The organism is Streptomyces sp. NPDC025784, assembly GCF_055558435.1.
Map to the genome: position 1 here is coordinate 1 of NZ_JBVHMN010000005.1, position 57,212 is coordinate 57,212.

Sequence of the window (57,212 nt, forward strand, 5' to 3'; positions counted from 1 at the left end):
GGGGCCCTGTCTTCATGCGTCGACCGCCAGAAGATCACCCCGGCGAGAAACCTGTTCGACTTGCACGTTCCGTGATCGGTTGAGACACGGCTTCTGACACCAACAAGCGCGAACCGCGCCGGGTCGCGCCGTACCTCGATGAACCCCCGCTCAGGGATCACCGGCCGTCGAGCGGCGCCGCCAACACCCCGCGATTTGACTGTGACTTCGACGATCTCCGCCACGGACGATGACAGTCGGATCGCGCTGCCGCCGACCGGGGCGTGCAGTGAGGCACACGCACGCACAATCGCTGCATGACCGCCGTCGTGGCTGACTTTCGTCGGCTCAGGCGCAAACGATCCCCGAGAGGCGGAGCCGTCCTCGCAGCCGGAGGGCGCCCGGCGCCATGCCTGCGTCGGTGTTCGCGCAGGAGGGTCAGCTCGACTGCCGAATGCACCGCACCCGGCGCACGGAGCACCGCATCGGTCAGCTCGAACAGCTCATCGCCGCCTCTGGGCAGGCACGCGTACGACTTGCCCCGGAAGCGTGAGGCTTTCGCGAACGCTTCCTCCGCGGCTGCATCAGGCAGCGGACTCACCTTCACGCCCTTCGTCTTGGTCACGTGCGCCTCGGTCGGAGCACATGATCAGAAGGGGGCCGCTTCAGCGTCTGGTGGATGCCCAGCTGAGCCACCGAGTTCGAAGCGCATTTCTGAGCCGGTCCAACCAATGCCGACCTGCCGGTAGCGTGATCGGCATGACATCTGAGGGCGAGGAGACATTCGGCGAAGCGCTGGACGGCGGCATGGTGAACGCGGGCGCGGTCTTCCGTCGCGGTTCCCTGGTGGAACGCCCGGCGCCGCCTACTGCGCGCGCCCTTCACGCCCACCTCCGCGCGCTCAAAGAGCACGGCTTCGACGCGGCTCCCACCCCGGTCGAGCTCACCCAGGACGGCCGCGAGCAGCTGACCTACATCCCCGGCGATGTTGCCCTGCCACCGTTTCCCCGCTGGGTGATGACGGAGACCGCTCTGCGTTCGGTGGGAAGCCTGCTACGGCGCCTGCACGACGTCAGCGTGACCATCTCTGTGGACACCCTCGCCGCGTGGCCCCAGGCTCTGGCCGACCCGGAGGGAGGAACGATGCTGTGCCACAACGACGTGTGCCCGGAGAATGTCGTCTTCCACGACGGTCGTGCCACGGCCCTGATCGATTTCGACCTGGCGGCGCCCGGGCGGCCACTGTGGGATGTCGCCATGACCGCCCGCTACTGGGTCCCCATGCTCGATCCCGAATCTGCGGCAGCCCTTCACCCGGCCGGGCTGGATGTCCCGAGGCGACTGCGGCTCCTCGCCGACAGCTACGGCCTCTCGCCGCAGCAGCGCGCTGAACTGCCCCGAGTCATTGAACAGGCCACCGCGTCCTGCCGGGCCTTCGTCGCCGACCGCGTGGCCGACGGTGACCCCGTCTACACACAGGTGCTGTCCGAGCGCGGTGGTTGGCAACGGTGGGATCGCGTTCAGGAGTGGTTGGTGGCCCACCGCGAGGTGTTCATGGCCACCCTGATGGACTGACCGGCCCGAGGTTGACGAACAAGATCTCAAGCTGTTCGCAGTCATCATCACGTGTTGGTCAGCGGGTGCGCCTGGCGGTACTTGCCGCCCGCGCTGCACCGCCCCTGCACCTGCGCCGGGCGGCGCGACCATCGGCGACGATGCCGACCCGTGCCCGCCTTTGGCGGCTCGTCAGGTCTCTCCGCCCTGACCGATAGGCTTGGGCGGCTGCGGTCCCCCCATCGCCACCCGAGATCATGTGGTCAGTGACAGCCTGCGGCGATCGAGACGTCTCACGGCATGAGCATGAGGGTGAAACACAGGTGCTGATAGCGGGCCGATACCGGCTGCACAATCCCATCGGACGCGGCGCGATGGGAGAGGTCTGGCGAGGCTTCGACGAGATTCTCGACAGACCAGTAGCCGTCAAACTCCTGCTCCCCCAGGACACGGACCCGACGGCCGCCTCACGTTTCCGCCTGGAGGCACAGACCGCAGGGAGCCTCAACCACCCCCATGTGGTGGGCGTGTTCGACTTCGGCCAGCACGAAGACCGTCTCTTCCTGGTGATGGAGCTGGTTGAGGGTGACAGCCTCGCCCGTCACCTCACCACCACCGGCCCGCTTCCCGCCGGGCAGGTGGCGCAGATCGCCGCTCAGGCCGCCGCCGGGCTCGCCGCCGCCCACCAACAAGGCATCGTGCACCGCGACATCAAACCCGCCAACCTCCTTCTGGACTCCGACGGCACGCTCAAGATCGGTGATTTCGGCATCGCCCGCTTCGTCGACGATCCGGCCGCAGCCCTCACCACGACGGGACAGATCGTCGGCACGAGCCTCTACCTCGCCCCCGAGCGTGCCCTCGGCCGGCCCGCCGAACCCGCCTGCGACGTGTACGCCCTCGGCTGCGTGATCTATCAACTCCTCACCGGCCAACCGCCGTTCCAGGCCGACACCGCCCTCGCGATCCTCCACCAGCACCTGGACACCGCCCCCGTGCCGCCCCGGCAGCGGGGCGCGGACATCCCGGCCGCGTTCGAGAACTACCTCCTGGCCCTCCTCGCCAAGCAGCCGAATGACCGGCCCGACACACAACAGGTCGCCGACTGGTTCGCCTCCGGCGCGTGGCAGGGCCGGCCCGAGCCGATGCCTGCCCCTGCGACGGGGCCCGCATCCGCGCCGTCACCAGGACACGACGCCCCCTCCACGCGGCAGCCGTACACCACTGAGGCCGGCCCCGCGACCACCTACGCCTTGCCCTCCTCCGCCGGGCACACGCGTCGGTCGCGGGCGCCGCGGCGCCGGGGCGGGCCGACTGTCCGCACCCTCGTGGCGCACCGGCCGAGGGTCGCGGGCGTGGCCGCCGCGGCGGTGACCTTCCTGGCCGCCATGCTCGCCGGGGTGCTGTGGTTCTCCCCGGGCAGCAGTTCGGCGGAGACCCCGCACACCCCAACGCCCGGCACCACCGGCCCCACGACGGCTCAGGAGCCGACCAGCTCCCCGTCCGACACGAACGACCCTTCATCCACCGCATCGCTGCCGGCGAGCACCGCAGACCGTCCGGAGCGGGGACCCGAGCAAGAGCAGCGGGGGAACAAGCAAGGGAAGCACAAGGAAGGCGAGGACGACTGAGCGAGCCAGATCGGGGCTCGTAGCGTTGACCGACTCCCGTAGGTGACTCTGGATCACCTCCGCCGTACGGCGGAGGACGGCTGACGGTGGTGTGGGATCCGCACCGGTGGCTAGAGCCGAGGCAGTTTCGCGGGCTGTACGAGTCCGGCGCGATGAGCCCGCGGGAAGATCGCCAGGTGACTGGGCTGAACCTCGCACGGTCTCGAAGTACCTGTCAGGTCAGGTTCCGGTCGCGCCGACGAGGCGGCCGTGAGCGGCCGGCCTCGGGCGCAGCTGGTGGAGAGATCACGCAATTGTTCGATGTGATGCTGCGGGCCGACACCCGTCGCCATGGCCCCCGCCCATGCCGTCACCCATAGCCATGACCCCCGCCCAGTCGGCCTTCCGGGTCTTGCCTCTTCGACGTTATGTGTATAACTTCCCGGCAGGAGCAGTATGCGAAACGCCCTGATCACACAGAGGAGGTTCCTGATGAGCGCATGCCAGGGGAGCCACCACCTGTGGATCTTCGGCGACCACTCCTTCCGCAGCGACTTCTACGGCTGACGAGTTGATCCACGTCGAAGGCACACGTGTGCCTTCGACTCCGGGACCACGGCACCTGACGTGCCATGGACGTCACTCTTCAACCGAAGGAACTCGTCATGCCTGAGCTTTCCCCTGCCCGCTGCCCGATCCCGCACGACGGCGTCCGGTGGGCCGCCCGCCACATGCCGATGCTGGCGGCCACCATGGAGACCCACGCCGCGGCATTCGCCGGCCGCCGCATCGGCATCTGCCTGCACATCGAACCAAAGACAGCGGTTCTCGTCGGCTACCTCGCCCAGGCAGGCGCCGAGATCACCCTCACCGGCTCCCCGGGCACCACCCAGGAAGACACGGCGGACGCGCTGCGCGACTACGGCATCGAGGTCGTCGGCCACCGCACCGACGACCTCGATCAGCACCGCGAGAACATCGCACAGGTCCTCGACGCGCGGCCCGATCTCATCCTCGACAACGGTGCCGACCTGATCGAGGGCGTCCTCGCCCGCGGCGGCCTGTCCGGGCTCGTGGGCGCCACGGAGGAGACCACCACCGGTGGCCTGCGCATTCGCTCCTGGGAGAGGCAGCCGGACTTTCCGGTGATCGTCATCAACGACAGCCGCCTCAAGCTCTTGGTCGAGAACGAGTTCGGCGTCGGCCAGAGCGTTGTCCAGGGCTTCATGAACGCCACCAACCTCATGATCCCCGGTGTCCACGCCACCGTCGTCGGCTACGGCCCCTGCGGACGCGGCGTCGCAGACACCCTGGCTCGACTCGGCGCCCGTGTGGCGGTTGCCGACACCGACCCCTACCGCGCCCTGGAGGCCGTGATGGCCGGCCACCAGGTCGGCGACCTCATCGACCTCCTCCCCCGCACCCAGCTCCTCTTCCTGGCCACCGGCCACCCGAGCGTCATCGGCGCCGCAGAGCTCGGCGCCCTGCGTGACGGCTCGGTCATCGCCGGCGTCGGACACATGCCCTGGGAACTGGACGCGGGTGTGCTCGCCGAGCACACGGCCGGCGTGCACCGCTCCGGCCCCAGCGGACAGGAACGCGCCGTGCACCGGCTGCACGACGGACGCGAGATCGTGATCCTCGCGGACACGAAGATGATCAACCTGACGGCGGCCAAGGGCAATCCGATCCAGGCCATGGATCTCGGTCTCACCCTGCAGGCACGCAGCCTCGCCGCCATCGCCACCGGCCACGACCAACCGCTCGCGACCGGAGCGCAGGCCGTGCCCACATCCATCGACCGTCAAATCGCCGCCGACCTGGTCCACACACTGAGCCGCATCTGAGCGCGGAACCCTACTGATGGGGCTCGTGTGCCCGGTCGTCCCGGACGCATGAGCCCCGCCAGACGAACTCGGACGCCAACGCTCACCCTGACCTTCCCGAACACCCGTCCGGTCAGTATCCGTTGCCCGGTCGTCCGATCTTCGGGCCGCGCCTTTCAGGCCCTCTTGGACAGCGTCACCGCGCTGGAGGCGGGCGCCGACGTGTTCGGTTCCACCTTGGCCTCAGTTTCGGACAGCCACCGGGACCGTGCCATGGAGCGCTCCGGGTGCATGACCTGGCCTTCAGCTGCCGCTCAAAGGAGACTCCCACGTGGGATCGTGCCAGGATCTACGCGTGAGGTGGGCAAGCAGGTGCTCCGCCGTGGTGGAGGCAGTGTGCTGTGGCGCGCCGACCGCGGTCAGGGCGGCCGTGAGCCTTGCCGGCGCCGCCTCGGTCAGGTCCAGGTCGGTGAGAAGGGGAAGGACCAGCAGGAGGCGGGCGGCTGTGTCCTGGACGCCTTCGGCCATGAGGGACGGGTGGTCGGCGATGCGGACCAGTTCGTGCCACGTCAGCCCTATCCCCGAGAAGTCTCCTTCCCAGCTGGCGATCTGCTGGGCGGCCCTGTCTGGATCGGTGAGGAGGTAGTCGGTGCCGTAGTCACCGACCATGTTCCGGTAGATCACCACGGCTCCGGGACCCTCTTCGGCCGGCACCCGGAAGACCGGCCAGTGTTCGGGATCGAAGAGGACCTCGGACAAGGCGTCGGCATCGGCGCCGTCATTTCCGAACCACTCCGGAACCGGGCGCTCGGCACACGCCCCGTCACTGCACAGCGCCAGTAGGTAGTTCGACCAGAAGCCCGGACGGAGCATCAGCGATTCGCCCGCTACCAGCGGGCCTTCGTCGTATCCCTTGATGAGCACCCCCGGATCCTGTCACCAGCCACTGACATGGTCCGATGGGGGATCGGTGTGGGCGCCGCCCAGTTATGGGGCAGGTCAGCACCCCCAGTCGTCAGCAACCTGGCTGCCGCGGACCTCGGCGAGATCGCCAGGGCCGTGAAACACCGGCTCAAGAAGATCCAGTACCGTCCGGACTTGATTGACGGCTCCCTCACCGGCACAGGCCTGTCCCCGCGCAGCGGCCAGCCGACGACCAACCAGTCTGACCACGGCAATGGCACCGCTGCATCTCCAATCGAACAGGCCCGGTATCGTCGCGCCGCCGGCTGTCCAGGCTGGGGCGCTTTACTGACCGGAGGTTGATCGTGGTGACGGACGTCTGGGGCGTGCTGGAGGAGGAGCGGCGTCTCCTGTGGGCGTTCACGCCATTCGAATGTGTCGGGCCTCTGGAGTTCGGCATGACGCACGAGCAGGCAGAGGCGGCACTCGACGGCGTCCTTGAGACCGGAACTGCAACTTGGGAGAGTTCTTCCGGGAACAAGCACGGATGTGCCGAGTTTTGGTCGGTGCACCTCCTTGATGCACCGTTCTTCGGGCCAGCGGTAACCGTGTACTACGACCGATCGATCGGCTTGGCAGGCGTTGCGGTCAACGCACTGCGCGGCCCGCAGGTGACCCTGGACGGGATGGCACTCGTCGGGCAGGTGCCATCACGTCTGGAGAATCACTTCGTCGACTACCTCGAGACGCACGAGATGGAGCTACGGGGCTCGCAGAACGAGAATCCGTACTCGGAGCAGCTTGGTCTGGTGCTTCGGGCTCAGCGGGCTGGCGACCTCGTGCTGAGCCGCCCGGTGATGGTGGCCGAAGCATGGGCCGAGCGTTGCGGGGACACCACGGAGGGCTGCATCCCCCAAGAGGAGTGGAAGACCTTCGAGTGGTGAGCGCCGGCAGGCCCTTCCGAAGCAACTGCCGAGCGGATGCCTTCCTCCCCACCTCTTCCTCCGACATCACGCTTTCAAGGTCAGTAGTGTGATCACGGCGTCGCGGCGGTCCTGGATAGAGCCCTTCACCAGGTTGAGCCCTCTCTGTTTCGCACGTTGGTCACACAGCTGCGGCGTGAAGGAGCGGGCACGGTAAAGCGGAGGTCGGCCGTGGTTCCTCCCGCTGCAGGACTGGGTCCTGCTCGTCACGGCGTACTGGCGCACCAACTTGACGCTGCGCCAGCCGACAGCTCTGTTCGACGTCTCGAAGTCCGTGGCTGATCGCATCATCAGCCACCTCGGTCCCCTGCTCGGGCCTGAAGCCCCGCAGACGGTTCCGCAAGGACGCTGTGCTCATCGGACGATTCGATTCCCTCGGAAGACCGCACGAAGGCGCCGGCCCTGGCAGACTGTGCGCCACCTGGGGGGAGACAGTCGTGCCGGATGAGCTGACCGTCCGCCGAATACTTGGGGACCAGCCGTTCGCCGAGATCGGCCGGCCCGTGTGGGCGATGACCGACGCGCGTCACGGCTGCGTCATCGCGGCCGGTGACCTCGGGCACGTCATGTGGCGCGGTACGGGCCACTGGCTCGCCCACCGGATCGGCGTGTACGAGGCCGGCACCCTCCGTCCGCGCCACGTCGTCGCCTCCCGCCACTCCGTATGCGCCATCGAGCCCCATCCCGAGCTGCCGATCGTCGCCGTCGGCACCGGCCGCTACGACGGCTCGTGGGACTTCCAGGGACAGCTGCTCCTGCTGCACCTGGAGACCGGGCGCGTGACGAACCTGCTGAGCAAGAGCCGCCAAGTGCGCCACCTGCGCTGGCTGGAGGACGGCAGGCTCGCGATGTTGCTCTCCCCCGAGGACAAGGACGGGGGCTTCCGCAAGGGCTTCGAGCTGGCCGTCGCGGTGGACGACTGGCTGTCGGCTCCGGCCGGTCTGGTCGACCCCGACGACTCACGCCACCCGATGGTCGAGAGCGGGCTCCTTTACGACCCGCGTGTGGAGGACACCCTCGCACGGCTGACGGAGGGCCAGTGGCGACGGCGGGCGGAGGTGCGGGATCTCGCGGTGCTGAACGACGGCCGGGTGCTCGCCACAGGGCGACACACGGACCTCGAATGCTGGGATCAGTCCGGCGCGCTGAGGTGGGCTCTTCCCCCGGACGGGGAGGGGAGCGTCCGGGTCGAGGCGGCCCCGGACGACGAGTCGGCGTGGGTGACGTACCAGGGCTACCGGCGCGACGAGGCCTCGGGCCGGCTGGTCGACCGCGCGACCACTGTTCGGCGGATATCGACGGCGGACGGCGGTGCGGTGGACCGCGTGAACGTGCCGTCGGTCTCCGCACTGTGCGCCGCGGACGAAGGCTGGCTCGCCCTGCGCCCGCGAGGGCGCGACGCAGACGCGGCGCTGCTGCTCGCCCCCACGCACCAGGAGGCGGCACGCCTGGGCCTCGCCCCCAACCGCTCCAACTCCCCGGCGCTGCACGTCAGGCACAGCGCCCGCCTGCTGTATGTGGACGGCCCCGGGCCGGACGACGACGCGCCGTGGATCCACGCGATCGATCCTCCGGGCGCCCACGGCCCCGCCACCTTGCGCGCCCTCTTCCCCTTGAGCTGGGACCCGGCGTCCGCACTACGGCCCTGGTACGGCCCCGCCGTCGAGCTGACACACACCCTCGTCCACGCGGGCCGGTCCTACGAACAGGGCGCCACCTGCACGGACGCCCGTGAGGGCACGTACGTCGTGAGCCGACGGCTGCCGGACGGAGACGCACGCTGGGTGTACGGCACCGACAAGCCGCTCGCCGATCTCGACGGCGACGAGCGGAGGATGTACGTCGTGTATCTCACCGGTGAGGTGGAGACCCTCGACACGGCGACGGGCGAGGTGCGAGCAAGGCACACCCTGCGCGCGCACGGCCACCCGGTCACGCCGGTGTCCGCCGCGTACCGGGCGGAGCAACAGCGGCTGGTCGTGGGGACGGTGGACGGGCGGATCCTGGACTGCTCGGTCGCGGATTGACCGGGGCCCGGTCCAACCGCAACGGTCCGGATCTTGTCCTCGGCGAGACGGGCCTGGTCCTGTGTTGCCGCTGCACCCCTCGGCGTGGACAGTTCTGAGCGGATGTGTTGGCTCGTCCCGTGCTACGGCGAGGTGGGCAGGTGCGGGGAGCGGAGCACGAGCAGGGTGATCTCGCTGGGGGCGAAGACGCGGAACGGCGGACCCCAGAAGCCGGTGCCACGGCTGGTGTAGAGGAGGGTGCGGTCGCCGTGCCGGCTGAGTCCGGCCACGGCGGGCTGGTCGATGCGGACCATGTGGTGGAAGGGCCAGATCTGGCCGCCGTGGGTGTGGCCGGAGAGCTGGAGATCGATGCCGGCGGCTGCCGCCCGGTCGACGAACTTGGGCTGGTGCGCCAGGAGCAGGACGGGCAGGTCGGGGTCGGCTCCGTCCAGGGCTCCGGCGAGGTGGGCGCGATGGCCTGCCAGGCCGGAGGACTCGGCGGTGACGTCGTCGACGCCGGCGACCACGAGGGTGTCGCCTCCGCGTTCGAGCAGCAGATGGCGGTTGCGCAGCGGCTCCCAGCCCAGCTCGTCCATCAGGTCGACCCAGCCCTGGGCCTCGCTGTAGTACTCGTGGTTGCCGGTGACATACACCCGGGCGCGGGTGGCCCGGACGGAACCGAGTGGGACGGCCTGCGCACGGCGGCGTTCGGCCGTGCCGTCCGCGATGTCGCCGGTGTGGCAGACCAGGTCGGCTTCCAGAGTGTTCACCGTCTCGCACACCCGTGCCGACCAGCGAGCGCGATCGAGTGGGCCGTAGTGGGTGTCGGTGATGAGGACGACGCGGACGCCGTCCAACCCGGCACCCAGCCGCGGGAGTTGCACGTCGAGTCGGCGCACGCGCGGCACACGTCGGGCCTCGGCGTACCCCCAGCCGAGCAGTACGGCGGTTACGCCGAGGACGGCCCACGTGACGACGCGGGCCCGGTCCTGGGCCTCGCCGACGCCGGTCACAGTCAGGGCGAGCCGCAGCAGGACGCCGAGCAGAACGGACCAGGTGAACAGAATCCAGCTGGTGCCCAGCAGGGTGTCACCGACGATCGCCGCCCGGTCCTGCTGACGCCGGCCGTGGCCGCGCACCATCGCGAGCGGCATGCACACGAGGCCGAGGGCGAACAGGGCGGTGCCGACGAGCATGACGGGCAGCGGCCAGTGCTGTCCGCCGTACAGGAGCGCCCAGCAGGGCACGGCCCACAGCAGGACGGGGGCGATCAGGGGGATGTAGCGCATCAGGCGGAGCAGTCGGCTCTGCCGCGGCGCTGGCGCTTCACCGTCGGCGGGTTGGATGTTGCTGGTGGCGGTCACGCTTGCCCTCCCTGACCAGGCTGCCGTCTCACGCACTGTATCCGGTCGCCCTCGGGCCGGCCGGACCGGCGTTCATGGGCCCGGCCCCTTCGGGTTCGCCCGGGATGGCAAGAGTCCGCCGCAGACACCTCCCTCGGCATGAGCCGCGACAGCGATGCGGCCGCATCGGGCCGGCCTCCATCGGTCTGACCGCCGGCCCTGCGGCACGATCAGGACGCGGTCGGCCCCCAGTCCTCGGCAGTGGAAGGCCCGTTGCCATGCACTGGCGCGGCCCGCGCTACTCACCCTGCCAGTTCGGTCAGCCACGGATGCCAGGGGTGCACGGTCTCCAGCAATCCAGTGAGGACGTCCCGCCGCGCCCGGCCCAGCAGCGGCAGCACCGCGTCGAAGTCCGCTTGGTCCTTGGGCCGTTGCGCCCTTGCCTTGAACAACAACGCCAGCTCCGGCGCCAGGTAGGGGATGCCGTCCGCCGTTCGCTCGATGATCGTGTCGTACGGCAGCCTCAGACCTTCGTCCCGCCGGAAGATCCACGTGCCGCCCTCGTGGGGCTCGCGGAAGACGTCGAACAGGAACTGGCCGCTCGTCGGATCCCGCAGCCAGGTCTGGTGCGTGGCCGCCAGCGCCTCGGCTCCCGCCCCTGGCCAGACCCGCCCCGAACCCACCGCGTCGAACACGTACTCGGGGAAGCGGCCCCGAATCTCCGGGAACCCCGCCGCGGGCACCGCGATCTCCAGATCGCCGTGCGGCCGCGACTGTTCCCCGCGAAACAGATCCAGCGCCCACCCGGCCGCGATGCACCAGGTCACACCGACCCCATCCAACCGCTCCGCTACTTGTTCCGGACGCCAGGCGTCCGTCCAGCGGGCCTCGAGTTCGTCCACATCGAGCACGGCGCCGCCGGGCGGCAGGGATTCGGTCATCAGCACAACCTACTGACCCGAACCGACCCGGGTATGGCCCTTGGTGATGAGTTTTCGTGCCCGCACCCGTCACACCTAGGACGGGACACGACGACGCGGAAGGATGACGCGATGAGTGCGGACACGAGGCCGGAGGAGCTGGGCGTGTGCGGGCTGGGCGAGGTCGACGAGCCGGCGTTCTCGAGGCTGGCGGAGCGGCACCGGCGGGAGCTGCACGTGCACTGCTACCGGATGCTCGGGTCGTTCGAGGACGCCGAGGACACCGTGCAGGAGACGTTCCTCCGCGCCTGGAGGCGGCGGGAGACCTTCGAGGGGCGGTCGACGTTCCGGGCCTGGCTGTACCGGATCGCCACCAACGCCTGCCTGGACCTGCTCGCCAGGTGCCGCCCGGAGCCTGCGACCGGCGGCGAGGTGCTGTGGCTGCAGCCCTACCCGGACCGGCTGCTCGACGAGCTGCCCGCGAACGACGCGGACGAGCCGGAGACCGTCGCTTTCGCGCGGGAGACGATCGAGCTGGCGTACCTGGTCGCGGTCCAGCACCTCGCGCCGCGCCCGCGGGCCGTGCTGATCCTGCGGGACGTGCTCGGCCGGCCGGCGAAGGACGTCGCGGAGATCCTCGGGGACTCCGTCAACTCCGTGAACAGCGCGCTGCAGCGGGCCCGCGCCGGCATGCGGGAGCACCTGCCCGCCGAGCGGCAGGACTGGACCGGTGGCGAACAGGACGCTCGGACGCGCGAGTTGGTGCGCCGCTATACCGACGCCAGCGTGGCCACGGACGTTCCGGCGCTCGCCTCGATGCTGCGGGACGACGTGCGGTGCTCGATGCCGCCCACGCCGGGCCTGCACGTCGGCCGCGACACGGTGGTGAACGACTGGGTCGAGAGCGGCTTCGAGGGCATGAAGGGCCTGCGCGCCGTCCTCACCTGCGTGAACCGGCAGCCCGCCGTCGCCTTCTACCTCTGGCGGAAGCCGGAGGGCGCGTACCTGCCGCTCACGATCGACGTCCTGCGGGTCACCTGCGGGGCCATCACCGAGATCGTCACGTTCCACGACGACCGGTTCCCGCGACTCGGGCTGCCGGAGCGCCTGCCGCCGGACGGCACGGAGTAGGCCCAGCACAGACGCTCATGCTGCGCGGGCCTTGCCCGCTTTCGGGACAGGTCCGGGATCGCGTGTCGCGGTGATGGCGAGAAGCCCTCTCATTCATGAGGGGGAGGATTCACGTCTGTGAAGGATCCGAGTGTTGCCTGTCCGTGATTGACCTGAAGTCAGTCCCGGCTGGAAGCTGAGCCGCCCCTCGGCATCTTCCCGTTCCTTTCACGCAGAGTGGATTACTGCCTCATGCGAAACCTCACCCGCGTCGGCGCTCTGTCCGCCGTCGCCGCGGCCTCGGCCGCGGTGTTCTGTGTTCCGGCCACCGCCCACGCCACCCCTCCTGGTGACAACGGCACCGTCAAGATCCATGACGCCGGCACCGGCGAGGAACTGCGCAAGAACGAACCGCACGTGTGCGAGTTCTACTTGGACGCGTTCGGCTTCGACAACGGCCAGCAGGTCGACTGGCACATCGAGGCCTGGGCACCGACGGCCGCCGTCAAGGGCGAGACCGTGAAGTCCGGCGCGATCACGCTGGACGGCGAAGGTCACGGCCGTACGCAGGACATGACGCTGCCCGACGGGCACTACAAGCTGTTCTGGAACTTCGAGGGCGAGCACGGCTCGGCCAAGCACAAGGTGTTCTGGACGGACTGCGAGGACAAGGAGGAGGGCGGCGGCACCTCCGCCTCGCCGTCGGCGTCGGCCTCGCCGGGCGACTCCGCCACCGAGCCGACCGCGAGCCCGTCCACGTCCTCCGAGGCCGCCGCCTCGTCGTCACCGTCGGCGCAGGGCAGCGAGGGCGACCTCGCCGAGACCGGTAACGGCGCGCCGGTGGGCCTGCTGTCCGCGGCAGCGGCCGCGATGCTCGCAGCGGGTGGTTACCTGGTGCTGCGCCGCCGTAAGGCCTGAGGGGCACTGTCCCCCTCCGACGAACCGTGACCCCGCTGACCAGGACGCGGGCATCCTCGACGAACAGGGTTGGGACGCCCTGGACGAGGCTGCCCGCCCGCCGGGGAGGGGCACCGGTCGTGCACACTGAGGACGGCCCGGCCCGGAGTGTCGACGGCTGAAGTGACGCGCCCCTTCTACGCCTGCCAAGGGTCGGGACACGAGTCGGCCGACTGCGTCCTCGTCCATCCGTCCCCGAGCACATGGACGCTCGTGGAGGGGAGGGCGCCGTCCCGATGCGCGTTCGAGGGCAGCTTGGCGAACGATCCGCTCACCTGGGCCACCGTGCACGCCAGTTGCAGCACGGCGGAACGGCTGAGGGGAGCTGCATCGTCAGGGAGCTTGATGGTGACACCGTTGCCACTGTCGGCGGTCACCTCCGGTGTTTCCGCCAGGCGGGGAAGCTGTGTGGTGGCCGTCACGGACTCGCTTTTCGTCGGTCCGTCGAACAGCTGGCCCATCAGGGTCCCGACTTCCACGGGATCGACCATCTTGCGGGGATACGCCTTCAGAGCACCGTCGTGCAGGAAATAGAGGGAGACGACGATCGGCACCGAGGGTGGTGAATCGGGGAGGATGCCGCTCGCCGGTTCGCCGGCCTCGATGACGCCGGACGGAGGGACGCCGCACGCCGAGAGCGTGAGCGTGGCCGCGAGCCCGACCAGCAGCGCCGTCACGCGCGAACCCTTCACCAGGCACCCCCGGCGGAGTCGTCGACGGCTGGGATGTCACGGTGCAGGGGGAGTTCGATCGTGAACGCTGCTCCGCCCCCGGCGCGGTTGGCGGCGCTGATGCGTCCGCCGTGCAGGTGCACGTTCTCGGCCGTGATGGCCAGGCCCAGTCCGCTGCTCTCGCTTCTGGTCCGTGTGGTGCTCGCCTTGTAGAAGCGCTCGAAGATGTGCGGCATGGCTTCCTCGCCGATGCCGGGTCCGTTGTCGGTCACCTCGATGACGGCCCACGCCACACCCGGCCGCTCCGCTCTCACGTCCATGGCCAGCCGCACGGGCGGCGCCCCGTGCCGCAGCGCGTTGCCGACCAGGTTGGCGATCACCACGTCGACACGGCGCGGGTCCACGCGCGTGCGGAGGACGCCCGGTGGGGGCAGATGGCTCTCCACTCGGTCCTGCCACCCCCGAGCGGCGAGGGTGCGCTGTGCGCATTCGGCCAGGTCGATGTCGTCGAGGCTGAGTTCGGCCGCCCCCGCGTCGAAGCGGGAGATCTCCATCAGGTCGTCGACCAGGCCGCTCAGCCGATTGGTCCCCTCGCTGATGAGCCGCAGTGCCTCACCGGTGTCGCGGTTCAAGTGCGGCGCGTTCTCGTCCAGCACATCGGTGACCGCGGACATCGCCGCCAGTGGGGTCCGCAGTTCGTGGGAGACGTCCGAGACGAAGCGGCGGGCCTGGGCTTCCAGGCGGCGCAACTCCGCGACCGAGTCCTCCAGGGCTGTCGCCATGTGGTTGAAGGATTGCGAGAGGTCGGCCAGTTCGTCGGAGCCGTCGACGGCCAGTCGGACGTCGAGGTGCCCCTCGGTCATCCGACGTGTTGCGCGGCGCAACGCCCGTACGGGGCGCAGCACGCCTCGGGCGGCCAGCAGTGCCAGCACGACGGCGAGGCCGAGTGCCACCAGGGTGGCGTGCTCGATGGCGCTGACCATCGCTTCGACGTAGGCCTGTTCGGTGTTCTGTGGCACGACCAGGTACATCACGGTCCCTGAGAGCCGGGTCCGTGTGCCTTGGCCGTCGGTGTAGGTGATCGGCATTCCTACGACGAGGTAGGGGTGTCCGTCGGCGTTCACCCGCTGGAATACCGCGGCGCGTTTGGTGTCCACGGACCGGCGCAGTTCCGTGCTGATCCTGTCGAAGTCGGCGCTCGGCGCGGAGGCGCGGAGGCTGCCGTTCGTGGCCAGTACCTGTCTCCCTGGTGACTGGTTGGCGTGGAGGACCTGATTCACGGCTTTCTGCAGGCCCTTCTGGCTGGGTGTCGGGGGGACGCCGGCAGCCACGGCGTCGACGCTGGTCCGGAACTGCCGGATGACCGAGTCCTGACTCTGCTGCAGCACCCCCGTACGCGCCTCCCGGAAGGCGACGGCTCCAGTGCTCAGGGCACTGGCCGCGGCGACCAGGACGAAGGCCACCACCAGGCGGGAGCGCAGGCCGCGCAGAGGCAGCGGGACTTTCGCGAGGACTGCCTTGTGGATCCTCGTCAGCTTGGGGCGATCAGAGGCCGCGGCGGCTTTGCGCTCGCGTGCCCCTGCGGATTCCTGGCCGCTCACGAGGGGCCGAAGCGGTAACCGAAGCCGCGCACGGTCTGGATGTGTCGGGGACCTCCGGCCGGCTCGCCGAGCTTGCTTCGCAGTCGCTTCACGCAGGCGTCCACGAGTCGTATGTCTCCGTAGTAGCTGTGCTCCCAGACTGCTTCCAGCAGCTGCTGGCGACTGAACACCTGGCCGGGCGAGGCCGACAGGGTCAGCAGGAGTCGAAGCTCGGAGGGGGCGAGCGCGACGGGTTGGCCTCGGTGTGTCACCACGAGCCCGGCGCGGTCGATGGCCAGCTCACCGTGCGATTCCGTCCTGGGGCGGACGGCGTCGGACACCGAGGCGTCCTGTCGGCGCAGCACGGCCCGTATTCGCGCGTCGAGTACCCGGGCCCGCACAGGCTTGACCACGTAGTCGTCCGCTCCGGCCTCCAGCCCCACGACGACATCGATGTCGTCGCCCTTGGCGGTCACCATGATGATCGGGACCTGGTCGCGCTGCCTGATCCGCCGGCATACGTCGAGCCCGGACATGCCGGGCAGCATGAGGTCGAGTACGACCACGTCCGGGTGGGAGGGGTGAAGCTGCTCCAACGCCTCTTCACCCGTCTCTGCGGCGAACACTTCATGCCCCTGGTGTCGCAGCCCGAGCTGGACGGCCGTACGGACATCAGGGTCGTCTTCGACAATAAGGACTCGCGGCACTTCGACAGTCTAAGCAGATCCCGTGCGGTTGCTGATCTGCGCAGGAGTCCCTGTAGGGCGCTGTTACACAAGGGTCACATCCGCGTCTCGCTGGGCGGGCAACCCGCTGAACCGACCGAGTACCGCTCGTTATCGTTCCGTGATTTTCCGAGCTCATGGCGATCATCTGGTGTGACCAGCTTGAGTTGCCATGCAATCGGCACGACACCGGGAACACTCATCGACCACTGACGGCGCCTTGGTCTCCCACCGCGATGTCAGTCACCGGCCCGCGCACCGTCGGGGCCGCCCGCGCCGCCAGGGGCGCACGTATCTGGTCGGCACACTGGTGGCCACGGGCCTGCTCGGCTCCGCCCCATTCTTCCTTGACGGGCAAAACGACGCGTCGAGCCGTGCGCCGCACCCGCGGAGCTCGGCAACCGCCACTCCCACTCCCACTCCAAGCCCTCCGACCCAAAATCCGACTCCCACCCCAACGCCGACGGAGATCGACGTCCCCTCGACGGGCACCGGCACGTTCGTCACCGCGCGGGCCGGCGGCGCGAGGGTCGGTGACGGCTCGCGTCCACTGCGGTACGTGGTGAAGGTGGAGACCGGGCTCGACATCTCACCGGCCCGATCGGCGGACGAGATCGCCGACATACTCGCCGCTCCTCGTGGCTGGACCCACAACCCGTCCTACTCGTTCCAACGGGTGAGCGCGGGACAGCCGCACGACCTCACGGTGACGATCGCGACTCCGGGGACGACGGACGCGTTGTGCTGGGCGGGCATTCACCAGAACACGCACGGCGAATACAACTGCGAGGTCCCCGCCGGGGTGGTGGTGAACCTCAAGCGCTGGGTCAAGGGCTCGCCCACCTTCGACGGGCCGATCCATGATTACCGGGCGTTGATCATCAACCACGAGATGGGGCATTTCCTCGGCCACACGCACAGGACCTGCGGGGCCCCCGGTCACCTGGCCCCCGTGATGATGCAGCAGATCAAGGGTCTGCACGGATGCATCGCCAACGCCTGGCCCTACGACGAAGACGGTCACTTCGTCACCGGGCCGCGCGTGCAGTGAACCGGCAGGTGCTGCCCGTGTGGGCGGCTGCTCATCGGTGTCCGACGCGCTCCCCCTCCTTCCGGATTTCGAAGCGGCCACAAACCGGTGCAGCAAGCCCGCGGGGGTGCATGACATGTGGCCAGGCCCTGGATTGAGGGCGCACCACGCGGGCACGTGCAGTACGAAATCGTGGACAGTTCGCCGTCCGGGCGAGGGCGGTCGGCAGGAGAGGGGAGCGATGGGATGGCTGATCCATCGGCGGCGGTGCCGCGGTCGGAGTCGGATGCGCTGGACGATGGTGAGGCCCGGACACCTCCGTTGCGGCCGGGTGATTATGACCCGGCCCACTACGCCGAGTGTGTGGCGCGCAGTGCAGAGGCGGCCGGTGTGTCCCCTCTGCTCGTGATGACGGTGCTGCACAACGAGGCGTACAAGCCGCACCACCCGCTGTTGGAGCGGTTGTGGCAGTGGTGGAAACCCGGGGCGTCGTTCGGGGTGGCCAATATGCACCGTGCCACGTTCGAGCAGGTCCGGCGCAGGCACGGCCTGTCCCAGCGGTGGCACGACCTTCGTGATGACCCTGCTTTCGCCATCCATGCCGCGGCGCTTCACTTGAAGGACCTCGACCGGAATCTCCCCGAGCGGCACGTTCGCCGCCTCGGCCGCGACGAACTGCTGGCCCTGGGCTACAACGCGGGTGAACGCAACATGCTGTTGTTCGCCCGAGGTGTGCCGCCGGGTCCCATGGCACGGTCGTACCTGCGCCGTTTTCGAGCTCATCGGAGCCGAGCCACCGCGGCCCTGGCCAGGAGTGGTGGGCCGCGCGACGCCGGAAGTGCGATGAACACGGAGGCGCCGCATTCCAAGTGAGGATCCCGTCTGACTACGAGTTGCGGATTTCGGTGCACGCGTCCCTTCTCCCGTCGCATTCGCGCCTCGCGAGCGCATGGCGGGCTTCCAGTGACCGTCCTGGGCAGCACTCGCCCGGCATGTCTGCCGCTGTCGCGACTCCGTGAGCCGTCTCCGCAGCCCCGGAAGCCGGCGGCATCATGCTGACCGCCCTGGACTTCCCTGCCGACGTTGCCGCCTGACGTCGTACCTGCAACGTCCACGCACCATGTACGGTGCGGCCCACGGCCTCATCGGCGGCGCGACGATGACGGTCCCGGGGGGCGACGCGCCGTCCGACGCTTGAGCAGCGCGTCGAGGCCGGCCGAGTGCGGTGGAGACCGATTCGCGCTGTGCGTGAGCGATCTGGGAAACGCGGTCGCGCGCCCGAGGGTGACCAGCCGGCAGGCTCGGCCCGGCACAGCCGTGCACCCGGCTTTCCTGGCTTCCTCGTTCACTGCAGCCACTGTGCAGCCCATGCGAAGTACAGTGCTAGTGCGGCGTCTTGACCCTGGTCTGCTTGATTTGGGCAGGTTTCGGCCGTTTCGCGCCGTCAAGTAGTGCGAAGAAAGGGGCGTGTTGTGGACGCCTACCTGTGTCCTCCCGCCGTAGTACACGGCGAGCATGCCGTGGAGACCGACCAGATCCTTGCGGAGGTGCGCGGTCGGCACCCGCAGGCCCCCTGGCTTCCGCGGATCGACGGCATCGCCGCGAGTACGGGGATCTCCTCGCGAGGGTGGATGCTGCCGCTGCATACGGCTGTCGCCCCCAGCAGTGGGAGCGGCCTGCGAACTCCGGGCGTTGGTCCGGCTCGTGAAGCGCTGGCCCGTGGCGGGTTCAGCGACCGGCAGGTGGAGCGGGCGATCGCTGCCCTGGAGGCGATACCGGCGCGGCAGACGATCCAGGAGCGCACCGCGCCGGCCTGGGCGGCCGTGCAGACATACGCGGAGCGCGCGGCCCGTGAGGCTCTCGGGATCGCCGGGCTGCACGCCGCTGACGTCGACTGTCTGATCACCAGTCACTCCACCACCCCGGCTCTGCCGGGGCTGGACCTGTCCCTGCTCAACCGCCTTCCGCTGCGCGGCGACGTGCTGCTGCTGCCGGCCAGCCAATGGGCCTGCATCGCCGGGACCCGATCCTTGGCGCTGGCGGCTGATCTGGTCGCCGTGGACCCGGACCGGGTGGTGTTGGTGGTGATATCGGAGGCGTTGAGCACCACCTATCAGCCCGCCGACGACACGCTGGAATCGCTCATCGTCCGGTTGCTGTTCGCGGACACCGCCGTGGCAGCGGTGGTCACCGGACACCCCAGGACGGAATCGATACTGCGGCTGGACGCCGTCTGGCATCACACCCTGCCCGGAACCTCGGACCTGCACCGGCTGGACACTCGGACCGACGGCACGCACTTCGTGATGGACCGCCGCGGACCGCGCGCCGTGCAGGAGACGGTCACGGCGATGTGGGAGTGGCTGCGCATACGCCACCAGGACGACGAGCACCCGTGGCACCCCGACCTGCTGCTCGCCCACCCCGGTGGGACCCGGGTGATGGAGTACATGGAACAGACGATGCCCGAGGAGTGGCCGACGGGGCTTTTGGACTACAGCCGGGACAGCTACAGGACCGGCAACCGCGGCGGTGCGGCCGTGCTGGACATCCTGCGGCGCGCGCACGACGCCGGCCAGAAATCAGGCAGCCGCACCGTGCTGTACGCGGCCGCGCCCGGGCTGACAGCCACGGCCGTGGAGGGCGAGTGGCTCTGACTTCCGCCCCCATCACGTGGTGCGAGTGACACTGCCTTCCGCCCCCTCACCCGGTCGAAGCGCGCCACGCTCATCTCCGCGTGCGCTGATCGTCCAGTTCCGCCCAGACGGACTTGCCGGTGTCGGTCCACCGCACTCCCCAGCGCGTGGTGAGCTTGTGGACGACCTGCAGGCCGCGCCCGCTGTCGTCGAGTGCCCCACCGTGGCGCAGCCGCGGTCGGCCGGTTCCGCTGTCGCCGACCTCGCACGTCAGGCGGCGGCCGGCTTTCACCAGCCGCACCGAAACGGGCCCGGAGCCGAAGAGGACGGCGTTGGTGACCAGTTCGCTGATCACCAGCAGGGCACTGTCCTGGGCGTGGTCGCTGACACGCCATCGCCGTAGGGGAGACAGGGCCAGGGTGCGGGCGCGTGCGGCCGTGTCGTCGCCGGCGGGCAGCCGCCAGGTCGCGGTGTCCTGGCTGCGGCGGCCGGCCATACGGGCGAGCAGCAGCGTCACGTCGTCGCGCCGGTGCCCCTGCGGGGGCAGATCGGCGACCATGCGACGCGCAGTCTGCTGCAGATCGTCCCAGGGATGCATCGCGCGCACCATGTCTGTCAGACGGCTGATGCCGTCGTCGATGGAGGCCTCCTGATGCTCGACCAGGCCATCGGTGTAGAGGGCGAGAAGCGAGCCGGGCGGCGCGGTGAACTCCTGCACCTCGAACGGCTCCCGCACGGCGAACTCAGTGCCCAGGCCCGGGTGAGGCTGTGTCGTGATGGTCACGGCGGACCCGTCGGGATGGACGAGGACCGGGGGCAGGTGGCCCGCGTTGGACATCACGACCCGGTGGTCGATCGGATCGTAGACGGCGATGCAGCAGGTCGAGCCCAGCGCGCTGTAGCCGGCCGCAAGGCCCGCGTCCGAGTCGTCCAGGAGCGTGACCGTCTCGTCCAGACGCTCCAGTACTTCCCCGGGGCCCAGCCCCGCCGACAGCAGTGCCCGGGCCTCCACGCTCAGCTGGCCCATGGCCGCCGTGGCCCCCAGGCCATGCCCTACGACGTCACCGACCACCAGCGCGGTCCGGTCGCACGGCAGCGGGAAGCTGTTCACCCAGTCACCGCCGACGCCCGCACTGTCGGGAGTGGTGGGTTGATAGACGGTGGCGACCTCGATGGTGTCGCTGCCGGGCCGTGGTAGCAGCCGGCGCTGCAAGGCCAGGACCTGGGCGTGCTCACGCTGATGCTGACGGGCCAGGTCCACGTGACGCGCGGTTTTGGCCACGAGCTCTTGCAGGTCGAGCAGTTCGCTGTCCCGGAAGAGGCGCTCCGGCCTCCGCCAGACCTCCGTCACTCCCAGCACGATGGGCCCCGGTGTGCCGTTCGGCCCGTCCACGACCAGCGGTATGCAGGCGACGCTCGCCGGTCGGTCACCAGGTACCAAGGCACGCGCCAACCGTGGATCGCTGAGCACCCGCTCGATCGCCTCGCGGTCGGGAATGACGATGGCCTGCGGGACGTCGTCGCGCGTGACCGCGCCGACCAGCAGACGGCTCGCTTCACGGGGAAGGTCGTCCCCGCAGGTCAGATACCCCTCAGGCCAGGCCCGGTCCGGGACCAGAGCCGCCCGCCGGAGCCGGATGCGCTCCTGCGCGTGCCCGGTGACGGCCTCTCCCGTCCACACGGCGAAATCGAGATCCACGGCGGCCACGTCCCCCCAGGCCAGCAGTGACTGGGCCAGGGACTGCGCGGTCTCGCCGATGTCCAGTGACGTCCCGATCGCGGTCGCGGAGGCGTAGAGGTGCAGCCGCTTGGCCATGGCGATCAGGGAGACCGTCAGGCCTCCCCGCGGTGCTGCGGCCGGCAGGATGCTCATCGAGACCACCAACTCCGTCCCGTCGTCCCGCCTCAAGCGCTGGACCCGGGCGACGTGCGGCTCCTGCGTCTCGAGAACCTTCCGCAACCGCTGTGTGACCGTCGGTACGTCCCCGGGAGGCAACAGTTCGGCGAAATCGGCCTTCGGCGCGAGGTGCACCCCCGCAAAAGGAGCAGCGTCCAGATTGCAGCTGATGACTTTCAGATCCCGGTCGAGGTTGACCGCCCCGAGGATCTGTTCCTGACCCCCGTTCTCCGGGACCTCAGCCACGGGCCGAGGGGGCCCCGGGTCGCTCCGCGCGGCGGCAGGACCGGTGGCCGCCGTGGATCCGGCCCCGCGGAGGTAGTCCGCCAGGGCACCGCTGACCATGTCGAACGGTGAGGCGGACGAAGCGGAGGGTGTGGAGTCCATGCAGGTCACTCAGCTCGCTGACTCCGGCACACGCCGGAGAGGCATTCCCGAGTCCGTGCGAGGGAGCCCCGAGATCCCCTACCGCACACCTCCTGGATAGCACAAAGGCCGTCTTCGCCGAAGGGGTGAGGAAAACGGGGCAAGGGCGAGCAGAGGCAGGCAAGCAGGTAGTCACGGGCGCATACCCTGCGTCGCCGTAACCACGGGCCGTAACTGATCCACTGCACTCGGAGCAGCGGACAATCCGCGTTCGGACAAGCCGGGCAGTCTCGGGCTCACCTTGAGCGACCCTGCCGTGGGTGGACGTCGAGGGTCCGACCGACCGCCCGCACATGCTCGCAGCCGCCCGGGGCGCGGGCGCAAGTTCGATTGTCGTCACCTCTCCCCCGCCCCACCTCGGCGAAGTCACGCCAGCCCCGGCCTCCTGGAGCCGGGACGATGTCCTGGCGGCGGCACATGGGTGGCTGCTCCAGCAGACTGCCTGCCGACGACCGTGCACTGTCGTCTGCGACGCGTACTGGTCCGTATGCTCTGGACCGCCTCACCTGGTGTCAGGGCTTGGCAAAGGCCGGTGCCCAGGTGTTCCGGCGGGGGCCGCACCGAACCATGATCGTCGTTCATGGACCATGAACAGGACCCGGTATGCCCTCGATGCCGTCAAAGCCTGCCGGAGCTGGACTCCCGCTTCAGCGTGTGGTGCCCCGCCTGCGGCTGGAACGTCGACCCCCTGGCCGACAACGCAGATGCGGGGCGTGGTGGAGCGCGCAGGGAGGAGCGGCAGGAGCGGATATTGCGCCGGGTCTTGTCCCGGGGCACACGAAAGGCTTGGTTCCGGCCGCCGTTGTGGGCGGCGTTCGTCCTCGCCACGGCGGTCAACCTGGTCACCGTCGCGTTGACGGTTACGGGAGTGTGGCTGGTTGCGGCCGGAGCGAACTGGCCACAGCGGCTCGCGGGCGGTTTGGCGCTCGTCCTCGCGCTGGTCCTGCGGCCGCGTCCCGGCAAGCTGCCGAGAAACACCTTGTCCCGTACTGCCGCACCCGTGCTCCACGCGCTCGTGGACCGGGTCGCCGCCGTCACCGGAATCCGGCGGGTGGACGCGATCGCCGTGGACCAGGGCTACGGCTCGCGCTGCATCCGGGTCGGGCTGCGTCGACGGCGCGTACTGGTACTCGGACTGCCTCTGTGGGAGGTCCTGACGACCGATCAGCGCCTCGCCCTCCTCGGCCACGACCTGGGACGCAACGCCGGGACGGGACTGAGCACGGCGTGGATCGAGACAGCGCTGGACGCGCTCTCCACCTGGGCCGACGTCGTGCGCTCCAGCCCCGCAGCCGACAAGGCGCGCATGGAGGCACTGGACTCGCACGTCTTCGACGCAGGGGCGACCGCAATGGGCCGCCAGAACAGCACCACCAACATGGGGGCGGCCCTTGCCGCGCCGCTCCAGGACACACTGGCCCAGGGCGCCCTCCTGCTCCACCGCCTGCTGAACCGGCTCAGCGAACAGTCCGGAGAACTGACCGAATACCGGGCCGACGAAGCGGCCGCCCGTACCGCCTCCTCCGACTCGGCCGAGGAACTGCTCCGGGCCCTGCTGCTCCGAGAAACCGCCCTCGCCGCTCTTGCACGGACGGCTCGCAGCACCACCGACATATGGCCACAGCTACGCGACGCCGTGACATCGGTACCCGACACCGAGCGGGAACGCCGCCTGCACGTGTCGCGCCTCCGCGACGGCGAAACACCTCCCGCCCGTCTACGCCTCCGATACATCCGCGCACTGAACGTGCCGCAGGCGGCGGTCTACGTGAGCGACGAGGAGACACAGGCCATCGAAGTCGAGCTGGAGCCGATCCGCGACCTGATCACCGCCGAACTGCGCAACGCAGCCAACTGCTAGGCGCTGTTTCTGCTGGTCGGCGGAAGTCGCGCTGGTCCGTGATGCGTTGGTGGTCCAAGGAAAGACGTCCCGCTTCCTGCGGGGAGATGCAGGTGCAGGGCCTGCCCGGCGCTCGGTGAAAAACCCTGTTCTCGCGTTCACGGGCACAGGGTCTTTTCATGCCGGATACGGACGGGCCGGCCGCGCTGTCACAGCAGCTGACAGCATGCGCCCCGCAAGCCGACGTACAGGGATCCCGGCTCGCCGTCGTCATTGCCGACAGGATCTCGGATGAGGGAGCCGTACGCGCACTGGCTCGCTGAGCAGGTGGGACTCACAGTGATCGGGCCCGGACAGCGGTGGTGAAGCGCGGACGCCCCGCTGAGTGGCGTCGGCTGTGCAGCGTCTCCCACACCCGCGAGCGCTGCCGGCCCCGGCGCCGCCCTGATGCGGTCCTGCGGACCGCGGGTACGACCACGACAAGTACTGCCGCCCGGTCCGGGATCTCGGCGTAAAGCCACTGATCTCACGTCGTGGCCCGCCCTTCAGGCCCTCGAAGCCGACATCCGTGCATGGGTCAAGGACCGCAACGAAGACCCAAAGCCGTTCATCTGAACCAAGACATCCGAGGAAATGCTCGACTCCCTCGCCCACTTCTGCCGACGGCGGCGCAGGACGCTAGGCGCAGACCTGCCAGCCGTCCAGGCCTTCGACCTCCTCGGCCGTGGTTCCGAGAGGGAGCGTCTCCGTGTGCCGGCCGTCGGCCCGCACGACCTCGGCCCGCAAGATCCCGGCAGCGCGTCCGTCGAGCTCCACCCCATAGATCGTGCGGGTCGCGTCACCGGCCTCGATGACACGAACCCTTCTCACGGCGAGGCGCTCGTCACCGCAGGAGAGCGACCGAACGGTCTCTCTGTCGGCCTCGATGATGAGCCCGTACCCACTCCGCGCGCTGTACACATCTCCTTCGTAGAGTCGGCTCAGCACCGACGCGGGACTGATGACGTCGTCGGGCTTCGTCGTACACGATGACGAGCTGGCCGTCCCGCCGTAAAGCGCGGAACAGGAGCGGGCGTCGGTCGTCATCCAGAAGAACACCGTGCTCTTGGCCCCCACGCTCACCGGACTCAAGCCCGCGCGGTCGGGGCTGTCGTCACCCGTGGCGATCTCGCTGAGCACACTCTGACGGTGCCGCTCCACTTGCGCCTGCCGCGACTTCTGCGACGGCGAGGCGGGAGCCTGCCGCTGTGGCGATGCGGACTTGCTGCCGCGAGGCTCGGCGGAGCGCGCATCTCCCGCATCTCCCGCACACGAAGCGAGCGCGGCCGAAGCGAGCGCGGCCACAGCCGCCGCGGCGGCCCTCGCCCGAAGACGTCCCATCACGCCAACCCTCACCCATCCTTCGGCCCCGTAAATCCGGGTCAGCATACGGTCGCGGGTCGCGAGGTGCAGAGGGGTACGCAGTGTTGGCGGGTGCACAGCGGTGGAGGAGCACGCGGCATCGGCAGATAAACAGCAGGGCCGCCTGCGGTGCGCCGGTATCACCCTCGGTCTACCAGCACTTGGCCCGGTGGACCCGGGCACGCGTGGCGGGCCCGGCTCCACCGTCTCGTCCTCGACGAGCTCGGCATGTGCGGCAAGCCCGACCGGTCGCGGTGCGCGATCAACTCTGTCCGCAGGAAGCCGGCCTGCCCACCGCGGAGACTGTCAGGTCCGTGGGCGGCATCGGCCGGGGATCACCCGCGGAGCGAGCGGGCTCCCGGGCTGTGGCCCTTGAAGCGCTGGCCCATGGCGATCTCGTCGCCCACCGTCGACCAGACGGTCTCATCGTCCTGGAAGGGAAGCGGGTCTTTGCTGCTCGTGTCCTCACGGACGCGATCGACCTCGCCGTTCAGGCGCTCGAAGTCTGCTTCCTCGTCGCCGTCGTCGCCGCTGAAGGTGAACTCCTCGAGCAGGCGCTGGAACCGGAGGGTGACATGGACGAGGGAGGAGACGTCCGTGTGGAGTTCCCGCACGGTCTCCTCGTCAGGGTCGAAGGCATGCACCTTGCCGGATACGGGATCGAGAGTGAGGTGCGCGTTGAGCAGCCAGCCGATGACGGGCCAGTGACCCGTGCCCTCCTCGAAGTTCTCGATGTCAAGGACGTCCTGGACGAGGGGCAGCAGGCCGTCGTCCTCGCCGGGCTGACGCAGCAGGAGCGTCCCGGTGGGGACGCCGACGGTCTGGAGGAGGCGGGCGCCCTCGGTGTCCGCGGCGGCGGACGGAAACGCGGTGGCGGGGGTGGTCGCGAGCCGGTCCTCGCCGAAGATGTCGACGAGTTCACTGCGGGTGACGTCGAAAAGCACTGCCAGGACTCCGGACTCCGCGGCGGCACGCGCACCGTGGGACTCTTGGTGGACGGAAGCGACCACCACGACAGCGTTGCGGATCGAGGCGCTGCCGGCGACTCCGATTCCACCCCGCCGACTCCCCCTCTTGCAGGATCCCACTTCCTCGCAGCAGGCATCAAATGACGCTGACACAGCATCTGAACGTCGTGCGGTGGGCCGTGTTGAGTGCTGTGGAGTCACAGGCCGTGGGCGATGGGGTGCAGCGGTTCGTACAGGGGGAGTTCGGCGCCGCTGGGGAGCCGGATCGCAGTCAGTCTGCCCCAGCGTTGTTCACTGACCGGTCGGGTGATCTCAACGCCCTTGGCGCGGAACTCGCCGAGCTGGGAATCGAGGTCGTCGCACATCAGGTAGAACTCGTGCTGGGGCGGGCCATCGGTCGGGTGCACGGCGACTTCGGCCGGTGGCAGCTTGAAGATGAGCCAGCCGCCGCCCGCGTCGACGCCGGGAAAGTCGAGGACGTCACGGATGAAGGCACGGTCCGCCTCGGCGTCCTGGCTGTAGAGGATGACATGGGCACCGCTGATCATGGCTGGCTCCGCTTCATCGACGTGCTGGCGGTCGAGTCCCCGGGATCCTGTCACGCCAAGGCCAAGAAAATCCTGCTCCGGGCTCGATGACACGGCGACCGCCCTGAATGCCAACGGACACCAAAGATCCTCATGGGACAGCTCTTGACCGTGCTCGGACGCAGCGAGCAGGTCTGGGTGCACACTGGGGAAGGCAGATGCGGGTGGCCATTGAACCCGACCCGACAAACCGGGTTGCCAATGTCAAACAGCCGCTGGCGGCGGCGCGGCCCGAAGGGAACATCAGCCCGCAGCGTCATGTCCCGGTGCGGTACGGTCTCGCGGCCACGGCCGGCGACGGCGTCCGTGAGGGTCGCAGCCAGGTCTTTGTTGTATGTAGTGTGCGGAAATGACAAGAAGCGAGCGGCTCGCGGAGCAGCTGGACTGGTACTGGCACAAGAACCTGCGGCCGCGGCTGGACGGTCTTACCGACGAGGAGTACTTCTGGGAGCCGGTGCGTGGCTGCTGGAGTATCCGCCCACGTGGCACGTCGGCCGCACCGATGTCGGAAGGTTCGGGGGAATGGACGATGGATCTCGCGTCCCCTGGCCCGGAGCCGGCGCCGGTGACCACGATTGCCTGGCGGCTGGCGCACATCATCGTCTCGTGCCTGGGCTATCGAGTCGGATGGTATTTCGGCGGCCAGGACGTCGACTCCGAGACATTCGCCTACGCGGGGACCGCCGACGAGGCGCTGAAGCAGCTCGATGAGATGTACGGGAGATGGAACGCGGGGGTCCGCGAGCTTTCGGACGCTGACCTGGAGAAGCCGCCCACGGTGGGTCCCGAGCGGTTTCCCATGGAGAACAGGGTCCTGCACGTCAACAGGGAGCTGATCCATCACGGCGCCGAGATTTCCCTGCTGCGCGACCTCTACCGCTGGCAGGACGGAGCCGTACCGCGCCGAATATGATGTTCCGGTGACCAGCGATCGAGCTGCGGAAACGTATGTGGACTCCGTGACGCTCCGTGGCTGCGAGCTTCAATGAAGCTGTGCCGCCTCGAAGTAGCTGATCGGGGTGGTGGCGTGAGGGTCTTTCGGGGTGCTCGTGCTGGTGGTGGGCGGCAGTCTGAGGTGTAGATCGTCTGGCAGGGTTGGTCTTGCGGGCGCTTCAATTGTCGTCACCCCACCCTCGGCGAAGTCACGCACACCCGCGGCCTCCTGGAACCGGGACGATGTCCTAGAGGCAGCAGCACGTAGGTGGCTGCACAAGCAGGCTGCCTGCCGGCGACCGTGAACGGTCGCAGGGGCTTGGGAGATCTCGTAGCTGAGTGGCACGAGGACAGCACCGGCTCTTTCTGCCTCGTGACTTCGGCACAGCCGATGCCCGGTCGCTCGTGAAGGGGTGCCGGACCCGTCTCGTGCTCGTCCATCGTCCGACTCCCCCGAGCGGGCGGCCGGTTGTTTTCCCGCCCGCTCGGGGGCAACGATCGGGCGGGTTCGGCAGTCGTAGGGAGCGACACACATCGGTCTCCTGCGCTCGCCACCAACTGCGGTCGTCCGCAGCCTGGTCGGCAGCAAGGCCTGTCATCCCTGGGAGGATCCATGAGCCGCTTCGCCGTACCACCTGGCGACGGACAACGCGGCGGGCGCGACATCGCCCCGGACTTCGCCGCCGCACGTGCCAGACGGCGCAAGCCCGTAGGTCGCGTCACAAGCCGCGGTGTCGTGGTGGGGGCCGTCGCCGTCCTGCTGGCGGGGGTCGGCGCCTCGGCCGACGCCGTGTCCGGTACCGGGCCCAGCGACCCTGTGGTCAGCGGCGCCACCGTCAACTCCGGACATGACGTCATCGTGGGTATCACGCACAACGTGCAGTTCCCGGTCACGGTCATTGGATCGGATGACTCCGGCCTGTCCTTCGCCGATGTGGATCTGAAGGGGCCGCACGGCGGTTTCTACACCACTGATGCGTTCTGCGAGTCCGCGACCGCATGCACGATGGGGTTCACCGTCAACGCCCACCCTGCTCCGGGCAGCGACGACCCAGTGGACCTGGCCAACGCCAACGCGGGAACCTGGTCGGTCGACGCCTTGGTCGACACCAACGACGGCGTTTCGGTTTTCGCCCGCGGCGTGGCGTCGTTCGGGCTCAAGCGTGCCGCGCAGCTCACGGTCAACGCCGCACCGGAACCGGTGGCCAAGGGCGCTCGTATCACCGTGACCGGCAAGCTCGTGCGGGCCAATTGGGACACCTACCGGTATGCGGGATACACGGGTCAGTCCGTGAAACTTCAGTTCCGCCCGAAGGACAGCAACACCTACACCACGGTGGCCACGGTGAAGACCAGCAGCACCGGCACCCTGCGCACCACGGTCAAAGCCGTCAAGGACGGATACTGGCGGTGGAACTTCACCGGCACCAACACCACCGGGCCGGCCAAGGCCACCGGCGACTACGTCGATGTGCGCTCCTGAACCTGCACGCATCACCATGAGCGGCCGATGCGACCCGCCTCTTGGGGGCGTCTCCTGGGACCGCTGAATCGCCGGACTCCGGCAGTCCCAGGAGCGCCATTTACAGGTGTCGCTGGAACGTCGACCCCCTGGCCGACAGCCAGAGCGCGCTGCGGCCTGCCGGCGGAAAGCGGCTCAGCTGGTCAGCGCGGACTGCGACGCTGACCGTCGAGGGAGACGTCCTGCAGCCGCTGCACCGCTGCCGTACCACCGCTCGCCATCCCTCAGGGCAGCGGAGTGTCAGCAGGGGCAGTGCGGACAGGTTCGGGCCGCCGGTGACGCGCCACGCACTGTACGCGAACCGGGAGCGCGACCGCAGGACGTCCAACCGGCCTGGCGTCTGCGCGCGGCGACGCAGACGCCGCACGGGCATCGGGCCGGCTGAGGTGGTGAATCAGCCGGTGAGGTTCCAGGGCCCACCACAACAAGAAGATCAGCCGGGGAAGGTATCGCTCCAAGCCCTTCACTGTCTCGCGAGATGACGAGCCGACGTGCTCTTCGCGACGCTTCGCGACAGCACCGTTACGATCCGCAAGCCGCGCCGTCAGCCTGACCGAACCGGCCCCGCCGACGCATGCGCTGCGGCCTGCCTGCTACGAGCTGTCCTGCAACATCCCGGACCGCCACGCTCGCCCGACCGCTAGCTAGCCGCGTACGTTCACGGTGGCCATCATGCCCAGATCCTCATGGTCGAGGATGTGGCAGTGAAAAACGCTGCGCCCGGCGAAGTCGCTGAACCGGATCCGCAGGCGCACCCACCCCCGTGCGGGGACGAGCACGACGTTCTGAAGCACGCCGGCGGGCGGCATACCGGCGCTCCCCGCCAGCACGTGGAAGGGCCAGACGTGCAGGTGGAACGGGTGAGCCATGGGGCTGGTGTTGACCACGGTCCACTCCTCGACGGTGTCGAGGACGACGCTCTGGTCGTCACGGTCCGGGTCGAAGGTACGCCCGTCGATGGTGAAGCCCATCCCGCCCATGCCCATCCGACCCATGCCCATCGCGAAAGTGAGCCGGCGCTGCCTGGCCGCCGGGCCGTGCGGGACAGCCGGCGCGGACAACCTGACGGGCACCGATGGCGACGTCGCTGCCGGGCCGGCAGCGGCCAGGGTGGCCAGGGTGACCGGACCACCAGGGGAAGGGCCACCGCCCATCATGCCGAGACCGCCGCGGTCGTAGGGGTCGCTGATCAATGCGTACCGGCCCCTGCCGGTGGGGCGCACGAGCAGGTCCGCACGGTTGCCGGGGGCCAGCACCACCTGGTCCCGGTCGACCGGTGCGGGCAGGAACGCGCCGTCCAGGGCGACGTGGGTGAGCCGGTGCCCGTCGAGCCGTAGCACCAGCACCCTGGAGACGCAGGCGTTGATGACCCGCCACCGCTGGACCGAGCCGGGTGCGGCGGTGATGACAGGTTGGTGCTGGCCGTTGACCAACACCAACTCGCCCTCGCGCCCCCTCATCTTGGCCATCATGGTCGGCGAGGCGACCCGGCCGGCTCCGTCCAGGGTGGTGTCGGTGACCAGCAGGAGCCGATCGCTGTGGACGGGCAGGTCATCCTCACCCCCGGCACCCTGGACCAGCAACGCTCCCACCAGGCCGGCGAAGATTTGGTCGGCTACGGTGCCGTGGTGGTGCGGGTGGTACCAGAACGTGCCCGCCGGATGCCCGGACGGGATCCTCATGGCGTAGTCGAAGCCGGCACCGGGCTCGATGGTGAGGAACGGGTTGTCGCTGTTCCCCGACGGGGACACGTGCAGGCCGTGCGTGTGCAGGTTGGTCGGCTGGTCGATGTGGTTGACCAGTCGCACCCGCAGCAGATCCCCGGGTCGCACCCGCAACGTCGGACCAGGTGAGGTGCCGTTGAACCCCCACCCCGCGGTCTCCCGCCCCGCCAGCCGAACGCCTGAGGCGGCAACAAGCCGCACGTCCAGCAGCCCGTCACGGCTGGCCAGCACCTGCGGCTCGGCAAACCGCTCGCCCTGCGCGGCCGGCTTGAGCCGATCACTGCGCGGGGTGTCCCGGCCCGCGGCCCAGCCCGCCGCGCCGGCCGTACCCAACCCGAGCAGGCCAAGCGCCCGGCGACGGCTGATCGGCTCCCCGCTCACAGCGACACACTCCTGCGCCGCCTGTGCTCCTTCTCGTCGATCTCCCCGCGTTCGTAGCCCTCATCACGGATTGGCCGAGCCCCCGCCCCCATGCGAGAAGACTCCCGCCCACCACGCGCCGGGTTCACCGTCGAGCAGCCGATGATCAGCAAACCCGCCACGACCAGTGCCGGCCACACTGACATCCAGCCGATCGCCTGACCGCCCAACACCGCGATCACGTCCCTCGGGAAGCTCTTTCTCCTCAGCACCAGCCTAGCTCCGGCCCATAGCGACGGCATTCAGGAGAGTCTGCCGTCGCTCGCGAGCGGTCTCGTCAACGGGGTGCAGGGCTGCCGCGTCACGCACCACAGGGGGGTGATTGCTGATGGCCCCGAGTTTCGGCCGCGATGCTGCAGTTGGACTCTCCTGGTAGGGACGAGTCGCGTGTCGTCGCCGGCCCCGGTGCTCAAGAACTGACACTCGCTCCACGTACCAGAGAGCCCAGGGACGTGGCCATCGCGCCTGGAGACCGGGCGGAAGGGCAGACACGTGATGGCGTTCACCGGTTCGGCGGTCGTCGGGATCGGCAACACGTTCCGGCGGGACGACGGCGTGGGACCGGCCGTGGTCGCGCTGCTGAAGGAGCGGGCCGTGACTCAGCCGCTGCCACCTGGCACCGTTCTCCACGAGTGCGACGGGGACCCGGGCCGACTGATCGGACTGTGGGAAGGCACTGGCCTCACGGTAATCGTCGACGCCTGCTTCCCCTCCAGCCCCTGTCCTGGGCGGATCCACCGTTGGCGTCCGCGCCCGGGCTCCGTCGCGGCCCTTGGCCCTGGGCGGCACAGCACGCACGCGATCGGTCTCGTCGAGACGTTGCACCTCGCCCACAGCCTGGGACGGTGTCCCGGCTGTCTCGTCGTGTACGCGGTCGAAGGGGCCAGCCAGTCCCTGGGGGCGGGGCTGACGCCTTCGGTAGCCGGGGCGGTAGAACCTCTGGCCGAACGCATCGAGGCGGACGTCAGGCGGCACACGGAAGCGGCTCTGCGGCGCCCCTCCTCGGCACCGCCGGGCTCCGGCACTCCGCGGGACACGCCGGACGGCTTCGATACATGTGACGCGGACACCTGACACTCTGTCAGTCACTTGCGGACCGTCGGCTGAGCCACCGCCTGTCCGGCCGTCGGAATGCCCGCGCAGAGGGGATGGAGAATGGCAGACTCCGAGGACATCCGAGCAGTCCTCGACCGGGACGGTCTTGACGCGCTGGTACGGGTGCTCAAGCAGCGCGGCAGGACCGTGATCGGCCCCACCGTACGCGACCGCGCCATCGTCCTGGCCGAGTTGGACAGTGCCGACGAGCTCCCGCACGGCTGGGGTGTCGAGTTGGAGGCAGGACAATACCGGCTCCGTCAGCGGGACGATGTCGCCGTGTTCGCCCACAGCGCCGGACCACAGTCCTGGAAGTCGTTCCTGCACCCCGAACGCGTACGACAGTGGACTGCTGAGCGGGGCAGCAGCGGTGAGCTCACCGTGCGCCAGGAAGAACAGCCGCGCGTCTCGTACGCCTTCCTCGGAGTGAGACCCTGCGATCTGCGAGCCATCCAGATCCTCGACCGTGTGATGAGTGGCGGCCGATACCAGGATCCCGCCTATCGCTCCCGTCGCTCCGGAGCGTTCCTGATCGCGGCCGAGTGCACAGAGCCGGGAGCCACCTGCTTCTGCGTCTCCATGGGCACGGGCCCGGCCGTAGACGCGGGGTACGACCTTGCCCTCACAGAGGTGCTGGATGACGGCGGGCACCGCTTCCTGTGCCGGAGCGGGAGCGCGGAGGGCGCAGCAGTACTCGCGGAGCTCCCCCGCCGGCCGGCCGACGTCGCCACCCGTGCTGCGGCGACCGGCGCGGTGAGTCAGGCCGCCGAGCGGATGGGCCGATCGATGCCGCCGGTCGACCTGCGCACCCTCATGCGCGACAGCCTGGCGGCAGAGCGCTGGGACGATGTCACCTCCCGGTGCCTGAGCTGCGGCAACTGCACCATGGTCTGCCCCACCTGCTTCTGCACCACTACAGAGGACATCACCGATCTGACCGGCGATCACGCCGAGCGCTGGCGCCGCTGGGACTCGTGCTACGACCTGGAATTCTCCCTCCTTCGTGACGGCCCCGTCCGCGCGTCTCCGCTCAGCCGCTACCGTCAGTGGCTCACCCACAAGCTCGGCACCTGGCACGACCAGTTCGACAGCTCCGGCTGCGTCGGCTGCGGTCGTTGCATCGTCTGGTGTCCCACCGGCATCGACCTCACGGCAGAAGCGCACGCCTTGCACCAGGAGGCTGTGGAGAGGGGCACAGCGCCATGACATCGCAGGCGAACACGCAACCAGCGGCCGGCATCCTCACGGCGCTGCCCGCGGAGCACCGCAAGCGACTCATGGCCCTCGCCCACGAGGTCGAGTACTCCGGGACCACCCGACTCTTCGAGGAAGGCGGAACGGCCGACCGCTTCTGGATCATCCGGTCGGGTGACGTCGCACTCGACGTGCAGATTCCCGGCCGCGGCCGCGCGGTCGTGGAGACGATCGGGGTGGGCAGCCTTCTCGGCTGGTCATGGCTGTGCCCGCCGCGCCAGTGGCACCTTGGGGCCGAGACCAGGAACCCGGTGTCGGCCTGGGAGTTCGACGCCGCCGAAGTGCGGGAGCTGTGCGTCACAGACCCCGCGTTCGGCCTGGTGCTGGTCACCCTCGTCGCCGAGACGATCGGCGACCGGCTGCGTGCCACGCGCACTCGGTTGCTCGACCTGTACGGACCGCAGGCAAGTGGAGCGCGGCCATGACGATCGTCCCTCTCCCCTACCGCCTCGTGGACCGTCGCCACGAGACGGCCGATGTCGTCACGCTCGACCTGGAACCCGTCGGGGAGAGCCTGCCGCCTTTCATGCCCGGCCAGTTCGCCATGGTCTACGCATTCGGCGTCGGCGAGATCCCCGTCTCGGTGTCCCGCACGCTCGAGAACCAGCGACTCAGCCATACGGTCCGCGCGGTGGGTGCGGTGTCGCGCGCACTGTGCGGTCTCCTGGAAGGCGCGGCCGTCGGTGTGCGCGGCCCGTTCGGAACCAGCTGGAACGCATCGGCCGCCCGAGGACATGATGTGCTGGTCATGGCGGGCGGCATCGGACTCGCCCCGCTGCGTCCCCTGATCGACGCCGTCCTGGCCGAACCGCATGTGTACGAACGGCTGAACGTCCTCGCAGGGGCCCGGACACCCGATGATCTGCTGTACCAGGACGAGTTCCCAGGATGGAAACACCCGTTCGGGGCGGTCACGGTCGACCGGCCCACCCGCGGCTGGACCGGCCGGGTCGGTGTCGTCACATCGCTGCTGGACGAAGCGGACTTCTCGCCGGCGAACACCACGGCGTTCCTCTGCGGTCCGGAAGTCATGATCCGCGCGACAGCCCGGCAGCTGATCCACCGGGGTGTTCGCGCGGACCGTGTCCGAGTGTCTCTGGAACGCAACATGCGCTGTGCCACCGGCCATTGCGGGCACTGCCAGCTCGGTCCGCTGCTGCTCTGCCGCGACGGCCCCGTCGTCGGTTACGACGTGGCCGAGCCCCTTCTCGCCGTACGGGAGCTGTGAGATGACCGATCGCACCTCGCCCGCGGAGCGCGCCCGCCCCCGGCTGGGCGTGTTCAAGTTCGCGTCGTGCGACGGCTGTCAGCTCACTCTCCTCGATTGTGAGGACGAGCTGCTCGGCATCGCCCACGATCTGGAGATCGCTCACTTTCTGGAAGCGTCCAGCGATGTGTCCTCCGGGCCATACGACCTGTCGCTCGTCGAGGGGTCCGTCTCCACCCCCGAACACAGGGAACGGATCCTGCGTATCCGTGCCGAGTCCCGCTACCTCGTCACCATCGGTGCCTGTGCCACGGCCGGCGGGGTCCAGGCACTGCGGAACTACGCCGACGTGGCGGAGTATCTGGCGACGGTCTACGCCCGCCCCGACTACATCGAGACCCTCGCCACCTCCACACCGATCTCCGCCCATGTGCCCGTCGACTTCGAGCTGCGTGGCTGCCCCATCAACCGCGCCCAACTCCTGGAGGTCATCACCGCCTTCCTCGCCGAACGCAAGCCCGGAATCCCCAACCACAGCGTCTGCTTCTCCTGCAAACAGCGCGGTAACGTCTGCGTTCTCGTCGCCCACGGCACACCATGCCTGGGCCCCGTCACCCATGCCGGGTGCGGAGCCATCTGCCCCACCTACGGGCGCGGCTGCTACGGCTGCTTCGGGCCCGCCGGAACGACGAATCTGCCCGCCCTCATCCCCGTCCTGCAATGCAACGGGATGAACGAGGACGACGTGGCGAGGTTCCTGCACACCTTCAACGTCACGGGCTTCACCGCGCTGGAGGACGACCGGCCATGACCGAGCCTGCCGCCCGATCACGGGTTCTGCGCATCCCCGCAATCACCCGCATCGAGGGTGAGGCCTCGCTGCGACTGCGGATCATCGACGGCACCGTCGTCGAGGCGGGCCTGAAGATCTACGAGCCCCCGCGCTTCTTCGAGGCCTTCCTCCGGGGCCGTGCACACACCGAACCCCCTGACATCACTTCGCGCGTCTGCGGGATCTGCCCGGTCGCGTACCAGCTGAGCGCCTGCCGTGCCGTTGAGGATGCGTGCGGAGCCGTCGTGGACGGGCAGCTCGCGGCCCTGCGGCGGCTGCTGTACTGCGGGGAGTGGATCGAGAGTCAGACCCTGCACATGTATCTGCTTCACGCCCCGGACTTCCTCGGCCACCCGGATCTCATCGCCATGGCGCGCACCCATCCCCAGCACGTCGAGCGCGGGCTTCGTCTGAAGCAGACGGGCAACGCCGTCTTGGAGGCACTCGGCGGACGTGCGATCCATCCGGTCAACGTGCGTCTCGGCGGATTCCATCGCACTCCTGCCCGCTCAGAGCTTCGCTCCCTCGCGGAGCGCCTGCGGGTGGCGCTCGACGACGCCTGGGAGACCGTGCGCTGGGTCGCCTCCTTCGATTTCCCCCATGACGAGTGCGACGCCGACCTCCTTGCCCTGGCCGAGCCGGACATCTACGCGATCGAGTCGGGCGTACCCACCGTCCTCCCGGCCGACCGCACTCTGCCGCCCCGCAGTTTTCCCCTGCGCCACTTCTCCGAACACGTCACAGAGCAGCAGGTCCCTCACTCCAGCGCCCTGCACGCCCGGCTGGACGGCAGCCGCCACCTGACCGGCCCCCTCGCCCGTTACGCCATCAGCGGCCATCTGCTCTCCCCGTCCGCCCGCCAGGCCGCGAGAGAAGCCGGACTGGGCGACCCCCCTCTGGCCGCCTCCGACACGGGCACAGCGGTACGGCACGACGTCTGCACGAACCCCTACCGCAGCATCCTCGTCCGCGCTGTGGAGGTCGTGTACGCCGTGGAGGAAGCCCTGCGGATCATCGGCGCGTACGAGCCTCCAGCCCGGCCGTACGTCGAAGTGCCACCCCGGGCAGGCGTGGGACACGGCGCAACCGAGGCACCACGCGGCCTTCTCTATCACCGCTACTGCCTCGGCGACGACGGGCTGATCACCGACGCACTCCTCGTCCCCCCGACCGCGCAGAACCAGGGTGCGATCGAGGAAGATCTGCGCGTCCTCGTCCAGAACGCCCTGGACCGTGGCGTGTCGTCCGACGCAGACCTTGCCCGCCTGTGCGAACGGGCCGTCCGGAACCACGACCCGTGCATCTCGTGCTCGGCCCACTTCCTGGACGTGGACATCGATACGGACGTCGAATGAAGCCTGCTGCCGGCGACAGCCGCTGGGGTCAGGTGGTCGCGCAGACCACCTCGACGAAGTGGCCCACCTGCTTCTCCGGCAGACGGCGTGCGAGGTCCGCCTCGCTGATCATGCCGACCAGGCGGTGATCGTCGACGACGGGCAGTCGCCGGATCCTGTGTTCTTCCATGGCACGGAGGACCTGGTCCGCGTCGGCCCCCGCATCGATGGTGATCGGCTTGCCCTGGGCGAGGTGGCCCGCCGTCATGGTCTTGGGGTCTTTACCCTTTGCGAGGCACTTCACCACGATGTCCCGGTCAGTGATGATCCCGTGCAACCGGTCGTCCGGACCACAGATGGGGAGGGCTCCGACGTCCAGCTCCCGCATCCGGCGCGCCGCATCTTCCAGGGTCTCATTCTCCTGCACGCACGTGGTTCCAGCGTGCATGATTTCCCGCGCAATGGTCATGGCCGTCTCCTTCGAGCCTCGGGATGCTCGTGGGGAGGCCCCGGGAGGTGGACCCGCCCCGAACAGCTTGTCCTTGAAGCCAGTGTGGGTTCCTCACGGCCCCTGTGCATACCGGGCGCGCTCAGGGCCGATCGGCCCTAGCGGCCCTCTGCGTCCCTGTGGTGTGCTGCAGGTGACGGGAAGGACCTCGGAAAGGCGCGGGGGAACGGCTGGCGTCCGCGCACCGGCGCAATCAGGATCCGCGAGAAGCGGGTAGGGCCCTTCCCGCCTCTTCGTGGCAGGTGTCCTGGCAGCCTGCCGGACAGATGTCGACCGCCACACCTCAGCAGCTCATCGAAGCTGTCACCACCGGGTGACGGTCGGCAGACGTCTCCATCGGCATCTCCACGCGCGGCGGGCCCTCGTCGACGTCGGTCCACGGCACCACGACCACCGCATCCACCGCGGAATCCGCACCCCGGTCCGTGCGCCCTTCGGACCACCGAAATCGAGGATGGACGGCCACGACCGGCGGCGGTCTCGACCACCTCACGGCCGCGAGGACACAGTCGTCTCCGAGCCGGAGTTGCACGAGACCCGTCTACGACGATCGTGGAGTAGTACGACCCTATGAAGAACCAGCAAGAAGCCCCCTGTCGACGAAGGGAAGGCCGCCGTGGTTGCGAGGACAGGCGTCTTCGGCGCCATGACGAAGGAGCATCGCGATCAGTTGATGTCGCTCGCGCGTGAGGTGTCGTTCGACACCGGTGAGCGCATCTTCGAGGAGGGGGCGATCGCCGACCGCTTCTGGATCATCCACACAGGCACGGTCGCTCTCGATCTTCGAGTGCCGGGCCGGCCGGGGGTGGTCATCGAGACCCTCGGCCCGGGACGGCTCCTGGGCTGGTCCTGGCTGGTGCCTCCCCATCATTGGCATCTGGGGGCCGAGGCAACCAGCCCGGTACGCGCTCACGAGTTCGACGCGGCGACCGTACGGGGGATGTGCGAAGAGAACCCGCAGCTGGACCACGAGTTGTGCACGTACGTGTCCGGTGTGCTCGCGCGTCGGCTCCGCTCCGCCCGGATCCGGATACTTGACCTCTACGCGCCGCACGGCGCCGGCGACGTCCCCTGACGAGAGCGCGAGACGAGGTGGTCGGAGATGCCTGAGACTCCGCACATTGTGAGCGACGTGATGTCCCAGACCGTCGTGGCTGTCGGACGTGACGCGCGCTTCAAGGAGATCGTGCAGACCATGGAGCAGTGGAAGGTCAGCGCCATGCCGGTGCTGGAGGGCGAGGGGCGCGTCATCGGTGTCGTATCGGAAGCCGACCTGCTGTTCAAGGAGGAGTTCCACGAAGAGCAGCAGACCCTGTCCGAGCAGCGACTGCGGCTGTCCGACGTCGCCAAGGCCGGGGGCACAACGGCGGGGGAACTCATGAGCACTCCCGCCATCACCGTCCACCCTGACGCGACTTTGGCGCAAGCCGCCCGGATCATGGCCGTCCGGCATGTCAAGCGGCTGCCCGTCGTCGACGACGTGGGCATGCTCCAGGGCATCGTGAGCCGCGCCGATCTGCTGAAGGTCTTCTTGCGGTCGGACGACGACATCGAGGAGGAGGTACGCCGTACGGTGGTCTCCTACCTATTCCCGGCGTTCAGCCACGCCATCCACGTGACCGTGCACGAGGGCGTCGTCACCCTCCGAGGACACGTACGGGACACGTCCCTCGTCTCGGTCGCCGTGCGGCTCGTGCGCGCCATCGAAGGTGTCGTGGACGTCGAGCCTCAGCTCACCGGCGAATCGGCCGGCGCCGGCGGGCCGGAAGGGCACACCGTCTGAACGCCTGGTCGCGCCGTACCGGCGACCGACCCGTCGCGGCACTTCGGACGGGGCTTCGAGCCGGACACTCACCGGGCTGCGGTCATCACCCTCCTGGCATCTGGTCCGGCGTGGGCCAGCCTGTCCTCGGGCCGGCGCTGCGTCCCTCCGAGGGCGGGTTCATTCCTTCGATGTCGAGGTCGGCCACGCCCACCAGCTGCCGGCCGAGGTCGTGGAGGGCGCGGCCTGCCGCCAGCTCGTCGCCGATCTCCGGTACGTCCGTGTCGCTGGGGTTGCGGTGCGCCACGCCGTGGCCGGTCAATTCGTTCGCGCCGGTGTCCAACACCACCCGGGCCGTGGTCGTTCCTTCTTCCTCGAAGAGATAGAGCCGAACCTTCCATTCCCTGGTGTGCGCCATCACAGTGCTCCTTCCCTCACGACGGACCGCCGAGCTCCGGAACGGCTCCGCTCGTCAATCGGCACGTCCGCGATGTCGGCCTGGTCAGGTCGGCTGTCGTCGCTCCGGACAAGGGGCGCCGCCTCACCGCGGTCGGGGCGTGACGCTGTCAGCTGTGGAATCGGGCGGACCACAAAGGCTCCACCACATCCCATTCCGCGTCCCATTGTGCGTACCGTCTCCGGTCCAGCGCGCGGCGCGTGCATTTCCGCGCTGCGACGGCGAGGGCAATCATGCCGACCGCTGTCACACCACCCATCAGCCAACCGGTGGCCCTGGCGTTGTTCGCGGACAGTGGCGGATCCTGGACGGTCCCCTCTCGGTCCACCCAGATCCTCACGGTTTCGCCCGCCGTCTTGTCCCACGGTACGGAGGCGACCCCGGTCCGCTGTTGCGCACTCTGATCAGTCCAGCCGACCCACGCGTTCTGGTTCCGGTCCGTTGCGCTTCCGGCAGAGGTTTCGGATGTCGACGTCACTCGGGCGGTGACCTGGTGGCGCTCGGCGGACTGTGTCTCGACCACGCGCATGGCGGACCGGTAGCTCGCCTGGCCGACACCCAGCGAGGTCGTGGGCAGGCCGATCGCGAGTACCGCCACAATCAGGCCTGAGGACCAGGCTTCGACGCGGTCCGACGAGCGTTTCATCGGGCTCTTGCCCTTGACCTGTCGCTCATGGCGCGGCTGCTCGGGGCCGCAGGCCTGCGGGGAATCCTGTGCGCTCATGGTCTGCCTCCAGCCGCTGCTGGTGCGTCCCCCGGCCACATCCGACTCACCCACCACCCTCCGGCAGCGACGAGGGCCCGTCACGGGGCCGAACGTCCCCGGCGACGGGCCGTCCGGGCTGTTCGGTCACCGAGACCGCGAAAGGATCTCCACGGGACGCGGAGCGCCCTCACATGCGCCGCGCGGAGATGTGAGGTAGTCCTCGTTGTGAAGCGCCGAGCCCGCAGATCGGCGCCCGAGCTCCCCGTTCTTCCAGATCCCGACGAGACGGAGGCAGCCATGGAGCAAGCCGTCACCGTGGGTGTCGACGGCTCGGCCGACAGTTCACCGCCGCGCGCGGGGCCGTCCACGAAGCCGAGCGGCGATCCTCCTCTGCGTGTCCTGCACGCTTGGTCCCCTTTGCCTCCGACGCGGACCCACGTCCAGTCGGAAACGGATCGGAACCACTGGGCGAGGCAGATGGTTCAGCAGGCTCGGACGGGGCTCCAGGTTCGTCGGCATGACACCGATCCTTCGCCCTCTGGTCCACGCTGTCGGCGCTCGCACCGGCTGTTCCGTAGCCGGGGTGCCTCATGACACCCGGCCGGCGTGCGGAAGTGATCGAGACGCACACTGCTGTGCTGCTCTTCATCGAAGACAGGGTCTACAAGCTGAAAAAGCCGGTCGATCTGACGTTTCTCGACCACAGGACACCGGCCGCGCGTCGCATCACGTGCGAGCGGGAAGTCGCCCTCAACCGGCGCTTCGCTCCCGATGTCTATCTCGGCGTAGGTGAGTTCCGAGGGCCGGACTCGCAGGAACCCGAGCCCGTCGTGGTGATGCGCCGCCTACCGGCGGAGCGCCGCCTCGCCCGGCTGGTACAGCGAGGTGCGGCCGTGGACGACGCCCTCCGGGCCGTTGCCCGCCTCCTTGCGGCCCGTCACGCGAGTGCGCCCAGCGGCCCGCAAGTCGCCGAGCAGGGCACGCGCGATGCGCTGTCGTCGCGCTGGGAGGCAAGCTTCGCCCAAGTCCGTGCGCTGTTCGACGAGGGTGCAGCACCCTCTGAACTGGACGGGATCGAAAGCCTGGTGCGCCGGTATCTCGCCGGCCGCGAACCCTTGTTCGACACACGGATCGATCAGGGAAGGGTGGTCGACGGTCACGGTGACCTGCTCGCCGAGGACGTCTTCTGCCTCGACGACGGCCCACGCGTGCTGGACTGCATGGAGTTCGACGACCGGCTCCGGTACGTCGACGGCCTCGACGACGCCGCATTCCTCGCCATGGACCTGGAACAGCTCGGTGCTCCCGATGCCGCCGCCCTCTTCCTCGCCGCGTACAGCGAGTACTCCGGCGATCCAGCGCCCCCCTCGTTGCGCCATCACTACGTCGCCTACCGGGCGTTCGTCCGGGCCAAGGTCTCGCTGCTCCAAGCCCGCCAGGGTGCCCACGGAGCGGATGCGGCGGCAGGCCGCCTGATCACGACCACGCTGCGCCACTTGCGCGCAGCCGCCGTCGGCCTGACTCTCGTCGGGGGTCTGCCCGGCAGCGGGAAGTCGACGCTGTCGGGCGCGCTTGCCGACCGCCTCGGGGTCACGCTGCTCAGCAGCGACCGCTTGCGGAAGGAGCTGGCGGGTCTTCCGGCCGAGCAGTCGGCTGCCGCGCCCTACGGTGAAGGGCTGTACTCCCCCGAATGGACCACCAGGACCTACGCGGCCCTGCTCGACCATGCGTCGGCACTGCTGTCCCGGGGCGAGTCCGTCGTCCTGGACGCCACCTGGCACGACGCGGGTCAGCGCGAGGCGGCGCTGCGGGTGGCGGAGCACACCTGCTCCGATCTCGTCGCGCTCCACTGCCAGGTTCCTGAAGAGGTCGCGGCGACCCGCCTTGTCATGGGCGACCGGGGGGCGTCGGACGCAGACCCCGGCATTGCCGCCGCGCTGGCCGCGACGGAACCGCCCTGGCCCGCGGCCACCACTGTCGACACGAGCGGCTCCGTGCAGGCGGCGGTGGACCAGGCGCTGGCCGCTGTCCGCCCACATGCCGACCGCCAGGCCCGCGTCTTCCGGCATCCCCGCATGGAGCCGGACTGAAGGCATGCCCGTGCCGCCGTGCCTGGCCGGAACTCACTGACATCGGGACCCTCCGAACTGCGCGGTCGCAGTCCCGAGACGGGCGGCGGCCGGACCCACGAGCAGGCGGACTGTCATCTGCGCCTTCCGGCCGCATCCGCCGGGATTCCGAGGCGTTCGATCAAGACTCGTGATCAAGATTCGGTATGGCTCCGTCCTTTGGGCGTGTGGAACGCGGCTGCGACCATGAGGGCCGTACGGTCCCGTCCCTACCCGGTCGGCCCCTGCGTCCGACGTCCCGTGGGCGTTCCACTGGAAGTGGACCACAGGATGCAGGGAGGCCGGCCATGAGGAGCACAGCACCGGGAACACCGATCGTGCGAGACCCAGAGGAAGCAGACGTACACCGACTGGAAGTCACCCCGATACACGGCGACGCCTACGCAGTGGACGTCCGAGGCCACCGACTCATGGTCGACCAGCCCAGGGAAGCCGGCGGTACGGACACGGCACCGACCCCCGTCGAACTGTTCGCGGCATCCCTGGCCACGTGCGTCGCCTTCTACGCGGGCCGATACCTCCAGCGGCACGGCCTGCCCCACGCGGAGCTGCGGATCCGTACCGAGTTCACCATGGCCGTCGACCGTCCTGCGCGCGTGGAGTCCATGCGCTTGGTGATCGTCCCTCCGCCCGCGTTGCCCGAGGATCGCCGTGCAGCCCTGCTGGCGGTCGCCTCACACTGCACCGTCCACAACACCCTCCATGAACTTCCTGCGATCAGCATGGACCTGGGGGTCTGAACTGCCCTGCTCGGTACGTCCGTCGCGAACAGCCACAACCGTGAGGCCGACGCCCACGCCATCGTGGCCACCTCGTCCGATGAAGGTCCGGAGAAGGTGTGAGCCGCTCGCGACCAGCGCGACCGACTGCGTTCGGTACGGCCCTGATGAGGGCACATGTAGGCGGCCTGGACCAATGCCCTCAAGGGTCTGACCGCGACCGCAGGCTCATGTGCCGTGCCGCGGCACGTCTCACAGCGAACGAGCGGAAGGCTTCGGCCTCGGCCCTCCTGACGTATGAACAGCGACGTATGAACCGCTCAGACAGTGATACGGCGTCCGGTCACGGCATAGGGCTCGATCCGCACCCACAAGTTGCGCCGCCCGCCGGCCCACGGAGTGGTGTACACCCTGGCCGCGAGCAGGCGCTCCTCGCCGAGGTCCGTCACCAACCGTGCGTGGCCACGCACGAGCACGCTCCAGCCCTGGCTGAACGCATCGTCAATGCGATCGACTTCGAAGGAGACCGAAGAGCCGAGGGCCAACGACGGCGTCGAACCGCGGGCAGTCCTGAAGACGATCGTGCCGTCGACGATGCTGTAGTTGACGGGGATGATCACAGGACCCTGCGAGCTCGACACGCCCAGCCGTCCCACACCATGCGTGGACAGCAGATCGCCGCACTCGGTCCTGCTCAGCTCGGTGAACTTCGGATCGTGCCCGGCCAGACCAGGACCAGGCGGCAGATCGACGTCACCTCCTGTGAGTGCCGACACCGTCGTCTCAAGTGCGGACGCCAGGCTGAGCAGCGTCCCCCGGTTGGGTGCGGCACCGGGATGCCCCTCCAAGTAGGCGAGGTAGCCCGGGTCCACACCCGCTCGGGCGGCTGTCTCGCCTCGGGTCAGGTTCAATTCAGCGCGCCGTGCGGCAAGCCGACGACCCAGATCGCCACGAGGCGGCGCCGTTGTCACAGTCGTGCCTTCCTGCTCAGCCATGTCCCGTCACGTCCTCTCTCATCACGTCGCCCGATCGGCGACCTCTTCGGGCGCCTTCACACCGACGGCGACCCTGAGCAATGTCCTCGGTGACCGTCTACGCGCAGGCACTTACAGACTGCGCCGCCAAGCCTCACCGGACATGGGCCGAGTGGCCCAACCCAGGGCCCTACTGCCGATACGGACGGCCTACACCTCACGCTGATCCTTGCCGCGCATGGAGCGTTGCCTGCTCCTCGAGGAGCTGAGGGGCACGTGCCAGCGCAGCTCGGCCCCGGCACCGTCGCAGTCGGAGATGTCGAGAGATCCGCCAAGCTCCTGCGCCCGCTCGGTCAGATTGCGCAGTCCGCTGCGCCGTCCGTCCGGTGGTATGCCGACGCCATTGTCCGAGATCGACAGGACCACCTCGTTGTCATCGGTGCTCAGCACCACGTCGGCCCGATCGGCGTGGGCGTGGCGGGCGACGTTGGTGAGTGCCTCCGAGAGCACGGCTACAACGTGATCAGCGATCTCGCACGAGACATCGGCGTCGATCAGACCCTCCATCCGCAGAGTGGGGGCGAAGCCCAGCGCTGGGGCCGTCTCATCCACGACGCCCACGACCCGAGCCCGCAGCCCGCTCCCGCCGGCGGCCCGCTCCCGGAGGCCGAAGATCGCCGACCTGATGATCTTGATCGTCTCGTCCAGGTCGTCCACGGCTCGCAGAACCCGCTCGGCGGCCTCAGGGTGATCGATGAAACGGCCCGCGCTTTGCAACGTCATCCCTGTGGCAAAGAGCCGCTGGATGGCCATGTGGTGCAGATCCCGTGCGATCCGCTCACGCTCCTGTAGCACCGCGATCTGCTCGGCGTCTTGCCGACGCTCCGCCAATTCCATGGCGATGGCGGCCTGCGCGGCGAAACTCTGCAGCATCTCGCTCTCCTTGCCCGAGAACACGGTCTCACCCGAGTTCCGGGCCAGAAGCACCACGCCCCGCACATCGGCGCCGGCGGTGCCGATCGGGGCGGCCACGGCGGGACCAAGTCCGCCGAAGCGCGGCGGTTCGGGCGAAATCCGTTCATCGTGCTGAACGTCGTCACTGGTGACCGGGGCCGCGGCAGTGAAGGCCAGACCCATCAGGCTTTCCCGCACGGGCAATACCAGTCCCCGGTGTGCCCTCGCGTCCGTTCCCATCGCAATCTCCACGGCCAGGGAATCGGTGTCCCTCATGGGCGTAGCCACCGCCGCCAGTGCCGAACCGGTGATCCCGCGTGCGTGCTCAGCGATCAGGCTCAGGACGTCGGCTCGGTCCTTGCCGGACATCAGACTGTGGGTTATCTCGGCGTTCGCCAGCAGCCAGCGCTCTCGCAGACGGGAGTCTTCGTACAGGCGTGCGTTGTCAATGGCCACGCCGGCCGCCACCGCCAGCGTGTAAAGCAGAGCCTCGTCCTCCTCGTCGAACAGCACGCCGCCGCGCTTGTCCGCCAGATACAGGGCGCCGAAGTTCTCGTCTCGCACCTTGATCGGCACGGTCAGGAGACCTTGGACGGACCGGTCATCGGGCGGCAAGCCGAAAGGGGCCGGCGTGTGAGAGGTCTTCTCTGGAGACGGCGACTCCGGGTGACGGTCCAGATCACCGATGCCGGCGGACTTCTCCCCGCAGCCGCCCGCCTCGGCCGTCTCCTCGTGCCGTACGCCCGCAACGTGGTAGGCGCAAGGTGTTCTGCCGTCCGGGCCGAGAACGCCGAGCGCCGCGAACTCGGCCGTCACGAGTGCCGCAGCGGACTCCACTATGGATTGCAGCACCTGCTCCAGCTCCAGCTCGCGACCGACGGACAACACGGCCGTCATCAGGCCGTACACCCGGTCGCGCGCGCCGCGAGCCACATCGAGGCGGGCCTGCAACTCTTCCAACAGCTCGTCGAGCTTCAGCTGCGGCAGCTGTATCCGGGGCTCCGTGGGGCTGGCCATCCCACCGCTCCTCCTGACCTTCCGCGAGCACCTGCGTCGGCCCCCGGAAAGACTCGTTTCCACGATAGCCTTCCCCGGCATGAGGTGGCGCGGCGAAGCTGTGGGCTCTCCCCACCCACCGAGGCGACGCTGCAGGAACACCTGACCTCGGTCGACTCGTCGAGGTCAGGCCGCGATGAGCAGGTTCTTGACCTCCACGACATCGGCGATGTCCTCGACCTCGGACACCAGTCGGGCCATGGTCGCCGACGACACCCGTCCCGTCAGCTCCACGATGCCGTCATGGACGGACACTTCCACCCTCTTCCGGTCACCGGGTGGGCAACAGGCATCGATCCTGGCCTCGACTTCCGCGCGTATCCCTGTGTCCTCTCTGATCAGCGACTGGAGCAGGGCATTGCGCGGCACGACGCCGACCAGGCGGCCTTCGTGGTCGGTGACCGGGAGTCTCTTCAGGCGTGCCAGTGCCGCGAGCCACGCAGCCTCGGCCACGGTTGCTCCCGCCATCACGGTGACGGCCGGGCTCGTCATCAGGTCGGCCGCCGTCTCGCCACGAGCCTTGCCGTGCAGCCGACGCTCGCGCCGCCAGCCGATGCGACCGGGGCGGTGACCGCCGACTTCGAAGGCGACCTTGGCCAGGAGATCGGACTCCGAGACGACGCCCACCACTTTGTCCTCGTCGTCGACGACCGGTACCGCGCCCACCGCCTCGCGCGCCAGGAGGCGAGCTATGTCGCGGTACGGCATGTCTTCTCGGAGCGATGCCGCCGGTACGTCCATCACATCTCTCACCAGCGCCGTCTCCGGTGTCGCGGGAGGCTCCGGCCTCGACGACGGTGAAGCGGTACGGGCGGTCCCGCCCGGCTCTGTGGCACGGGCCTGCTCCTTGGAACCCGCATGTTTGGCCGCGGCCGTGGCGACGGCGCCCAGATAGCGGAGCAGCATGTCCTGCCGTGTTGCCTCGCCGGGACCCAAGGGCTGGGAGGGCCGTTCCCGCCTGGCCTCGGCCTCCGTGGAGAAGTGCTCATGTTCATTCACGGCGACCTCCGGACCTACTAGACCTGCCTATTGCTTCAGTCTTTCGCTCTCCTCGACCGCGCCTGGAGTCGAACGGCCCCAGGGGACAACTGCACGCTCCCAGCCCAGGCTTGGCGGTGCCACACCGGCGAGACCAGGGAACGCGCATGCGGTCGGCGCGAGAACACACGTCGGCGTCAGCCGACGGCGGGCCCAGGGCGGGCCCGCCCGACAATGTCAGTTGCCACGCTGAATCTCGACGTGCTTGGCCTCCGTCCTCTCGGAGCGCATCCCCACACGGATGGTGAGCATTCCATCGGTGTAGTCGGCAGTGACGTCGTTCTCGTCCGCACCCGGCGGCAACGTCACGCTGCGGCTCATCACGCCGTACCGGATCTCGCTGTGGCTCTTCGCCACATCCCGCTCGGTGCGCTCGGCCTGGACCGTGAGTATCCCGTCGTTGACGAATACGTCGATGTCATCGGGCGACATCCCCGGAAGCTCCGCCCGCACGACGTAGCGTCCGTCCTCCGTGTAGGCCTCGATGCGAACCGTGTACAGGTCACCCATCGTGGGCATCGCGAACCGGGCCGGAAGCGTCTCGAACCAGTCCGGGATCTCCGGGAAGAGGAACCTCTGCCTGCGTGTCGGTGTGACCATCGCGGTACCTCCTCGATGTGGTCGCGGAAACCGACACGTCAAGTCCATCACGAACGGCTCCCCTGTCGCTGAGGCCGAACAGCCCATGCCTGGGTCCGGTAGTACCCATTCGGGCACATGTGTGCGGTCAGCCGGGTGACGAGGGAAGCGAACGTTCGCCGTAGACACCCCCGCGGAGGTCTTCAGCGGCGCAGCACCCGCTGGACTGGATGTGACGTCCAGCGGCGATCCGACCGTCCGTGACGGCCCCGTGTCGACGCTGCTGCGCTCACCGCTGCCCCGAGGGAACGATCACGACCGGACAGACCGCGTGCTGCGACACGTGGTGGCTGACGGAGCCGAGCAGGGCACGGGCGAAGCCACCTCTGCCACGGCTGCCGACCACCAGGACCTCGGCTCCCTCGGCAGCCCGCAGCAGGACGTCGGGGGCATTGCCGTGCACTACGCGGGACCGGACCGAGCCGGCCGCCTCCGCGCCCAGCACCTCGGTCAGCTCCTGCAGCATGCGGTCCCGGGCTTCTTCCTCGTCGATGTCGATGTCCACGGCGGGCGCCGACCAGCCGTACAGTCCCGGCAGCTCCCAGACGGCGACGGCCTCCACGGTGCCATCGACGAGACCGGCATAACGCACGGCCCATCGCAGAGCGGCGAACGAGGACGACGACCCGTCGACACCGACCACCACCCTGGGTTCAGAGACATTCGTGCTCATCGGTCCCACCTTTTCCCGGGGCTCACTCCGCTCGACAGCCACCCCACGTCTCCACGCTGCGCGATGCGTCGCGTCACCGCCATAGCTGCACCTCCGAGCGCGTGAGGGACGGCGCTGCGGCCGGCTTCCGGAGCGTGCCACCGGCAGGAACGACACGCTCACCAGCGACCACCGCTGCGGAGAGGGCGGCGCAGTCCGACGGACCTGCCGACAGTCGAGCCCACCGGGCGTCGGCCCATGGGGCCGAGGCGGCTGCGCACCGGGCGGGGGGACGGGTTCGGACGCCGCTACGGCTCGGTCGACGGCACACACCAGACCAAGGTGGTGCCCCCCGCCCTCACGTTCATCCAGCTCCAGCCGGCCGCCCAACTGCTCGGCCCGCTCCGCCATGTTGCGCAGCCCGCCGCTGCGTCCGTCGGCCGGGATGCCCACGCCGTTGTCGGCAACCCGCAACCGCACCTCCCGCCCGTCCACGGCCGGCACCACCTCGACGCGGTCGGCGCGGGCGTGCCGTGCCACGTTGGTCAAAGCCTCCGAGAGCACCGCCACCACGTGGTCGGCAATCCCCTTGGGCACATCGGTGTCGAGCAGACCTTCCATCCGCATGCTCGGCGCGAAGCCGAGAACGGGCGCCGCCTCTCCCACCACTCGTACGGCACGAGCCCGAAGGCCGGCTTCCCCCGTGCCCTCGCCCGTCCGCAGCCCGAAGGTCGCCGATCTGATGATCTTGATGGTTTCGTCCAGATCGTCGACTGCACGTGTCACGCGCTCGGCGGCCTCCTCGTGCTGACGAGCGCCGCCGCGGCCTGGACGATACTGCGCAGCGCCTGCTCCAGATCCAGCTCCCGCCCCACCGCGAGCACCGCCTCCAGGAGACCGTGCACCCGGTCCCGCGTCCCACGGGCCGCGTCCAGCCGTGCCTGCAGCTCCTCCAGCAGTTCGTCCAGCCTCAGCTGAGGCAGCCGTACACGGGCCTGCCGGGCCTCCTCGGGACTTCCCACCTGCACTCCTCCGGGTGCGCTCGACGCACGGACGGTGATCCTCGCGGTCATGTGCCACGGTAGTGGTGGACACCGGAGGGCGATAGCGCATCAGGCCGGGACCCCCGGGCTCCGCATCGTCACCTCGTGTTCCGGCAGGCCGCGGTACCGGACCGTTCTCCCGAGCGGCTGACTCACTGCCCCACTCCGCGACCTCGCCGACACTCGGGCGGAACCACACGCGAGCGCGTGGACCGACCGGCCCCATGGACGGGAGCGCGCGCCGGCTCCTGCCCATCCGGAGCCGGAGGGTCCGACGCTGGAGCTGTGGGCCGAGAAGGGAGACCTCTGTCATGGTCCGTTACGTTTACGACTTCGCAGACGGCGGCCGTGACATGGCCGACCTGCTCGGAGGCAAAGGCGCGAACCTGGCCGAGATGGCCCGGCTGGGCCTGCCGGTCCCGCCGGGGTTCACCGTGACCACCGAGGCCTGCCGGGCCTTCCTCGCCACCGGGGCCGAGCCGGCCGGTCTCGGCCGTGAGATCTCCGAGCACCTGAGCGCACTGGAGCGCACAGCAGGGCGGCAGCTCGGCCGACCGGACGACCCGCTGCTGCTGTCCGTCCGCTCCGGTGCCCGGTTCTCCATGCCCGGCATGATGGAGACGATCCTCGACATCGGGCTCAACGACGCCTGCGTCCTCGGTCTCGCGAAGGCCTCCGGCGACCCACGATTCGCCTGGGACTCGTACCGTCGCCTGATGCAGATGTTCGGCGGCACCGTCATGGGCGTCGACGGCTCTCTGTTCGAAGGCGTCATGTCCGACCTCAAGCATTCACGCGGCGTGGCGAACGACCTGGACCTGAACGCCACGGAACTGGCCGGGCTCGTCGAAGCGTACAAAGACCTCATACACCGAGAGACCGGCGAGCACTTCCCGCAGTCCCCGAGGGAACAGCTGCACCGTGCGGTGAACGCGGTCTTCGAGTCCTGGAACAGCGAGCGCGCCCGGCTGTACCGCCGCCGCGAGCACATCTCCGACAGCCTGGGCACGGCGGTGACCGTACAGACCATGGTCTTCGGGAATCTCGGCCCCGACTCCGGCAGCGGCGTCGCCTTCACCCGCGACCCGGCCACGGGACGGCCCGGTCCGTACGGTGACTACCTGGCCAACGCACAGGGCGAGGACGTCGTCGCCGGTATCCGCAACACCGTCCCGCTGACCGCCTTGCAGCAGCTGGATCCGACCTCGTACGCACGCCTGTGCGACCACCTGCGGACGCTGGAGGCCCACTACCGCGATCTGTGCGACATCGAGTTCACCATCGAGCGTGGGCGGTTGTGGATGCTGCAGACCCGCGTGGGCAAACGGACCGCAGAGGCTGCGTTCACCATCGCCGCCGAGCTCATCGACGAGGGTCTGATCACTCCCGACGAGGGCCTGGCCCGTGTCAGTGGACACGGACTCGCCCGCCTGATGTTCCCGCGGTTCGACACCTCGGCCGTCGGCGAGGCGCTGACCCACGGCCTCCCGGCCTCACCGGGTGCGGCCGTGGGAGCGGTGGTGTTCGACTCGCCCGAAGCCGTCCGCCGGGCCGACGCGGGCGAACAGGTCGTCCTCGTCCGCCAGGAGACCACCCCCGATGATCTGCCGGGCATGATCGCCGCGCAGGCGGTGCTGACCAGCCGCGGCGGCAAGACGAGCCACGCGGCCGTGGTCGCCCGCGGTATGGGCAAGGTCTGCGTGTGCGGGGCCGAACGGCTCGCCGTGGAAGCGGGTCGGCACCGATTCACCGTCGGCGACACCACCGTCGAGGAAGGCACCGTCATATCCGTCGACGGCTCCGACGGAGCCGTCTATCTGGGCGCGGCTCCGATGGTCGACTCCGCGGTGATGCGGTACTTCGAGGCAGGCACCCGGTCGGCGGGGCCGGCGGATGCAGTGGCCCGCGCCATGGAAAGGGCCGACGGCGTCCGACGGCTGGAGGTGCGGGCGAACGCCGACACTCCCGAGGATGCCGCCCGGGCCCGGCGCTTCGGCGCACAGGGCGTCGGGTTGTGCCGCACCGAGCACATGTTCCTCGGCGAGCGCCGCGAACTCGTCGAGGCCATGATCCTCGCCCGCAGCGAGGGCGAGCGCGAAGAGGCGCTGCGCGCCCTGCTGCCGCTCCAGCGGCAGGACTTCACCGGAATTCTCCGGGCGATGGACGGACTGCCTGTCACGATCCGGCTCATGGATCCGCCTCTGCACGAGTTCCTGCCGGACCGGACCGACCTCGCCGTGCGCGTCGCCACCGCCGAAGCGCGAGGCACCGCGCCCGATCCGCACGACGCCGAACTGCTCGATGCCGTCAACCGCATGCACGAGGAGAACCCCATGCTCGGATTGCGTGGGGTCCGTCTGGGGCTGGTCGTCCCGGGACTGGTCGCCATGCAAGTGCGTGCGATCGCCGAGGCGGTCGTGGAGCGCACGAGGGCCGGAGGCTCCCCGAAGGCCGAGATCATGGTGCCCCTGGTCGGCGCCGTGGAGGAACTGCGCATCGAGCGCGTGGAGGTGGAACGGGTTCTGGCAGAGGTCTCGAGGGAGTCCGGCATGACCGTGCGCTGCCCGGTCGGCACCATGATCGAGCTGCCCCGTGCCGCACTCACGGCCGGCCGGATCGCGCAGGAGGCCGAGTTCTTCTCCTTCGGAACCAACGATCTCACCCAGACGACCTGGGGCTTCTCCCGCGACGATGTCGAGGCGGCGTTCTTCTCCGCCTACCTCGACAAGGGCATCCTCACGGCCTCGCCGTTCGAGACGATCGACGTCGAGGGAGTGGGCCGCCTGGTACGGATCGCGGTCGAAGAGGGCCGCGCCGGTCGCTCCGACCTGAAGATCGGCGTCTGCGGCGAGCACGGCGGGGATCCCGACTCCGTCCACTTCTTCCACACCGCGGGACTGGACTACGTCTCCTGCTCGCCGTTCCGCGTTCCGATCGCCCGGCTGGAGGCCGGCCGTGCCGCGCTCCCCGAAACCAAGTGCAGTGACAGCAGGTGAGAGAAGCCGGTCTCGACGACGGCGTCACCGGACCGGTTCGGCCAACGTTCTCCGGCCGTCCCGTTCGAGGCTCCTCGTGCGGCGTCACACCGGGCGGCAGTCAGGCTCCGAACGGCCCTTTCAACAGGGGCCGTTCGGTCCGGGACTCGAATCGGTCATGCCGTGCCGAGGCGCCCGGCTCCCGCGGTCCAGGACGAATTCAAGCCGTACAGGGTGCGTCCGCCGATGAGTTCGCGTCCTGTAACCAATTCCGGATCGATGCGCACGAAGACCTCCCGCGGCGCCGGCACCCAGGAACGTGGTCCGCTGTGCAGCAGCCAGGCGTGCTCACCGGGGTCGGTCACCGAGGAAGCCTCACCGGTGACCACGACGCTCCAGCCCGACTGGGTGGCGGCGTCGACCTCGTCCACCTCGAAGGCGACCACCGCTCCGTCGATCGCGCTGACGAGGTCCGAGGAGGCGGACGTCCGCAGCAGCACCGCACCGTCCGGCGCCAGGCAGAAGTTGACCGGCAGGACGGCGGGCAATGCTTGCCGCGTGTAAACGATGCGCCCCACAGGCGTCTTGGCCAGCAGCGCCATGCACTCCTGCCGGTCGAGTTCACGGAATCCGTCGTTGGCATACATGTGCCTTCTCGCCTCTCACCTGACAAAGCGGTACTTCACGGGTCCACCCTGGAGCTCCGGTGGTGCCCCCAACCAGGGACCATCGGTCCCCCGCTGCCTGAGAACGTCCCTGTTCAGACCACGATGCGGCACCCCTCACGGCCTTCGGTGCACCTCCCTCGCAGCCGCGCGCCGCACCGCCTTGAGCTGAACGGCCCGCTGCGAGGCGTGGTGAATCCCCGATCGGCCCCACGGTGAGCCCTGGTCGGCCCATGTCGGAGCAGGATCCCGGCTGCCACCTTCGAGGGGTGTCACCACGAGGACAAGGAGGGGGTGCGGACCGATGCGCAGTGGCACGTACGTCAAGAATCGGTTGTGGCGGTGGGACAACAACCCGCTGCGAAGGCGCGACGACATCATCGAGGCCTGGATCGTGCTCGTCGTGTGGACCGCCGTCGTCGTGGGCGGAACCGTCACCGGTCTGGTCACCGCCCATGCGGCGGACAAGGTCTTCGCGCGACAGCGGGAGGAGCGGCATTCAGTGGAGGCCGTACTCCTGCTTGACGTCCCGCGCACCGCCAGCGCGGTCGGTGGGTCCACCGACCACCGGATTGCCTCCGTGCGCTGGTCGGCACCCGACGGCTCTGCCCGCACGGGCCGGACCCTGGTGGAGACCGGTCTGAAGGCCGGATCGCGGGTCACTGTCTGGCAGGACGGCCAGGGACACCTCACTTCGGCGCCGCCGGACATCACCGAGGCGGCGATCGAGTCGGGTGTCCTGGGAGCCGCGTCCAGCGCCGCGCTCGCCGGGCTGGTGTTCGGTGCCGGGGCCCTCGCCCGGTGGCGTCTCGACCTGCGCCGCGTCGACGAGTGGGGCAGGGAATGGGACCTGGTGGGACCCCGATGGGGCCACCGGACGAGTTGAAGTCCGCGCCCTTCGTACTCCATACCGACAAGCGGCCTGGAGTCTTCCGGCGTGGCCATGGTGTCCGGATCGGCAGCCGTTCGGCGCCTGCCCGGCGCGCGAGGCTGAGTGTGACGGTGCGTGCCCCTCGACTGGGAAGGCTGTCTGAGATGGAGCAAGTGATCTTCGCCCGAATCGACCTGTCACAGCGCGATCGGTCCGCGGTCGCATGGGCCGAGCGCGAGGCCTCGCTGCACGGTCTGCCCATGCGCACGGTCCTCGGCCCATCAGCGGACCCGCGCCAGGCGAGGATGATCGTGTGCGGCGCCCCTCACGAAGCCGGTGCCGCAGGCCGGCATCCCGGCGCCCGCCTTCCGTTCGCCCTGCGGACTTCGGACCGTCCGCTGGTGATCGTTCCGGCCCGATCCGCGTCCAGGCTCCCTTCGGGGAATGTCGTTCTCGGTGTGGACGCCCGTGAACCGTGCGACCGTGCGATCGACTTCGCCTTCGAATGCGCCCGGGTACGAGGTACGCGTCTGCATGTCGTACACGCCTGGTCGCTGCCCCCCAGCGCCGCGGAATGGCCGTTCGGGGTACCGGAGAGGGATCGTGCGACCTGGGAGGACCACGAAGGGCAACTCCTGGCCGACGTGCTGCGTCCGTGGCGTCAGAAGCACTCCGCGGTTCCAGTGCTCGAAGACGTCGTCCTCTTCACGCCCGCACATGCGCTCACGCACTACGCCGAGGGCGCCGCGCTGGTCGTGGTCGGGCGCCGGCCGGACACGGAAGGGGGCGAGGTCGTGCGGGCCCTTCTTCAGCAGGCCGCATGCCCTCTTGCCGTGGTGCCGGCTCGGGCGGCGCCGAAATCCTGAAGTCGCCGCCCCTGCCGGAGCTGAGGATCATCCTGGCCACATGCCGTTGCCTCCTCAGCGCAGTCGGCGCAGATAGGGGTCCTTGGCACGACGCGGGAGCAGACGCACCCGCGCGTCGAGCACGGTGACGCCGCCGGGTGTCGCAAGGACCGGGTTGAAGTCGGCCTCGGCGAGTTGTGGCAGATCCACCGCCATCCGGGACAGCCGCAGGAGCAGCTGTTCCAGGTCTTCGAGGTCAACGGGGGCACTGCCGTCCGCGCCCAGCAGCAGCGGGGCGCACCGCGGTGAGGTGATCAGCTCATGGACGTCGCGGTCCGTGAGAGGGGCGAGGCGGGCCGCGTGATCGGCCAGCACCTCGGTGGCCGTACCGCCGAGGCCGAACAGGACGAGCGGGCCGAAGACCTCGTCCTGGACGACACCCGCGAACAGTTCGGTGCCGCGGGCCGCGAGCGGCTGCACGACGACACCGGTCATCAGTCCCGCGAACCGGGTGTCGAGATCGCGGAAGGCGGCCCGTACCTGGGAATCGCCACGCAGGTCGAGATGGACCGCGTGCTGCTGCGACTTGTGGAGAAGCCCGGGCCAGTGGGCCTTCATGACGACGCGACCGTCGAAGCCGCGCAGCTGCTCGGCAACGAGCACCGCGTCCTCCTCGGTCTCCGCCCAGGCCCATGGGATCTGTGGGATGCCGTAGCAGGTCAGCAGGTCGGCACACGGACGTGGGTCGAGCCGGCCGCCGTCGGGGTGCGCGGCCAGGTACTCCTCCGCGACCGTACGGGCTCGCTCGGTCTCGAGGCCGTCGAGGTCGGGGACGACACCGGCCGGCCGCGCGAGCCACGCGGCCCGGTCGGCGGCGTGCGCCAACGCGCGTGCCGCCGCCTGGGGTTCCGCGTAGGCGGGGATCGTCGCGCCGTCGGCCGCGGGCAGCAGACGCACGGGCAGGTCCTGCTCCAGACGCACGGCCGTCACCGGCCGCGCCCGCCGTCCGGGAGCCCCGGTCAGGGCACGCGTCAGGTCGTCACCGGTGGCTGCGGCGACCGCCGTGGGCACGAGTGTCACGACGACGGCATCGATGGCCGAGCACTCGGTGAGGCGGTCGACGCACTCGGTCAGCTGTTCCTCGGACACCGCGGCGGTGGCGTCGACCGGGTTGCCCAGAGTGGCACCGTCCGGGAGCACGCCGCGCAGTTCGTCGATCACCGCCGGGGTGAACGCCGGAAGGGCCAGCCCCGCCTCCGCACAGGCGTCGGCGGCGAGCACCCCGGCGCCGCCCGCGTTGGTGACGATCGCGACGCGACGTCCTCTCGGCAGCGGCTGGGTGTGCAACAGGGCAGCTGCTTCGAGGAGTTCACCGACGGAGCGGGTCGCGGTGATGCCGGCCTGAGTGAACAGTGCGCTGCGGGTCATGGTGCGAGTGGCGGCGGCCGCGGTGTGCGAGGCGGCCGCCTTGCGGCCCGCATCGGTCCGGCCCGCGTCGACGGTCAGCACCGGGATCCTGCGCGTGACGCGCCGTGCCGTGCGGGAGAAGGCCCGCGGGTTGCCGAAGGACTCCAGGTGCAGCAGGGCCATGTCGGTCCGGCCGTCGCTCTCCCACCACTGCAGCATGTCGTTGCCACTGACGTCGTACTTGTCACCCAGCGACACGAACGACGAGACACCGATGCCCAGTCGGGAGAGGCCCTCCAGCAGCGCGATGCCGACCCCGCCGGACTGTACGGCGACGCCGGCCGACCCCGGGTGAGGATGCCGGGCGGCGAAGGTGGCATCGAGGTTCAGCTCCGGGTCGGTGTTGGAGATTCCCAGACAGTTGGGTCCGACGAGGCGCATACCGTGAGTGCGGCAGGCGGTGAGCAGTGCCTGCGCCTGGCTGTGGTCGAGTCCAACGGTGACGACGACGAGCGCGCGGACCCCGGCCCGGCCGCACT

The 57,212-nt window shown here is 69.3% G+C and carries 48 protein-coding genes and 5 pseudogenes (1 of these 53 running past the window's edge); 29 read left to right on the forward strand and 24 right to left on the reverse strand.

Annotated elements, in window-relative coordinates; all coding sequences use genetic code 11:
* Positions 1-224: pseudogene (locus ACZ4IF_RS13535) on the reverse strand (hypothetical protein); the annotation flags it as partial.
* A gap of 514 nt (positions 225-738) precedes the next feature.
* Between ACZ4IF_RS13535 and ACZ4IF_RS13540 the strand changes: the two are divergent.
* The 3 genes from ACZ4IF_RS13540 (at position 739) to ACZ4IF_RS13550 (ending at position 4,990) form a co-directional block, all read left to right on the forward strand.
* Positions 739-1,554: an aminoglycoside phosphotransferase family protein gene (locus tag ACZ4IF_RS13540; protein ID WP_467562361.1), complete on the forward strand. Its 816-nt coding sequence runs from the start codon at positions 739-741 to the stop codon at positions 1,552-1,554.
* A gap of 302 nt (positions 1,555-1,856) precedes the next feature.
* On the forward strand, positions 1,857-3,164 hold the full coding sequence (locus ACZ4IF_RS13545) for a serine/threonine-protein kinase (RefSeq protein ID WP_467562363.1): 1,308 nt from the start codon (positions 1,857-1,859) through the stop codon (positions 3,162-3,164).
* A 644-nt stretch (positions 3,165-3,808) separates the two neighbouring features.
* Positions 3,809-4,990 (forward strand): adenosylhomocysteinase, encoded by a 1,182-nt coding sequence (locus tag ACZ4IF_RS13550; RefSeq protein ID WP_467562365.1) that lies wholly within the window; start codon positions 3,809-3,811, stop codon positions 4,988-4,990.
* Between the two features lie 282 nt (positions 4,991-5,272).
* On the opposite strand, the gene ACZ4IF_RS13555 is transcribed toward ACZ4IF_RS13550, so the two are convergent.
* Complete coding sequence (locus tag ACZ4IF_RS13555) at positions 5,273-5,893, reverse strand: hypothetical protein (protein WP_467562367.1); 621 nt, start codon at positions 5,891-5,893, stop codon at positions 5,273-5,275.
* Between the two features lie 90 nt (positions 5,894-5,983).
* Here ACZ4IF_RS13555 and ACZ4IF_RS13560 point away from each other — a divergent pair.
* From ACZ4IF_RS13560 to ACZ4IF_RS13575, 4 genes and pseudogenes are all read left to right on the forward strand, one after another.
* Positions 5,984-6,103 (forward strand): annotated as a pseudogene (locus tag ACZ4IF_RS13560) (IS630 family transposase); the annotation flags it as partial.
* Between the two features lie 134 nt (positions 6,104-6,237).
* Complete coding sequence (locus ACZ4IF_RS13565; protein ID WP_467562369.1) at positions 6,238-6,816, forward strand: hypothetical protein; 579 nt, start codon at positions 6,238-6,240, stop codon at positions 6,814-6,816.
* Between the two features lie 88 nt (positions 6,817-6,904).
* A pseudogene (locus ACZ4IF_RS13570) lies at positions 6,905-7,214 on the forward strand (transposase family protein); the annotation flags it as partial.
* Between the two features lie 78 nt (positions 7,215-7,292).
* Positions 7,293-8,882 carry a hypothetical protein gene (locus ACZ4IF_RS13575; protein WP_467563046.1) on the forward strand — a complete coding sequence of 530 codons (1,590 nt, stop codon included), beginning with the start codon at positions 7,293-7,295 and terminating at the stop codon, positions 8,880-8,882.
* A gap of 122 nt (positions 8,883-9,004) precedes the next feature.
* On the opposite strand, the gene ACZ4IF_RS13580 is transcribed toward ACZ4IF_RS13575, so the two are convergent.
* A complete protein-coding gene (locus ACZ4IF_RS13580) occupies positions 9,005-10,225 on the reverse strand; it encodes a metallophosphoesterase (RefSeq protein ID WP_467562371.1) in 1,221 nt (406 codons plus the stop codon).
* A 281-nt stretch (positions 10,226-10,506) separates the two neighbouring features.
* A complete protein-coding gene (locus tag ACZ4IF_RS13585; protein ID WP_467562373.1) occupies positions 10,507-11,145 on the reverse strand; it encodes a nucleotidyltransferase domain-containing protein in 639 nt (212 codons plus the stop codon).
* A gap of 111 nt (positions 11,146-11,256) precedes the next feature.
* On the opposite strand from ACZ4IF_RS13585, the gene ACZ4IF_RS13590 reads away from it, so the two are divergent.
* Positions 11,257-12,255, forward strand: coding sequence for an RNA polymerase subunit sigma-70 (locus tag ACZ4IF_RS13590; RefSeq protein ID WP_467562375.1), 999 nt, complete (start codon positions 11,257-11,259; stop codon positions 12,253-12,255).
* 231 nt (positions 12,256-12,486) lie between these two features.
* Positions 12,487-13,152, forward strand: coding sequence for an LPXTG cell wall anchor domain-containing protein (locus ACZ4IF_RS13595; RefSeq protein ID WP_467562377.1), 666 nt, complete (start codon positions 12,487-12,489; stop codon positions 13,150-13,152).
* 176 nt (positions 13,153-13,328) lie between these two features.
* Here ACZ4IF_RS13595 and ACZ4IF_RS13600 read toward each other — a convergent pair whose 3' ends face one another.
* Genes ACZ4IF_RS13600 through ACZ4IF_RS13610 form a run of 3 tightly spaced genes read right to left on the reverse strand, consistent with a single transcriptional unit; the run spans position 13,329 to position 16,149 of the window.
* Entirely contained in the window at positions 13,329-13,868 is a 540-nt protein-coding gene (locus ACZ4IF_RS13600) for a hypothetical protein (protein ID WP_467562378.1), read from the reverse strand.
* Positions 13,869-13,879: 11 nt separating this feature from the next.
* Positions 13,880-15,463, reverse strand: a complete 1,584-nt coding sequence (locus ACZ4IF_RS13605) for an ATP-binding protein (protein ID WP_467562380.1) — start codon at positions 15,461-15,463, stop codon at positions 13,880-13,882.
* Positions 15,460-16,149: a response regulator gene (locus tag ACZ4IF_RS13610; protein ID WP_467562382.1), complete on the reverse strand. Its 690-nt coding sequence runs from the start codon at positions 16,147-16,149 to the stop codon at positions 15,460-15,462. The genes ACZ4IF_RS13605 and ACZ4IF_RS13610 overlap by 4 nt, the downstream gene beginning before the upstream one ends.
* Before the next feature lie 190 nt (positions 16,150-16,339).
* On the opposite strand from ACZ4IF_RS13610, the gene ACZ4IF_RS13615 reads away from it, so the two are divergent.
* From ACZ4IF_RS13615 to ACZ4IF_RS13625, 3 genes are all read left to right on the forward strand, one after another.
* Complete coding sequence (locus ACZ4IF_RS13615) at positions 16,340-17,218, forward strand: DUF3152 domain-containing protein (protein ID WP_467562384.1); 879 nt, start codon at positions 16,340-16,342, stop codon at positions 17,216-17,218.
* A 342-nt stretch (positions 17,219-17,560) separates the two neighbouring features.
* Positions 17,561-18,070 carry a lytic transglycosylase domain-containing protein gene (locus tag ACZ4IF_RS13620; protein WP_467562386.1) on the forward strand — a complete coding sequence of 170 codons (510 nt, stop codon included), beginning with the start codon at positions 17,561-17,563 and terminating at the stop codon, positions 18,068-18,070.
* A gap of 599 nt (positions 18,071-18,669) precedes the next feature.
* A complete protein-coding gene (locus tag ACZ4IF_RS13625; protein ID WP_467562388.1) occupies positions 18,670-19,854 on the forward strand; it encodes a beta-ketoacyl-[acyl-carrier-protein] synthase family protein in 1,185 nt (394 codons plus the stop codon).
* A gap of 70 nt (positions 19,855-19,924) precedes the next feature.
* Here ACZ4IF_RS13625 and ACZ4IF_RS13630 read toward each other — a convergent pair whose 3' ends face one another.
* Positions 19,925-22,117: a SpoIIE family protein phosphatase gene (locus tag ACZ4IF_RS13630; RefSeq protein ID WP_467562390.1), complete on the reverse strand. Its 2,193-nt coding sequence runs from the start codon at positions 22,115-22,117 to the stop codon at positions 19,925-19,927.
* 619 nt (positions 22,118-22,736) lie between these two features.
* Here ACZ4IF_RS13630 and ACZ4IF_RS13635 point away from each other — a divergent pair.
* Positions 22,737-24,017 carry a M48 family metalloprotease gene (locus ACZ4IF_RS13635; protein ID WP_467562392.1) on the forward strand — a complete coding sequence of 427 codons (1,281 nt, stop codon included), beginning with the start codon at positions 22,737-22,739 and terminating at the stop codon, positions 24,015-24,017.
* A 657-nt stretch (positions 24,018-24,674) separates the two neighbouring features.
* Here ACZ4IF_RS13635 and ACZ4IF_RS13640 read toward each other — a convergent pair.
* Positions 24,675-25,175, reverse strand: coding sequence for a hypothetical protein (locus tag ACZ4IF_RS13640; RefSeq protein ID WP_467562394.1), 501 nt, complete (start codon positions 25,173-25,175; stop codon positions 24,675-24,677).
* Positions 25,176-25,567: 392 nt separating this feature from the next.
* Between ACZ4IF_RS13640 and ACZ4IF_RS13645 the strand changes: the two are divergent.
* Positions 25,568-25,670 (forward strand): annotated as a pseudogene (locus ACZ4IF_RS13645) (IS5/IS1182 family transposase); the annotation flags it as partial.
* 62 nt (positions 25,671-25,732) lie between these two features.
* Here the strand turns inward: ACZ4IF_RS13645 and ACZ4IF_RS13650 are convergent.
* Both ACZ4IF_RS13650 and ACZ4IF_RS13655 read right to left on the reverse strand, forming a co-directional pair.
* Positions 25,733-26,341, reverse strand: coding sequence for an SUKH-4 family immunity protein (locus tag ACZ4IF_RS13650; protein WP_467562395.1), 609 nt, complete (start codon positions 26,339-26,341; stop codon positions 25,733-25,735).
* Between the two features lie 221 nt (positions 26,342-26,562).
* Positions 26,563-26,913 (reverse strand): VOC family protein, encoded by a 351-nt coding sequence (locus tag ACZ4IF_RS13655; RefSeq protein WP_366827529.1) that lies wholly within the window; start codon positions 26,911-26,913, stop codon positions 26,563-26,565.
* A gap of 388 nt (positions 26,914-27,301) precedes the next feature.
* Here ACZ4IF_RS13655 and ACZ4IF_RS13660 point away from each other — a divergent pair, with 388 nt between their 5' ends.
* Both ACZ4IF_RS13660 and ACZ4IF_RS13665 read left to right on the forward strand, forming a co-directional pair.
* Entirely contained in the window at positions 27,302-27,865 is a 564-nt protein-coding gene (locus tag ACZ4IF_RS13660; RefSeq protein WP_467562398.1) for a DinB family protein, read from the forward strand.
* A 633-nt stretch (positions 27,866-28,498) separates the two neighbouring features.
* Positions 28,499-29,368, forward strand: coding sequence for a calcium-binding protein (locus ACZ4IF_RS13665; RefSeq protein WP_467562400.1), 870 nt, complete (start codon positions 28,499-28,501; stop codon positions 29,366-29,368).
* A gap of 683 nt (positions 29,369-30,051) precedes the next feature.
* Here the strand turns inward: ACZ4IF_RS13665 and ACZ4IF_RS13670 are convergent.
* Positions 30,052-31,512, reverse strand: a complete 1,461-nt coding sequence (locus ACZ4IF_RS13670; protein ID WP_467562402.1) for a multicopper oxidase family protein — start codon at positions 31,510-31,512, stop codon at positions 30,052-30,054.
* A gap of 534 nt (positions 31,513-32,046) precedes the next feature.
* On the opposite strand from ACZ4IF_RS13670, the gene ACZ4IF_RS13675 reads away from it, so the two are divergent.
* The 6 genes from ACZ4IF_RS13675 (at position 32,047) to ACZ4IF_RS13700 (ending at position 37,294) form a co-directional block, all read left to right on the forward strand.
* The gene (locus tag ACZ4IF_RS13675) at positions 32,047-32,625 is read left to right on the forward strand and encodes a hydrogenase maturation protease (protein WP_467563029.1); all 579 of its coding nucleotides are present in this window, start codon (positions 32,047-32,049) and stop codon (positions 32,623-32,625) included.
* Between the two features lie 81 nt (positions 32,626-32,706).
* On the forward strand, positions 32,707-33,852 hold the full coding sequence (locus ACZ4IF_RS13680; protein WP_467562404.1) for a 4Fe-4S dicluster domain-containing protein: 1,146 nt from the start codon (positions 32,707-32,709) through the stop codon (positions 33,850-33,852).
* A complete protein-coding gene (locus ACZ4IF_RS13685; RefSeq protein ID WP_467562406.1) occupies positions 33,849-34,325 on the forward strand; it encodes a Crp/Fnr family transcriptional regulator in 477 nt (158 codons plus the stop codon). Before ACZ4IF_RS13680 ends, ACZ4IF_RS13685 begins: the two co-directional genes overlap by 4 nt.
* Complete coding sequence (locus ACZ4IF_RS13690) at positions 34,322-35,128, forward strand: FAD/NAD(P)-binding protein (RefSeq protein ID WP_467562408.1); 807 nt, start codon at positions 34,322-34,324, stop codon at positions 35,126-35,128. Before ACZ4IF_RS13685 ends, ACZ4IF_RS13690 begins: the two co-directional genes overlap by 4 nt.
* A 1-nt stretch (position 35,129) precedes the next feature.
* Positions 35,130-35,918, forward strand: a complete 789-nt coding sequence (locus ACZ4IF_RS13695; RefSeq protein WP_359494390.1) for an NADH-quinone oxidoreductase subunit B family protein — start codon at positions 35,130-35,132, stop codon at positions 35,916-35,918.
* Positions 35,915-37,294: a Ni/Fe hydrogenase subunit alpha gene (locus ACZ4IF_RS13700; protein ID WP_467562410.1), complete on the forward strand. Its 1,380-nt coding sequence runs from the start codon at positions 35,915-35,917 to the stop codon at positions 37,292-37,294. Before ACZ4IF_RS13695 ends, ACZ4IF_RS13700 begins: the two co-directional genes overlap by 4 nt.
* Before the next feature lie 28 nt (positions 37,295-37,322).
* Here ACZ4IF_RS13700 and ACZ4IF_RS13705 read toward each other — a convergent pair whose 3' ends face one another.
* Positions 37,323-37,742 carry a CBS domain-containing protein gene (locus tag ACZ4IF_RS13705; protein WP_467562412.1) on the reverse strand — a complete coding sequence of 140 codons (420 nt, stop codon included), beginning with the start codon at positions 37,740-37,742 and terminating at the stop codon, positions 37,323-37,325.
* A gap of 685 nt (positions 37,743-38,427) precedes the next feature.
* On the opposite strand from ACZ4IF_RS13705, the gene ACZ4IF_RS13710 reads away from it, so the two are divergent.
* Both ACZ4IF_RS13710 and ACZ4IF_RS13715 read left to right on the forward strand, forming a co-directional pair.
* The gene (locus ACZ4IF_RS13710; RefSeq protein ID WP_467563031.1) at positions 38,428-38,856 is read left to right on the forward strand and encodes a cyclic nucleotide-binding domain-containing protein; all 429 of its coding nucleotides are present in this window, start codon (positions 38,428-38,430) and stop codon (positions 38,854-38,856) included.
* Between the two features lie 27 nt (positions 38,857-38,883).
* Complete coding sequence (locus tag ACZ4IF_RS13715) at positions 38,884-39,564, forward strand: CBS domain-containing protein (RefSeq protein WP_467562414.1); 681 nt, start codon at positions 38,884-38,886, stop codon at positions 39,562-39,564.
* Between the two features lie 85 nt (positions 39,565-39,649).
* On the opposite strand, the gene ACZ4IF_RS13720 is transcribed toward ACZ4IF_RS13715, so the two are convergent.
* Positions 39,650-39,961 (reverse strand): DUF1876 domain-containing protein, encoded by a 312-nt coding sequence (locus ACZ4IF_RS13720; RefSeq protein ID WP_467562416.1) that lies wholly within the window; start codon positions 39,959-39,961, stop codon positions 39,650-39,652.
* Between the two features lie 148 nt (positions 39,962-40,109).
* On the reverse strand, positions 40,110-40,724 hold the full coding sequence (locus ACZ4IF_RS13725; protein ID WP_467562418.1) for an Rv1733c family protein: 615 nt from the start codon (positions 40,722-40,724) through the stop codon (positions 40,110-40,112).
* A gap of 596 nt (positions 40,725-41,320) precedes the next feature.
* On the opposite strand from ACZ4IF_RS13725, the gene ACZ4IF_RS13730 reads away from it, so the two are divergent.
* Positions 41,321-42,796: a bifunctional aminoglycoside phosphotransferase/ATP-binding protein gene (locus tag ACZ4IF_RS13730; RefSeq protein WP_467562420.1), complete on the forward strand. Its 1,476-nt coding sequence runs from the start codon at positions 41,321-41,323 to the stop codon at positions 42,794-42,796.
* Between the two features lie 449 nt (positions 42,797-43,245).
* Positions 43,246-43,575, forward strand: coding sequence for an OsmC family protein (locus ACZ4IF_RS13735; protein WP_467562422.1), 330 nt, complete (start codon positions 43,246-43,248; stop codon positions 43,573-43,575).
* Between the two features lie 299 nt (positions 43,576-43,874).
* Here the strand turns inward: ACZ4IF_RS13735 and ACZ4IF_RS13740 are convergent, their stop codons facing one another.
* The 7 genes and pseudogenes from ACZ4IF_RS13740 to ACZ4IF_RS13770 all read right to left on the reverse strand — a co-directional run bounded on the left by ACZ4IF_RS13740 (position 43,875) and on the right by ACZ4IF_RS13770 (position 49,889).
* Positions 43,875-44,549, reverse strand: coding sequence for a helix-turn-helix domain-containing protein (locus tag ACZ4IF_RS13740; protein ID WP_467562424.1), 675 nt, complete (start codon positions 44,547-44,549; stop codon positions 43,875-43,877).
* A 189-nt stretch (positions 44,550-44,738) separates the two neighbouring features.
* Positions 44,739-46,499 carry a sensor histidine kinase gene (locus ACZ4IF_RS13745; protein WP_467562426.1) on the reverse strand — a complete coding sequence of 587 codons (1,761 nt, stop codon included), beginning with the start codon at positions 46,497-46,499 and terminating at the stop codon, positions 44,739-44,741.
* Between the two features lie 165 nt (positions 46,500-46,664).
* The gene (locus tag ACZ4IF_RS13750) at positions 46,665-47,537 is read right to left on the reverse strand and encodes a CBS domain-containing protein (protein WP_467562428.1); all 873 of its coding nucleotides are present in this window, start codon (positions 47,535-47,537) and stop codon (positions 46,665-46,667) included.
* Between the two features lie 216 nt (positions 47,538-47,753).
* A complete protein-coding gene (locus tag ACZ4IF_RS13755; RefSeq protein WP_467562430.1) occupies positions 47,754-48,176 on the reverse strand; it encodes an Hsp20/alpha crystallin family protein in 423 nt (140 codons plus the stop codon).
* Positions 48,177-48,444: 268 nt separating this feature from the next.
* Positions 48,445-48,888 (reverse strand): universal stress protein, encoded by a 444-nt coding sequence (locus tag ACZ4IF_RS13760; protein ID WP_467562432.1) that lies wholly within the window; start codon positions 48,886-48,888, stop codon positions 48,445-48,447.
* Positions 48,889-49,175: 287 nt separating this feature from the next.
* A pseudogene (locus ACZ4IF_RS13765) lies at positions 49,176-49,677 on the reverse strand (sensor histidine kinase); the annotation flags it as partial.
* Positions 49,650-49,889 carry a hypothetical protein gene (locus tag ACZ4IF_RS13770; RefSeq protein ID WP_467563048.1) on the reverse strand — a complete coding sequence of 80 codons (240 nt, stop codon included), beginning with the start codon at positions 49,887-49,889 and terminating at the stop codon, positions 49,650-49,652. The gene ACZ4IF_RS13770 and the pseudogene ACZ4IF_RS13765, both read right to left, overlap by 28 nt.
* A 332-nt stretch (positions 49,890-50,221) precedes the next feature.
* Here ACZ4IF_RS13770 and ppdK point away from each other — a divergent pair, with 332 nt between their 5' ends.
* Entirely contained in the window at positions 50,222-52,906 is a 2,685-nt protein-coding gene (ppdK, locus tag ACZ4IF_RS13775; protein WP_467562434.1) for a pyruvate, phosphate dikinase, read from the forward strand.
* A gap of 155 nt (positions 52,907-53,061) precedes the next feature.
* On the opposite strand, the gene ACZ4IF_RS13780 is transcribed toward ppdK, so the two are convergent.
* Positions 53,062-53,532: a pyridoxamine 5'-phosphate oxidase family protein gene (locus tag ACZ4IF_RS13780; protein ID WP_467562436.1), complete on the reverse strand. Its 471-nt coding sequence runs from the start codon at positions 53,530-53,532 to the stop codon at positions 53,062-53,064.
* Positions 53,533-53,854: 322 nt separating this feature from the next.
* Between ACZ4IF_RS13780 and ACZ4IF_RS13785 the strand changes: the two genes are divergently transcribed.
* Together ACZ4IF_RS13785 and ACZ4IF_RS13790 are read left to right on the forward strand one after the other, a co-directional pair.
* The gene (locus tag ACZ4IF_RS13785) at positions 53,855-54,436 is read left to right on the forward strand and encodes an Rv1733c family protein (protein WP_467562438.1); all 582 of its coding nucleotides are present in this window, start codon (positions 53,855-53,857) and stop codon (positions 54,434-54,436) included.
* A 110-nt stretch (positions 54,437-54,546) separates the two neighbouring features.
* On the forward strand, positions 54,547-55,287 hold the full coding sequence (locus tag ACZ4IF_RS13790; RefSeq protein ID WP_467562440.1) for a universal stress protein: 741 nt from the start codon (positions 54,547-54,549) through the stop codon (positions 55,285-55,287).
* Between the two features lie 54 nt (positions 55,288-55,341).
* On the opposite strand, the gene ACZ4IF_RS13795 is transcribed toward ACZ4IF_RS13790, so the two are convergent.
* Positions 55,342-57,212: the 3' portion of a bifunctional acetate--CoA ligase family protein/GNAT family N-acetyltransferase gene (locus tag ACZ4IF_RS13795; RefSeq protein WP_467562442.1), read on the reverse strand. 823 nt of this gene lie beyond the right edge of the window; 1,871 of the gene's 2,694 nt are visible here — the last part of the coding sequence; its start codon lies beyond the right edge, outside the window; its stop codon occupies positions 55,342-55,344.

Bases quoted from the DNA above. Each gene is read 5' to 3' on its own strand.
- ACZ4IF_RS13540 (WP_467562361.1), top strand. From the start codon at position 739: ATGACATCTGAGGGCGAGGAGACATTCGGCGAAGCGCTGGACGGCGGC.
- ACZ4IF_RS13550 (WP_467562365.1), top strand. From the start codon at position 3,809: ATGCCTGAGCTTTCCCCTGCCCGCTGCCCGATCCCGCACGACGGCGTC.
- ACZ4IF_RS13585 (WP_467562373.1), bottom strand. From the start codon at position 11,145: ATGACCGAATCCCTGCCGCCCGGCGGCGCCGTGCTCGATGTGGACGAA.
- ACZ4IF_RS13590 (WP_467562375.1), top strand. From the start codon at position 11,257: ATGAGTGCGGACACGAGGCCGGAGGAGCTGGGCGTGTGCGGGCTGGGC.
- ACZ4IF_RS13595 (WP_467562377.1), top strand. From the start codon at position 12,487: ATGCGAAACCTCACCCGCGTCGGCGCTCTGTCCGCCGTCGCCGCGGCC.
- ACZ4IF_RS13615 (WP_467562384.1), top strand. From the start codon at position 16,340: ATGCAATCGGCACGACACCGGGAACACTCATCGACCACTGACGGCGCC.
- ACZ4IF_RS13630 (WP_467562390.1), bottom strand. From the start codon at position 22,117: ATGGACTCCACACCCTCCGCTTCGTCCGCCTCACCGTTCGACATGGTC.
- ACZ4IF_RS13635 (WP_467562392.1), top strand. From the start codon at position 22,737: ATGGACCATGAACAGGACCCGGTATGCCCTCGATGCCGTCAAAGCCTG.
- ACZ4IF_RS13655 (WP_366827529.1), bottom strand. From the start codon at position 26,913: ATGATCAGCGGTGCCCATGTCATCCTCTACAGCCAGGACGCCGAGGCG.
- ACZ4IF_RS13660 (WP_467562398.1), top strand. From the start codon at position 27,302: ATGACAAGAAGCGAGCGGCTCGCGGAGCAGCTGGACTGGTACTGGCAC.
- ACZ4IF_RS13665 (WP_467562400.1), top strand. From the start codon at position 28,499: ATGAGCCGCTTCGCCGTACCACCTGGCGACGGACAACGCGGCGGGCGC.
- ACZ4IF_RS13675 (WP_467563029.1), top strand. From the start codon at position 32,047: ATGGCGTTCACCGGTTCGGCGGTCGTCGGGATCGGCAACACGTTCCGG.
- ACZ4IF_RS13680 (WP_467562404.1), top strand. From the start codon at position 32,707: ATGGCAGACTCCGAGGACATCCGAGCAGTCCTCGACCGGGACGGTCTT.
- ACZ4IF_RS13685 (WP_467562406.1), top strand. From the start codon at position 33,849: ATGACATCGCAGGCGAACACGCAACCAGCGGCCGGCATCCTCACGGCG.
- ACZ4IF_RS13690 (WP_467562408.1), top strand. From the start codon at position 34,322: ATGACGATCGTCCCTCTCCCCTACCGCCTCGTGGACCGTCGCCACGAG.
- ACZ4IF_RS13695 (WP_359494390.1), top strand. From the start codon at position 35,130: ATGACCGATCGCACCTCGCCCGCGGAGCGCGCCCGCCCCCGGCTGGGC.
- ACZ4IF_RS13700 (WP_467562410.1), top strand. From the start codon at position 35,915: ATGACCGAGCCTGCCGCCCGATCACGGGTTCTGCGCATCCCCGCAATC.
- ACZ4IF_RS13705 (WP_467562412.1), bottom strand. From the start codon at position 37,742: ATGACCATTGCGCGGGAAATCATGCACGCTGGAACCACGTGCGTGCAG.
- ACZ4IF_RS13710 (WP_467563031.1), top strand. From the start codon at position 38,428: ATGACGAAGGAGCATCGCGATCAGTTGATGTCGCTCGCGCGTGAGGTG.
- ACZ4IF_RS13715 (WP_467562414.1), top strand. From the start codon at position 38,884: ATGCCTGAGACTCCGCACATTGTGAGCGACGTGATGTCCCAGACCGTC.
- ACZ4IF_RS13720 (WP_467562416.1), bottom strand. From the start codon at position 39,961: ATGGCGCACACCAGGGAATGGAAGGTTCGGCTCTATCTCTTCGAGGAA.
- ACZ4IF_RS13725 (WP_467562418.1), bottom strand. From the start codon at position 40,724: ATGAGCGCACAGGATTCCCCGCAGGCCTGCGGCCCCGAGCAGCCGCGC.
- ACZ4IF_RS13735 (WP_467562422.1), top strand. From the start codon at position 43,246: ATGGTCGACCAGCCCAGGGAAGCCGGCGGTACGGACACGGCACCGACC.
- ACZ4IF_RS13740 (WP_467562424.1), bottom strand. From the start codon at position 44,549: ATGGCTGAGCAGGAAGGCACGACTGTGACAACGGCGCCGCCTCGTGGC.
- ACZ4IF_RS13745 (WP_467562426.1), bottom strand. From the start codon at position 46,499: ATGGCCAGCCCCACGGAGCCCCGGATACAGCTGCCGCAGCTGAAGCTC.
- ACZ4IF_RS13755 (WP_467562430.1), bottom strand. From the start codon at position 48,176: ATGGTCACACCGACACGCAGGCAGAGGTTCCTCTTCCCGGAGATCCCG.
- ACZ4IF_RS13760 (WP_467562432.1), bottom strand. From the start codon at position 48,888: ATGAGCACGAATGTCTCTGAACCCAGGGTGGTGGTCGGTGTCGACGGG.
- ppdK (WP_467562434.1), top strand. From the start codon at position 50,222: ATGGTCCGTTACGTTTACGACTTCGCAGACGGCGGCCGTGACATGGCC.
- ACZ4IF_RS13780 (WP_467562436.1), bottom strand. From the start codon at position 53,532: ATGTATGCCAACGACGGATTCCGTGAACTCGACCGGCAGGAGTGCATG.
- ACZ4IF_RS13785 (WP_467562438.1), top strand. From the start codon at position 53,855: ATGCGCAGTGGCACGTACGTCAAGAATCGGTTGTGGCGGTGGGACAAC.